The organism is Sphingomonas sp., assembly GCF_019746015.1.
In the GTDB taxonomy this organism is placed as follows: domain Bacteria; phylum Pseudomonadota; class Alphaproteobacteria; order Sphingomonadales; family Sphingomonadaceae; genus Sphingomonas.
The window spans coordinates 1-52987 of record NZ_JAIESM010000008.1 but is presented as its reverse complement, the minus strand read 5'-3'; the positions used below and the strand labels follow the sequence as shown (position 1 = coordinate 52987).

The window sequence follows — 52987 nt, the reverse complement described above, 5'->3', positions numbered from 1 at the left end:
TGTGCCTGGCCGCTCGACCGTTCCCGGCGTGGTGGTGAAGGCCAAGCTCTCGTCGAACGAAAATCCGCTGGGCACGCCCGCCGGCGCGCGTGCGGCCCTTGCCGCCGCCGACGCGCTGGACCGCTATCCGGACCCCGGCGCCACCATTTTGCGGGAGGCGGTGGCAGCGAAATATGGGCTCGATCCGGCGCGCGTCATCTATGGCACCGGATCGGACGATATTCTCCACCTTGCCGCCGGTGCCTATGCGGGGCCAGGGGACGAGGTGATCTTCGTCCATTACGGCTTTGCCGTGTATGAAATCGCCGCGCGCCGGGTGGGTGCAACGCCCGTGATCGCGCCCGACCGCGACTATGCGACCGATGTCGACGCGATCCTGGCCTGCGTGACCGAGCGCACCCGCATCGTCTTCATCGCCAACCCCAACAACCCCACCGGCACCTTTGCCCCGCGTGGCGAGATTGCCCGGCTGCATGCGGCCCTGCCGCCGCATGTGCTGCTGGTGATCGACCAAGCCTATGCCGAATATCTGGGCGAGGACGAGGATGATCACGGCCTGATGCTGGCGATGACCGCGCCCAATGTGCTGGTGACGCGCACTTTCTCCAAGATTTTCGGGCTGGCGGCGGAACGGATCGGCTGGGGCTATGGCCCGGCGGCAGTGGTGGAGGCGATGCACCGCATCCGCCTGCCCTTCAACGTGACCACGGCGGGGCAGCAGGCCGCCGTCGCCGCGCTGGCCGATGACGATTTCGTGGCCGCCGCCCGCGCGCACAACCGGCTGTGGCGCGCCTGGTTTGCCGAGCAGATCGGCGCACTTTCCAACCACGGGCTGCGCGCCATTCCCAGCCAGGCCAATTTCGTGCTGGTGCTGTTCGAGGGCGAGGTGTCGGCAGAGGCGATGTACCAGGCGCTGATGGCGCGCGGCTATATCGTGCGCTGGCTGCCCAAACAGGGCCTGCCGCACGGCCTGCGCATGACCATCGGCACCGAGGAGGAAACGCGCGGGCTGCTCGCCGCGATGCGCGACGTGCTGGAGACTATGGCTCCAGCCGGTTGATCGCGGTGTGAACCGCCGCCTCGATCGCCTCGCGCCCGGCGCCCGGCGCAATCGGGGCGTCGAACGCGAAGGTGACGACCCCGGCGCGCTTCGGCTTTCCCCTGGGCCAGTTGCGGCCTGAATCGATCGCCACCGGCACCACCGGCAGGCCATAGGCCCGGTACAGCCCGGCAAACCCCGATTTGAGCGGCGGCCGCGCCCCTTCGGGCACCCGCGTCCCTTCGGGGAAGATCAGCACCGAGCGGCCCGCTGCCTTGGCCGCGCGTGCCTGCTGCATCATCGCGCGCAGCGCCGTGGCAGACGCGTCACGATCCACCACGATCGCGCCGAACCGCTGCACCGCCCAGCCCCAGATGGGAATGCGCGCCAGCTCCTGCTTGATGACGACGACGGGGTCGCCCAGCATCAGCACCAGCTCGAGCGTTTCGTACATCGCATGATGTTTGGCGGCGTAGAGATACTGGCCCGGCGGCGGCACCCCTTGCGCCCGGCTGCGGATGCCGAGGATCAGCGCGCAGGCGAGCCGGTGAAAGCGGCACCATTGGTGGACAAGCGCGACCAGCACCCGCCGGTCGATCAGCGCGGCGAGCGGCGACATCAGCACGAACACCACCGAACCGCCATAGAATATCGCCTGGAACGCCCAGGTGCGCAGCCACGCCATCATGCCCCCAGCCCCAGCCATAGCGCGATGCGGCGCACCAGCAGCTTGTTATATTCCTCAAACAGCAGCGGCGCGCCCGGATCGCCCGGCACGCCATCGCCCAGCAGCATCACCTGCGGGCCCAGGGTCGATTCGAGCTCCATCTCGGCGCGGCGCAGATGCCAGTCCGACGTCACCAGCCGCACCGAGCGATAGCCATGCGCGCGCACCCAGTCGGCGGTCTCCTCCGCATTGGAACGGGTGTCGATCGCCTGATGCCCCAGATCGATGCAGCAGGCGAACAGCGCGCGCGCATGCGGGTAACGCTCGACCAGCGCGGCGCGGGTCACGTCGCTGCCCACGCCGGAGACGAGCAGCCGCTTCGCCTGCCCCGCCCGCAGCAGGGCAAGGCCCCGGTCGATGCGCCCGGGCGCTCCCGTCATCACCACGATCGCATCGGTGCGCGCCGGCGCCCTGGGGCCGGGCAGCGCCAGCATGAACCAGCCAAAGCCCAGCACCCAGGCAAGGGCCAGCGCCGCCACCAGCCGCCGGATCACAGATAGCGCCTCAACGCCCCGAGCACCGCCGCGCGCGCCACCCAGGTGGCCAGCAGCGCAAACGCCACCGGCAGGCCGAGCAGCAGCACCCAGTCGCGCGCGGTGAACACCACACCGCTCACCAGATCGGCGCCCAGCCCGGCAATCTGCGCGCCCAGAAACGCGACCATCGCCAGCGCCGCAACCGTGCCGATCGCCCCGCCCAGCAAGGTGTCGAGCGCGAGCCGGCGCTGGAACAGCCGCGCCACCTGCGCGTCGGTCGAGCCCAGCATGTGCAGCATCTCGATCGTGTCCCGGTGGCTGTCCAGCCCCGCGCGCGCGGCCAGCACCACGACCGTGGCCGTTGCCGCCGCCATCAGCAGCACGAGCCCGGCGGCCAGCGCGATCATCACCTGCATGAAGCGCGACACCGGCGACATCCAGCTTTCATAGCGGTCGATCCGCGCGGCCGGGGCGACGCGGTGGATGAGGTCGGTCGCCGCCGCCACCGCCGCCGGGGTGCCCGCGCGCAGCTCGACATCGATCATCGCCGGAATCGGCAGATCGGGGTCGGCGCCGTCCTCGCCCAGCCAGGGGCGCAGTAGCTGGGCCAGCTGCGCGCGGTCGACCGGCTCGGCCCGGGCCACCTGCGGCGCGCGGCGCATTTCGGCGAGCAGCCGGGCCGCCTCCGCATCGCGCTGGGCCGGGTCGGCATTGACGATCTGCAGCGTCAGCTTGCCGGCCAGCTGCTGGTCGAGCGCGCGCGCCGCCGACAGCGCGCCCAGGCCGAAGGCGGCGGCGAGCACGGTGAGGAACAGCATGATCGCCATGATCCACACCATCGCCCGCGTCTCGCGCCCCTCGTCGAGCAGGCGGCGGTCGGCGGCCGAGCTGATCACCGTGAGTTTCATGCCGCACCCCCGGCAATGGGGGGAAAGCGCAGCGAGCCGGTCGGGTCGAGCAGCCGCCCTTTGTCAAGCCGCATCATGTGTGCGCCGGCAATCCGGCCGAGCAGGTTGAAATCATGCGTGGCGACGACAACGGTCGTGCCCAGCCGGTTGAGGCTGTCGAACAGATGAAGCAGCCGGTCGGCCATTTCGGGGTCGACATTGCCGGTCGGCTCATCAGCCACCAGAATTTCGGGCCGGCCGATCACCGCGCGGGCAATGGCAACGCGCTGCTGCTCGCCGCCCGACATGGTCTGCGGTCGCGCCTCCACCCGGTGCGACAGCCCGACCCAGGCGAGCATTTCGTTGACCGGGGCGGCGATATCGGCCTCGGGCACGCCCGCCACGCGCAGCGGCAGCGCGATATTGTCGAACGCGCTCAGGTGCGGCATCAATCGGAAATCCTGGAACACCACGCCGATCCGCCGGCGAAAACCGGGCAGGCGCGCGCGCGGCATCTGCGCGGCATCCTCACCGAACAGGCGGATCGCGCCGCGCGTTGGCCGCTGGGCAAGGTAAAGCAGCTTGAGCAGCGAGGTCTTGCCCGCGCCCGACGCACCGGTGAGGAAGTAGAACGCGCCGCTCCCCAGCGTAAAGCTGATGTCGGTCAACGTTTCCTCGCCGGTGCCATAACGCAGGCCGACTTTGTCAAACTGCACGATTGTCGCCATCGCGGCGTCTGTTGCCTCGCTCGGTTGGGCCATCCGCCATGGCATGCCTGCCGCGCACGCTCAAGCACGCGGCAGCAACAGGTTGCCAGCCCGGCGCGCCCATGCCAAGCTTTGGCATCTTGACAATAATGGGTATATCCTTCGCCCGACTGGAAGAAGCCCCGGCTCCATGATTCTCGATTGTTCTGCGTGCGGCACCCGCTATCTCGTTCCCGACACGGCAATCGGGCCGGACGGCCGCACCGTGCGCTGCGCCAATTGCAAGCATAGCTGGTTTCAGGAAGGCGCCTCGGCGCAGGCACTGGCAGCAGCGGCCGCCGCCCCCGTCGCTCAGCCGGCCCCGGCGCCCCAGCCCGCCACCCCTGCCGCCGCCCAGCCGGCCACTGCCCCGGCGGAGGATTATGACGCCTTCCGCTATCAGCCGCCGTTCCAGCCGCGCCGCAACCCGGCCCGCCGCTATACCATTGCCGCCATTGCCGCCGGGGTGGTGATGCTGGCCGGCGTCGGCGCGATCAGCTATTTCGGCTCGCCCGGCATCGCTGCCCAGCTGGGGCTGGCCGAAGCGCGCGAGACGGTGCTGATCGTGGAGCCGAGCCCCGTGCAGCGCCGCAACCTGCCCAATGGCAGCGAGATTTTCGCGGTATCGGGCCAGGTGGTGAACCCGTCGAACCGGCCGCAACCGGTGCCCGACATTCTGGCCGAGCTGCGCGATTCGCACCACCGCGTGGTGTTCAGCTGGACCATCCAGCCCGAGGCGCGCACGCTGCGCCCGCGCCAGCGCCTGAGCTTCCATTCCGCGCAGATCGACGTGCCGAGCAATTCGAAGGACCTGCGCTTCACCTTCGCGCGCAGCCGGCTGAGCTGAACGCGCCACCAAAAGCCGCTTGTGCCGCCTGCCCCCCTTTGGTAGGTGCCCGCTCCTGCCAGCTGGCCGGGCGCATGCCCGGTTGGTGTTCACGTGCGGTCGTGGCGGAACTGGTAGACGCGCAACGTTGAGGTCGTTGTGTCCGAAAGGACGTGGAAGTTCGAGTCTTCTCGACCGCACCAGATAGCCTGACTAGCCAGCCTATTTTTCGCCTGCGGGCGACGCGGTCGGCCTCGACGATGATCCTAGCGCACCCGGTACAGCCTCATCGGGCAGGCCGCGACCCGTTCCAGATCGAATGTCGTTGTCGCAAAGCGCGTGCGCGCGGCATCCTTCACGAGCACATAATCGACGTGCCACGTGGCAATGAACGCCCGGCTGCCCGCCGCGCCCAGCCGGCCGCGCGCCATGTTGCGCGGCTCCATCATCGTGGCCAGCCCGCCCAGCGCGCCGGCCTGCGCGGCAAACCCGTCATCGCCGAGCACCAGAATGCGCGCACCCGGGGCGTGCTGCACACAGGCCTGCAGCGTGCGCACATCGGCCGGCGCGTCGAAACGCGCCCATCGGCCGGCGTCCAGCTGCCCGGCCCGCGCGGTATGAACCAGCTGTGCGACCGAAACGGGCAGTATCGCCACCGCCACCACGGCAAAGGCGATCCGCCCGAAGATCATGCGCTGGTGGCGGGTGCGCCCCTGCGCAATTCCCCAGCAGGCCGCAGCCAGCAGAGCAGCCCATAAGGATGCGGCGAAATAGCGGTTTTCCAGATAGCCGGTCAGCACCTGCGGCGCCAGCAGCACCGCCAGGATCAGGACGAAGCCCGCCATGATCCGGAGCGCAGGGGCGACGCGGCGGCGCGCCGGCATTGCCTGCGGCCCCAGCCTGACAAGGCCGGCAAGGCTTGCCGGCACCGCCAGAAAGGCCGCCGCCACCAGCCCCATCGGGCCAACCAGCAGGGCGACCCCCGTCAGCGCGCACTCGATCACATTGGCACCGATGCGCGCGCCCCATGCCAGCGGATCATCGGCCAGGGTCGGCCGGGGGCCGGGCCACCAATCGGTCACAAAGGCAGCGCGATCGAGCGACGTCGCGATGCCCGCATTGTCGGTCGCAAAGGGTGAGCCAAAGGTCGCAAGCGAATACCAAATCCAGGGCGACAGCGTGACCGCTGCCGCGGCAAGGAGCGCAAGCGCCCGGCCCGGCTTGCGCGTGAGCCACCAGACCAGTGCCGCCGCCAGCAGCGGCAGCAACGCCGCATCAAACCGGTTGAGAATGGCCAGACCGGTGAGAAAGCCGATGCCGGCCGCCCCGGCCAGGCCGATCCTTTCGCCCTTCAACAGCGCCAGCAGGACAAGGGCATAGAGCAGCAGCTGCAGCGGGATGGTCCGCCCGGCGCCCAGTTCGGCCAGCAGCATGTTGTGGCCCAGCAGCAGCGGCAGCACCGCCGCCAGCCCCAGCCACGGTGCCCCCGTCACCCGCCGGCCGATCTTTTCCGATACCAGCGCAAAGGCCGCGTAGAAGGCGAAGGCAAGGTAGAGCCCCGTGCGCGCGCCGGTTCCGAGCACGGCGTCGACCACCGCGATCAGCACCGGGTAGAGCGGCGGGAAGGCGGCCGAATAGGGCGCGCCGCTCGCATAGCTGCGCCAGTGGCTGAAGCGATAGAAATCGCCAAAGACGGTCTGCGCCAATTCGTAGAGCGCCCAGGAATCAGGCGAATAGGGAGGAAACACGACCAGGCTCAGGAACAGCGGTGCGGTGAGCAGCAGCACCGCCAGCAAGGGCCAGGTCAGCGCGGGGGGCCGACGCACCGCATCATCGGGCGTGTGGCCGCCGGTTGCGGCGACCAGCGTTTCCGCCAGCAGCGCGAGCTTCGACGCGAAGCCGCCGATCTTGGTGGGCACCTTGCCGCTTTCGGGATAGGCGCGCACCACCGGCACATGGGCAACCTTCAGCCCCAGCTGGCCGGCGCGCACGGTGAGATAGAAAAGCAGGTTGTAGACCCGGAATTCGTCGCGGAAAGGGCGCACGTCCGGATGCATCAGATAGCGCGCGGAATAGGCGCGGAAGCCGTTGGTCGTGTCGGTGAACCAGTGCCGGCCGGCAACGCTCAGCAGCGGCGCATGGATCAGCCGGTTGGCCAGGTGCCGCTCCAGTGGCGTGTTCTCGGCCGCCCCGCCGGGCAGATAGCGCGAGCCCTGCACATAGTCGAACCCCTGCTCGAGCCTGGCGACCATGTCGGCGACGGCATCGACTCCGTCCTTGCCATTGCCGTCAATGGTGACGATGCCTTCATAACCCTGCCGCAGACACCAGGCATAGGCGATCCGCAGCTGCGCGCTGAGCTTGCCCGGGCCGGTCTTGGTCAGCACCGCGCGGACATCGGCCGATTGCACGAATGCGGGATCGAGCGAACCGTCGGTCGATCCGCCATCGGCCACGATCACGTCGACCGGGAGCTGTGCCGCCTTGATGCGCAGCAGCTGCGCACGAATGCGCTCGCCCTCGTTGATGACGGGGATGACCAGCGCATGGGCATGCCGCTTGCCGGCATAGATTGCCGTATCATGCGCCGGAACGTCCCAGCCGGAATCATCGATGCGGATCGGGGTCTGCATGGTCATCGCGCCGCCGGCCTTGCTGAAGCATCGGCAAAAGCAACCAACTCGCCCATGGCAGCGTTTGCGAAGCCCGAGCTGCCCCGCTCGGTGACCGCCTGGAACCGCAGCAGCCTCATCATCGCCGGGCCCCTGCCAGATAGCGGTCGATGCCTTCGGGCAGCCCGGGCAGGGTGGCGGTATCGACGGGGGCGTAAAGCTGTGCGGTGCAGGTCGCCGCGCCAATGTCCGATCCGTCCATCACATCGAGCGTCAGCCGGGTGACGACACCGGCCGCCACCGGCGCGACGAGCGACAGGCGTGCGGCATTGGCAACGCCATAGCGCGGAAAATCGCTCCACCGCTCCGTGCCCTGCCCGATCGTGTCCGGTGAGCGTTCGGTGACCGTCAGCAACGCGGTCCGCCCGGTGCCAAAGGGCGGGCGGCGGTCCACGGTTACCGAGGCAAGTCCGCCGCGCGGCGCGGTGATGCTGACGACCAGCGCGCTCGGCGAGGTGGCGGAAACGGTGCAGCGCGCGGGGCCGGGCGGTGCTGAGCCCCCAGCCGCGCCCGCGCGCACCCACAAGATCTGCTGATTGTTGCGCGCGATGGGCGTGTAATTCTGGTAGAGTTGCCGGAAGAACGGCCAGTTGGCACGCAGGATCCACCCCTCCCACCCGCTGTAATCGGGCGCGATGGTGGTGACCGCTTCAACCGCGCGGCCGGCGACCAGCCCTGCGACATCGGCCCGGTTGCGCGGCCCCAGCGCATGGATCAGCGATCCGACCGGGGCCGGGCTTTCGACCCCGGCGACGATGTCGAGCGGCGAGGTATAGACCGACAGCAGCTTGCGATCGTTGCGGATCGGCCGGGTGCGCCAGTCATCCGACAGCCGGCGCATCGCCTGCAGATCGGCGGCATAGGCGCGTGTCACGTGAAAGCCGAGTGCGGCGACGTAAACGACCCGGTCGCTCTTGGCCCAGGTTGCGGCAAGGCGCCCGGCTTCGATCCCGACCATCGCCAGCGCGGCCAGGCCCGCGACCAGGCCGGGCAAGCGCGCGTCAGCCCGGCGCATGACGGGCTTGGCCAGACGGAACAGCACCCGCTCGCTCAGGATCAGCGGCGCACAGGCCCCCAGCACGAAGGTAACGCCGTTATATTCCGGGCCGATATGGCCGCCGATCTGGGGGATGAGGGCAGTGCCGATCACCGCCGCGCCGACGAAGATGAACGCCGCGCCCCGGATCGGCGAGCCGCGGCCGCGCAGCCGCCGCACGATCGCGACAAGGACGGCACTGGTCAGTAAAACCAGGCTGGCGGTGGCAAGCGGCTCGCCGCCGGACAGTATGTTGGGCAGGTCCGCCACGCCCAGAATCCGCGTGCTGCGATCCCATGGCGCGAAAAACCAGAACTGGTCCCCTGCCACATCCTGAAAATTATAGCGCAGCCACGGCCCCGGATGGCCATGGGTGACGAGCATCAGGATGCCCGCGGCCGACACCGCCGTTCCCGCGCCGAACGCGGCAAGCGTCTTCACCATCAGCGCCGCGCGCCCGTGCAGCGCCATGACGATGCCAAGCGCGGCCGCGATCACCAGCGGAATCCCCGCGTCGTTCGACCATAGCAGCCCCGCACCCGCAACCAGCCCCAGCAGGGCGCCCGCCGCGGCGCGCCCGTCACGGCGCACCCTGCGCAGCAGCAGCACGAAAAAGGGCAGCACGAAAAACGGCAGGAACCCGCGCAACGGGCGAAGCGACACGCCGGGATCGAACGACACGGGATAGGGACGCCCCACCGTTTCGGCGGCGATGCGCAGGGCGAAATAGAACAGGAACACCAGCAGCAGCGTCGCCTGCCAGCGCCGGCGCGGCGGCACGCCCCGGCACATCCAGACCGTGCCGTAAGCCGCGGCGAACGCGCCCGCCACGACCAGCGTGTTCGCCGCCATGGTCGACGCGAACAGTGTCTGCCCCAGCGCGGCATAGACCGGCAGCAGGGCAACGACCATGGTGATGCCCAGATAGGACTGGAAGGCCGTGCCGAGCTGTTCGCCATGGGCAAAATTGCTGAGCGCGAACCAGGTCTGGAGCGCGCCGTCGATCGAATTGAGGCTGTGATCGAACAGCAAGACGAGCCCGCGCATCAGCAGAACAAGTGCCGCAACCGCGACAAGTGCCAGCCCGCCGCGCTGCGGCGCCCGGCTCGCTGCCGTCCCGCGCGGCTCAGGCATGGACCGCCCCGAAGACGAAGCCTGCATCGAGTGACGCGAATTCGGGCGAAGTGCCCTTCACCGCTTCGAACAGGTCGTAAATATTGTCGATCTTGCCGCCCAGGATCGAGATCACCCGGCTGCTGTCTGGCTTGCGGTGATAGAGGATCGGGCGGCCATCATCGCCTTCGTTCTTCAGCAGCACGGTCTTGATGTCATAGATCGACCGCCGAAACGTCGCGCCGCCCAGGCATGGCAGGTAACGCTGGGCATCGCGCAGCATGAAGGCGTAGCGCGTTTCCGGATCGAGGCTGGCGAAATAACGATAGGGGTCGCGTCGCTCCGGATCGTCGGCCCAGCTTTCATGCGGGGTGTAGCGCACATGGGTGAGCGAATGGAGCTGCTCCGACGGATAGGGCATTGTCGAAAAGAACGGCCCGTCCATTACCGTCACACCGATCTTTTCCAGCTCGCACGGCGGCTCGATCAGCGCCAGTTCGGCAATTTCGTGCTTCAGCCGGGCATGGGGCAGCCCAGCCTTCGCCAGCACGGCATTGATCTGGGCATAGGTGATGTTGAAGGCATAGCGCGCGGTCACTTCGCTGCCGTCGGACAGCCCGGCCACCACGCCGCCGGCGCGGTCTTGCAGACCGCACAACTCGGTCGACAGGCGCACCTCGACACCGGCATCGGCCAGCCGCGCCCCGACCTGCCGGGCCAGCACGGCATGGTCGAAGGCGACCTCGAAGCAGGTGAACGCCTCTTCGATCATGTCGGCGTTGAACAGCGCCCGGTGGCTGGGCGGCGCGGGCGCGATCGGCGCGCCCATGTCGCGGAACATGCGATAGAATTTCTTGGCCGCAACCTTCGAACGCCGCCGCGCAATGGCATAGAGCATCTGGAAATCACCGACCACCGCTTCGGGGAAATCCTTCAGGAAGCGGCGGTGGAGCAGCATCGACTTGACCGCCGTCGCCGCCGAGCGTGGGTAATGAAAGCCGGTGTGCACCCGCGCCTGATTGACCCGCGACGCCCGGTTCATCAGCCGTGACGATGCCTCCACCACCAGCACGCGCCGCGAGATCGACCGCAGATAAAGCGCAAGGCAGCAGCCGTAAAAGCCGCCGCCGATCACGATGTAATCATAGTCTGTTCGCATCGGTGCCGGCATCAGCTGTTGCCGCGCGCGCCGGCGCCGGCATCGCTGTCCAGCTCGACATTGAGATCGAACGCGACCTGGTGGAACAGGTCGATCCGGTTGACCTCTTCGGACACCAGATCGGCCTTGAGCCGGCCCTGCTGCCGCAGCAGATGCTGCAGCCCGAGGCTGAGGCCTAGCGTCGACATGCCCATGAACACTGCGCTGACCGCCAGCATGACATTGGTGGTCAGCCAGCCGGGCGCGAGATGGTGAACCAGAACCAGCGCGCCGGCGATATAGGCCGCATAGGCCAAGCCGACCAGCGTCAGCACCGCCGACGACAACGCCACCACCGACAGGATCGTGGGCGTCAGATACACCAGCAACGTCTGCAGCAGCTGCGCACGGCGCGGAATGTCGAGAAATGCGGTGCGCGTTGTCACATTGCGGTCGGTGCGGAAATGCGCGAGCGGCAGGCGCGGGTCGCGCGGCGGAAAGCGCAGCGCCAGCCGGGGTTCGTCATGCGCCAGCACCAGGTTGAGCAGCGTGCGCGGCATGGCGCTGGTCTGGAAGTCGCTCGGATCGACCTTGAATCCCGCCAGCCGCCCCAGCGCGATGAACGGCCAGGCCAGCATGTCTTTCACCGGCCGGCGCACTGCGCGGTTGGCCAGCGTGATCGCGCCCGCCTGCTCGGTCTGATCGAGAAGCGCGAGCACGTCCATATGGGCGATCTCGTCGATATTGCCGATCAGCACGATGTCGCCGATCGCCTCTTCGGCGGCGATCACCCGCCGCTGATAATATTCGGTGCCGCGCCGCACGACGAACAGGCGCAGGTTGGGCACCTGCCCGACCAGATCAAGGAACGCCGGGCGCTGGGTGTCGTCAACCACCAGGATGATTTCGCGGAACCGGTAGGCCTGATCGAGCGTCGTGGCGAGATCGCGCACCGTCTGGAAGGTGCGGTCGTCGCTTGGCAGATCGGAAAAGCAGGCGGAGACGACAACATCCTCGCGCGGCTTTCTGAACTGGCTGGCATCGGGCTCACGCATGGATCGCCCCCGTCCGCGCCGCCGCATCTGCCAGCCGCCCGGCCGCACGCGCGACATCGGCAAGCCCATGGCCCGTGCGCTTCATCTCGATCGAGACCGCCTTTCCATAACCCAGCGCGCGCAGCCCCTGCAGCACCGGCACCAGCGCTTCGGCATCAGCCGGCGCGGGGGCCAGATCAGGCTCGCTGACATGAACATGGTTCAGCCGCGGCGCGATCTGCGGCAGCCGGGCCGGCACCGTGTCGAAACTGCCGTTCATGTGCATCGCGCCAAGGTCAAGGATCAGCGCGATGGCCGGATGATCGACCCGCTCGACAAATGCCTCTGCCTCGTCGAGCGTGTTCAGGAAATTGGTGCCATAGGCGGCCGGATTGGCTTCGATGGTGATCCGCGTCCCGGCGCTCGCTGCCCTGTCGCCCAGCCGGCGGAACAGCTCGGCGGCCTGGACCAGCGCGTCGCCCATGGCCATGCCGGCGGGCACGCGGCGCTGGGCGGGCGAGCCGAACACCAGATTGCGAATGCCGAACCGCCCGGCGAGTGCGATCGCCCGGCCCATGCCATGCTCGAGCGCCGCGCACGCGGCCGCACCGTCGAACAGGCCTGCGCCCGCGACACCGAACAGCAGCGATTGCATCGAGACCAGCGACAGCCCGGCACTTTCCGCCTCGCGCATCGCGTCGCGCGCGACTGCTGCATCGGGCACGAACGGATCGGCGGCGGCGTGGAAGAACAACCCCGGGGCGATTTCCAGCCCGGTGATCCCGGCATCGGCCAGGATCGCATAGGCCTCGATCCGTTCATCGACCGACCAGGCGATATTGGACATGGCCAGCCTCATGCCATCGCGCTTTCGTCGGCATGGAAGGCGGCCAGGCGATCAAGCGTCGCGGCGGCACCATATTGGTAAGGCTCGGTCGCGCCCCAAAGAGCGGCGTGGCGCGTGCGCATGTCCTCGCGGTGCAGGCGTGCGGCGGTGGCCGGCATGGCGCGCCCGGTCAGCCGCTGGTGGATCGCCCCGGCCGAAAGCGGCGCCGCCACCAGATGGATGCACGACAGCCCGGCATCCAGCGCAATGCCGATGTCGCGCCACAGCCGGTCGATGGCATAATATTGATAGGTCGTGTCCGGGTGGTGGAACTGCGTCGCCGAGGCACCCAGTTCCGTGACCGCAGCGTCAAGCGCGCGGCGCCGCCGGTCGGCGTTGAGCGCCGCGCGGTCCAGCCTGAACAGGCCGGTTGCCGCATCATGGGCATAAAGCGCCGTCACCAGCGCGGCGAGCGGCTGATCGAGCTGGTCGACAAGCCAGTCGCGCTTCTCCGCCGTCAGCATCGACGGCACCGGATTGATCAGGTCGAACACGAAGTTCTTGCGCAGCCCGTGCCCGAACAGCGCCGGCAGCCGCACGATCAGGCTGTGCGGAAAATGGCGCTCGACAAACGCTTCGAGCGCGCGACGGTGGCGGCCATAGGCCAGTTCGTGCTGGAAGGCGCTTGTCGATTCGTCGTCGCCGCCGGCGAAATCGGCGAGCACGGCGATTGACGAAATCAGCACGAACCGATCGGCACGGATCGTCGACAGACGCTCGATCAGGCGATCGATCTGCGCGCGGTCGCGCTCGGGGGACCGGTTGGCCTCGATCATCGATCCGGGCGCCGCCGCGCAGACAACGGTTGCAAAGCGGCGGCCGTCTATGCCCGCAATCGTTGCGCTGTTGTAGCACGCGGCAAAGGCGGCCTGGCGCAGCAAGGCCCCGCCGACAAAGCCGGTATGGCCGATCAGGCAGTCGCTGTTTCCGGTGGCTTCAGAACCGTTCATCTCGGGTCGCCCAGCGCCGCATCCTTGGAAGTGAGACCATGCGCCTCGGGCAGCAGCTGACGCCCAGCCCCAATGCGCATGGGTTGGGCGTACATAACATTGATATAGATAAGGTTACCGCTCACGCCGCCGGCGGCCGCACGCCGCGCCGACGCCATGCACCACGCCCCCCTTGTCGCGTTCGCACAGCGGGGGCATGGTCGCGCGGCCTTTGGGGGACAAGTCGATGCACGCCGTTCTGCCTGCCTGTGCTGCCATGCTCGCCTTATTGCCCGCCATCGGGCCCGCGCAGGCCGCATCGAAGCCCGCTTATGTGCCCGATCAGGGGGAGGCGCTGGCAGCCCCGGCGCCCGCCATCCTGCCGCTGCGCCAGCAGGCCAAGCTGCGCAATGGCTGGCTGGCCGACCGGCTCGACACGCTGGTGCCGGCACTGATGCGCGAGCAGGGCGTCGATATGTGGATTCTGGTCGCACGCGAATATCTGGAAGATCCGGTCGTCGCGACGATGCTCGATGCGGAGAGCTTCCACGCCCGGCGGCGGACGATCCTGGTGTTTTTCGATCCCGGCGGCGGCCGCCCGGTGGAACGGCTGACGGTCAGCCGCTATGGGCTCGGCGGGCTGTTCGCACCCGCCTGGAAGCCGGAGGAGGAGCCCGACCAGTGGCGCCGGCTGGGCCAGATCGTCGCCGAACGCGCGCCGAAGCGGATTGCCGTCAACATCTCCGCCGACAGCGCCTTTGCCGACGGGCTGACCAAGAGCCAGCATGACGCCTTGGTCACCGCCCTGCCCGAGGGGTATCGGGGGCGGCTGGTGCCGGCGGGCGATCTGGCGATCGGCTGGCTGGAAACGCGCACCCCGGCCGAAATGGCGCTCTATCCCGGCATCGTGCGCATCGCCCATGCGATCATTGCCGAGGCGTTTTCGGCGCGCGTCATCACGCCCGGCAAGACCACCGCCGACGATGTGGTGTGGTGGATGCGCGAGCGGATTGCCGCGCTGAAGCTCGCCACCTGGTTCCAGCCCTCGGTCCATGTCTTCCGCAAGGGCAAGAACGATGTGAGCGGCGACATCGTGATCCAGCCCGGCGACATGCTGTGGACCGATTTCGGCATCGTCTATCTGGGCTTTTCAACCGATACCCAGCATCTGGGCTATGTGCTGCGCCCCGGCGAGCGCGATGCCCCGGCCGGGCTGAAGGCGGGGCTCGCCAATGCCAACCGCGTGCAGGATGCGCTGACCGCCGCCTTTCAGACCGGGCGGACCGGCAACGACATGCTGGTCGCCGCGCGCGCCACCGCCACCGCGCAGGGGCTGAACCCGACCATCTATTCGCACCCGCTGGGCTATCACGGCCATGCCGCCGGCGCCGCGATCGGCTTTTGGGACGATCAGACGCCGGGGCCGCGCGGCGACCACCGGCTGCGCCCGAACACCGCCTGGTCGATCGAACTGTCGCAGACGCAGGCCGTGCCCGAATGGGGCGGGCAGATGGTGCAGTTCCGCACCGAGGAGGACGGCATTTTCGATGGCGAAAAGCTGCGCTTCCTGGACGGGCGGCAGACCCGCTTTCATCTGATCGGCGGAGCCGCGCGACCCTTGCGCACGGGGCCCCGCCCGCCCATTTCTGCGCGGCATTGATATGGGAGACGCGCAATGGACCGACTGGTGCTGACCGAAGCCGAATGGCGGGCGCGGCTGACCCCTGAACAATATCATGTGCTGCGCGAGGCCGGCACCGAGCGCGCCTTTGCCGGGCGCTATGACGGGCACAAGGCCGATGGCGTCTATCGCTGCGCCGGCTGCGGGCTGGACCTGTTCGACAGCGCCGACAAATTTGATTCGGGGTCGGGCTGGCCCAGCTTCACCCAGCCGGTGGCGGCGGACCGCGTGAGCGACCATGCCGACACCAGCTATGGCATGCGGCGGGTGGAAAATCGCTGCGCGCGGTGCGAGGGGCATCTGGGCCATGTCTTCCCCGACGGCCCGCCGCCCACAGGCCTGCGCTATTGCATCAATTCGCTGTCGCTCGACTTTCAGCCGCGCCAGGCGTGACGCGGCGCTTGTGAGCGGCACCGATCGGCGGTATTCGCGCAAAGGCTGATGTCCCGTTCTTCCGCCCCCCGCTGGCGCCGCTGGTTCGTGCTGGCGCTGCAATTGTCGATCGGTCTGGGCGTGCTGGCGGCCGGCGTGCTGGCGATTGCCGTCTATGTGGCGATGCAGCAGCTGCCCGGGTTCGACGAGCTGAAATCCTCGCCCAACGGCCAGATGATCCGCGTCCACGCCGCCGATGGCACGGTCATCGTGTCGCTGGGGCCAAGCTATGGCGACTGGCTGCCCTATGCCAAGATTCCCGCCGTGATGCGCGACGCGATGGTGGCCGTGGAGGATCGCCGCTTCCGCAGCCACCCCGGCGTCGATCCGATCGGCATGGTGCGTTCGGTGCAGGTGCGGCTGGAACGCGGGCGCTGGCTGCAGGGCGGCTCCACCATCACCCAGCAGCTGGCGCGCAATCTGTTCCTGTCATCGACCAAGGCGTTCGACCGCAAGGTGCGCGAGGCGGTGCTGGCGCTGGCGCTGGAACGCAAGTTCAGCAAGGACGAGATCCTCGAGCTCTACCTGAACAAGGTCTATTTCGGCGGCGGCGCCTATGGCATTGATGCCGCCGCGCGCAAATTCTTCGGCCATGGCGCCGAGCGGCTGAGCCTGACCGAGGCGGCGGTGATTGCCGGTCTGGTGAAGGCGCCGTCGCATTATTCGCCGACCGCCGATATCGAGGCCGCCAAGGGCCGTGCGCGGGTCGTCGTGGGGCTGATGCGCGAGGCGGGCGTCATCCGCCCGGGTGACGAGGCGGCGATCGACCAGATCGCCTTCGTGCCCGAGCCCAAGCAGAACAGCGTGCGCTATTTCACCGACTGGGCGCTGCCCCAGCTGGAAGTGCTGATCGACGAGAATCAGCGCCCGCTCGACGTGTGGACCACGCTGGACCTGGGCGCGCAGCGCGCCGCCGATGCCGCGATCCGCGCCAATGCGCCCGCCGGCGCGCAAGGGGCGCTGGTATCGCTCGACCGCGACGGCGCGGTGCGCGCGATGGTGGGCGGCAAGGATTATGTCGCCTCGATCTACAACCGCGCGACGCAGGCGGTGCGCCAGCCGGGCTCGTCGTTCAAGCTGTTCGTCTATCTTGCCGCGCTGGAAGCCGGGCACAAGCCGGAGGACGAGCTGGTCGACGAACCGGTGACGATCAACGGCTGGAGCCCGCGCAACAGCTCGCGCCGCAACATCGGCCCGGTCAGCCTGCGCAACGCCTTTGCCTATTCAATCAACACGGTGGCCGCCAAGCTGGGCCAGGAAGTGGGCTTTGGCACGGTGGCCGACATGGCGCGCCGCTTCGGCATCACCACCCCCATCAACACCAACCCGTCGATGGTGCTGGGCACGTCGGACGCGCGGCTGATCGAAATGACGCGCGCCTTTGCCTCGGTCGCCAATAACGGCGTCGCGGTTACCCCCTATGGCATCACCAAGGTGACCGCGAACGGGGTGACCATCTATGCGCATGAGGTCGATCGCAACCATGTGCTGGTCGCGCCCTTTGTCGCCGCGCAGATGACCGATCTGCTGCAGACCGCCGTCAACACCGGCACCGCGCGCGCCGCGCAGATCGGCCGGCCGGTGGCGGGCAAGACCGGCACGACCAGCTCGAACAAGGATGGCTGGTTCCTGGGCTTTTCGAGCGGGCTGACGACGGGCGTGTGGATGGGGCGCGACGATGCCCGGCCGATCCCCGGGCTGCAGGGCGGCACCGCGCCGGCACGGGCCTTTGCCGCCTTCATGAAGGCAGCGGTCGCCCGGCGGCCGGTGGAGAATTTCCAGAACGACGTGACCCTGCCCGATGCGAGCATGGGCCTGGGCGAGGACGAGTATTTCGGCGGACCCGACAACGGCCTGTTCGTGGGGCCGGACGGGATGCCGACCGACCAGCGCCCCGCCGACGAGGGCACCGCACCACCCGAAGACGCGCCGGGGCGGAACCCCGAACAGCTTGACCAGGCATGGATGGACCGGGTGCTCGACCGGCAGGCCCCGCCCCGCCAGACGCCGCCACCGTCAGAAAATCGCGCGCCGCCGCCGCGCGCCGACCGCCCTCAGGACTCGCGCCCGAACCAGTGAAGCCCGGCGCCCTCGCGCCGCAGCCAAGCGCGCGACCGGTCGGCATCCGCCCCCACCAGCTCTGCCACCAGCGCGTGGAAATCGGGGCCGTGGTGCATGTGGACGCGGTGGGCCACTTCATGCGCCACCGTCGCGCGGCGCACCCAGCCCGGCGCCAGAATCAGCCGCCAGCTGTAGCGGATGACGCCGGTGGAGGTGCAGCTGCCCCAGCGCCCGCGCGGATCGCCCACCGCGACGCCGGCAATGCTGACGCCAAGCCGCCGGGCAAAGTCGCCGGTCTCCGCGCTCAGCCGGTCGAGCGCCTGTGCGCGCAGCCAGCGGGCGACCCGCCCCGGCAGGCGTTCGGCCGGGCCGCCGCAGCGCAGCTCGCCCGCCACCGCTTCCACGCGCCGCGGCCAGTCCGCCTGCCAGGCAATCACCAGCCGCACGTCATCGACCATCAGCACCGCGCCGGGCTCGAATGGCCGGGGGCTGGGCAGGCGCGCGCGCTGTGCCGCGATCCACTCCTGCTGCCCGGCCGCCCAGGCAAGCGCGGGCGCGAGGGCGGCGCGATGCGGCAGCGTCAGCCGCACCGCGCCGCTTGTCGGGTCGACCGTCAGCCGCCAGCGCCGCGCATTGGCCCGGCGGACAATGTCGAGCCCCGCCGGTGGCGCGGTCATAACGGGCGGTCGATCAGATGCTGCTCCAGATCGCCGGCGTCGAGTTCCGAAATCGTCCAGCCGCGCACCGACATGCCGGCGCGGTGCACCGCTTCGGGATCGCCGCAGACCAGATGGTGCCAGTCGGGCAGCGGCTCCCCCGCCGCGCGCAGCTTGTAGGCGCAGGTGGCGGGCAGCCAGTCGATGCCGGCAAGCTTGGCCGGCGTCAGGCGCAGGCAATCGGGCACATAGGCATGGCGGTGGCGATAATCGGAACAGCGCGCGGTCCGCCGGTCGAGCAGCTTGCAGGCGACATTGGTGGGGAACAGCTCGCCGGTTTCCTCATCCTCCAGCTTGTGGATGCAGCATTTGCCGCAGCCGTCGCACAGCGCCTCCCACTGCGCGCGGTCGAGCTTGTCGATCGGTGTCGTCTCCCAGAAGCGGCCGGTCATCGCGCCCAGCGTTCGATATCGTCGGCAATGGCTGTTGGCGGCCCGTCCTGCGGCAGGATGGCAAGCGGCTTGCCATCGGGGCCGAACAGATAGGCGGCGCGGCCATGATCGACCAGATAGCTGCCATCGGCGCGCGGCGGCAGCGCCTGGTGCGGCACCGCGAAACGCCTGGCGACCGCGTCGATCTCCGCCTGGCTGCCGGTCAGCGCGACGAGGCGGGGGTGGAAATTGGCGGCGAACTCCTTCAGCCGGGCGGGCGTGTCGCGCGCCGGATCGACGCTGACGAAGATCGGTACCACCCGGGCGCCAAGCGCGGGATTGCGTGCCTCCAGCGCCTTCAGCCCCGCGCTCAGCCGCATCACGTCAACCGGGCAGACATCGGGGCAGAAGGTATAGCCGAAATAGAAGATGCGGTATTTGCCGGCAAAGTCGCGGTCGCTGACGCGCTTGCCATGCTGGTCGGTCAGCGTGAACGGCCCGCCAATGGCGGCGCCGGCCAGCGGCGGCTGCGCGGCGGGCCCTGGCGAACAGCTGGCGATGAACGCGGCAGCGAGCACCGGCAAAACGCGAAACAGCGGTTTCATCCCCCCGCCATGATCTGTTATCGGCTGGCGCACAAGCCCCGGTTCAGGGCGGTTTGAACGAAGGAAGACAGTGATGTGGACGCGTTGGAAATTGTTTCTGGCCGCGTTGGCGGTGGCAGCGCCTGCTGCGGCCCAGCTCGGCCAGTCCGACGGTTACAAGTTCCTGCAGGCGGTGCGCGACGCCAAGGGCGAGGAAGCGACCGAGCTGCTCAACGCTCCGGGCACGACGGTGGTCAACCACCGCGATTTCAACACCGGCGAAACGGGCCTGCACATCACCGCCAAGCGCGGCGACCAGCTCTGGACGCGCTTCCTGCTGCAAAAGGGCGCCAATCCCAATGCGCGCGACGGGCGCGGCAACACGCCGCTGCTGGTGGCGGTGAATGGCGGACATGACGAGCTGATCGCGATTTTCGTGGCGGCCAAGGCCAATGTGAACCTGGCCAATCAGGCTGGCGAGACACCGCTGATCATTGCGGTGCAGCGGCGCAGCATGGCGATGATCGAGGAACTGGTGAAGGCCGGCGCCAACCCTGACCAGCCGGACAATGTCGCCGGGCTGTCGGCCCGCGCCTATGCCAAGGCGGATACGCGCATGCCGGCGCTGGGCAAGTATTTCGACACGCTGCCCCGGCGCGACCGCCGCGCCGTCTCCGGCCCCACGCCTTAGGGCTGGTTTGAGCTTTCGCTGAAACGGGTGCGGGCTGGAACCGCCTGATCGAACCCTAAACCAATACCCCCGCCTCGGGATCGGTCAGCAGCGTCAGCCGCCGGGCGGCGCGGCGGGCGAAATGCAGCAGCAGCCGCTTGCGCGTGGGGGCGGCAAGCGGGTGCGACGATGCCTCGCGCGCGATCATCGCGTCATAACGGTCGGCCAGGATGATGCCGGTGCGCTCCGGCAAAAAGGCCGCCCCCTCCAGCGGGCGGGTGTCGAACCCGGCGGGGAGCGCCCAGAAGAAACGGTCGCAATGCGGCAGATAATCCTGCCATTTGCCGTCGCCCAGCAGGTCGCTGCGCGCCACCTTGATCTCCACGATGGTGATGATGCCGCGCGCGTCCACCGCCATCAGGTCGGCACGCCGGCCCCCGTCCAGCGGCACCTCGGCCAGCGCGACGACGTCATGGCGCAGCAGCATCCGCGCCACCCCGCGCGCCACGTCAGCGGCAAGCGGGGCGGCGGGAGCCGAAGCGGAGTCGATGCCGGGCGCAATCATTGCCCCCGGCATTAGAACATAATCAGAACTTCGGGAAGATGGATCAGCGATAGAAGATGTGGTTGCCGATCGCCGCCACCCGGCGCTTGCCCCATTGCGGAGACACGCGCGCGGCGTGGAAATAAAGCGCATCCTCGACCGGATTTTCCCACGCATCGGCCATCGCCACCTGCGCGACCGCAATCGCGGTGCGATAGGCATGGTTGTCGGGGATCGACGGCATCGCGCCGCCGCGCACGAACGAGAATTGGCCGGGCTGCTTCACCACCGCGCAGATCGAGGTCGGGAAGCGGCCCGATTCGGTGCGGTTGAGGATGACATGCGCCACCGCCAGCTGGCCGGCGAGCGGTTCGCCCTTCGATTCGAAATAGACGGCACCGGCCAGACAGCGCAGATCGTCGTCCACCGCATCGGGCACGCCCTGCGCGGCGACAGCAGCCGCCAGCGTGGCATGGTCGGCCTGAGCGACCAGTTCGTTATCGTCGAGATCTTCGGCCTTGGGATCGGGCAGCAGCGGCTGCGCCTGGGGTGCCTTATCGAGCACGGGGGTGGGCAGCGCCACCGGCTTGTCCGGCCCCGACGCCAGACCGGGCGTGCTGGAGGCCGCAAAAATCAGGGTACAAAAAAGCGCCGACACAGCGGCAACACGAAAACCGGGCATTTGACATTCTGACTGTGCAGGAAGCGCGCGGTGGATCGAAAAGGGCGGTTATCGCCTGTCGATTCCGGGCTACTCCCCGTCTGCGTTACCGAAGGTGATCGCACCACATCGGCCCACGCCTTTAAAACCGCCGCCCCGATGCGCCCGTCCGGTTAACGGGTCAATAAAGCAGCATCGTTTCAGCGGCGAACCGTTCGGCTTGCGCGATATCCAGTTCAATAACCCACAAATCGGGGTCGCGCACACGGCGCCGCTGCCAGTATTCGGCGATCGACTGCAGATCGCCATCGTCTGGCCCGGTGGCGGCCAGCCGGGCCTGCCCGTCAAGCCCCGGCGCGCGTTCCAGGCAGCGCGGACCGGCGCCGCGTTCGCTCGTGATGATCAGCACCGCGCCGGCATCGGCATCGCCGCGCGCCAGCACCGTGCCCAGCCCGCCGGCATCATTCACCCGCCGCAGCAGCGCCGACACGACCAGATGCGTCGGCAGCCGGCCGCTCATGCCGGGCGATAGCCGGCCAGCGTGGACAGCGGCAGGCGCGAGCGCATGAAGGTGCCGGTGCCGCGCGCCACTTCCTCCCCGCTGGCGTCGATCAGCCGCGCATCGGCGATCAGCACGCGGCGCTGCCCGCTCACCCAGCGGCCCTCGGCCGTCGCCCAGCCCTCGCCTAGCGGCCGGGTGAACAGCAGGTTGAACTGCGTCGTCAGCAGGAACCGGTCGGTGACCAGCGTGTTGGCGGCATAGAAAGCGGCATCGTCCAGCATCTTGAAATAGCTGGTGCCGTGCACCGCGCCGCCGGCATGGAAATGGCGCCGGTCCAGCCGGAAGCGGATGCGCGCTTCGCCAGCACCCGTGATTTCGAGCTGCGACTCGAACAGCGCGTTGATCGGGGCGGCGGCATAAAGCGATTCGAGCGCACGGTAATGGGCCAGCGCGCCGGAAGGAGCCGCGCCGCCCTCAGGCGGCATCGCGCGCCTCTTCCGCCGTCCACAGCGCATAAAGCGCATCGGGCGAGCCGGCGCCGCGCAGCTTGGCCACGAAGCCGGCATCGCGCAGCCGGCGCGAGACGCTGGCCAGCGCGCGCAGATGCTCCGCCCCGCCCAAAGGCGGTGACAGCATCACGAACACCAGATCGACCGGCAGCTCGTCAATCGCCTGAAAATCGATGGGTTCGGCCAGCCGCGCGAACAGCCCGACCGGTCGGGCCAGCCCCTCCAGCTTGCCGTGCGGAATGGCAATCGCCCCGCCAAAGCCGGTGGAGCCCAGCTTTTCGCGCGCGAACAGGGCGGTGGCCGCCGCCTTCGCGTCCAGCCCATGCGCCTGGGCCAGCGCGCCGGCGAGCTGGTTGAGCAGCGCCTTCTTGCCCGATGCCGTCACCCCCTCCAGCACGGTGTCCCCGCGCAGCAACGCACTGAAGTCGGTCATCATGCACCTACAAGCCCTGAAAACTCGGGAGCCGTCCCATAGCGCTGAATGGACGATGGCGAAAGCGCTCAACCGGCGCGGTTCGGCTCCACCCAGCCGATGGTTCCGTCACCCCGGCGATAGACCATGTTGTAGATGCCGGTGCCGGTGTTGCGGAACAGCAGCGCGTTGGTGTTGCGCAGGTCGAGCATCATCACCGCGTCGGACACGGTGGCGTCGGGCACATCGACCCGGGTTTCGGCGATGACGGGGGGAAAATCGTCATGCACTTCCTCCGCCTCGGGCTCGACGAACACGGTATAGCCGGCATCGTCCACGCTGGCCTGGGGCCCGGCGCTGTTGCGGTCCTTCAGCCGCCGGCTGTAGCGGCGCAGCTGCTTTTCGATCTTGTCGGCAGCGCCATCGACCGCGACATGCGCATCCGCCGCGCGGCCGCTTCCTTTCAGCACCACGCCCTGCATCACGTGGAAGACGATGTCGCAGGTAAAGCCCACATCGTGCGGCCCCCGGCCCATCGTGACCTGGGAAGACAGGGCGCGCGGGAACAGCTTTTCGGTCATCACGCTCAGCCGCTCGCTCACATGCTGGCGCAGCGCGTCGCCGGTATCGACCTGATGTCCGGAGAGCCGAATGTCCATCCCATCCTCCTTGCATTGGCACGGGCGCCATCGGGCCACCCGTGCGGGAATTCAGCCGTCCGCCAGCCAGAGCGGCGCCTTGATCGTCTCCAGAAACGCGGCATGGGCGGCGCGCTCGGCGTCGCTCGGTGCGAAATGGCGGGGCGGCCGCGCCTGCCGGTGGGCAGCGGCGGCCGCCGGCACCGGCTCGGGCGCCACTGCCGCCTCGGCCAGGCCCAGCCCGATCTGGCGGCCGCCGGTCAGCTCGACATAGACCTGCGCCAGCAGCTCGGCATCGAGCAGCGCGCCGTGCAGCACGCGGTGGCTGCGGTCGATGCCATAGCGGGAGCATAACGCATCGAGCGTGTGCTTGGCGCCGGGGTGGCGCACGCGCGCCAGCTGGAGCGTGTCGACCATCCGGTCGGGGCCGAGCGGCGCCAGCCCCAGCCGGCGCAGCTCGCCATTCATGAAGCCGAAGTCGAACCCGGCATTGTGCGCGACCAACGGGCTGTCCCCCAGAAAGTCGAGCAGCGCCGCCACTTCGTCGGCAAACAGCGGCTTGTCGGCCAGAAAAGCATCGGACAGGCCGTGGACTGCCTGCGCCTCGGCCGGCATGGCGCGTTCCGGGTTGAAATAGCGGTGGAAGCGCGCGCCCGTCGGCACACGGTGGACCAGTTCGATCGCGCCGAACTCGACCAGCCTGTCCCCGGCCGAGAAACTGAGGCCGGTGGTTTCAGTGTCGAAAACGATCTCGCGCATTTGTCACATTATTGACCCTGTTCGGCCAACAGGCAAGCGATCAGCGCGCGCACGGCCGCCTGCGTCTCGGCCAGCGGCACATCGGTTGGGATGATATAATCCGCGCGCGCCCGCTTTTGCGCATCGGGCAGTTGCCGCGCCAGGATCGCTTCGAATTTTTCCGTGCTTTGCCCGGGTCTTGCCAGCACCCGCGCGCGCTGGGTGGCGGCGTCTGCCGAAACCACCACCACCTTGTCCACAGATTTTTCCCCACCCGTTTCGAACAGCAAGGGCACGTCGAACACGACCAGCGGCAGCGCCTGATGCCGCGCGAGGAACGCCGCGCGCTCGGCCGCGACGGCGGGGTGGACGATCGCTTCGAGTCGCTGCATCGCGGCAGAATCGTGGAACACGATTGCGCCGAGCCTTGCCCGGTCCACCCCGGTCGGGCCGGTGGTGCCCGGAAAGGCCGCCTCAATCGCCGGAAGCAGCGCGCCGCCCGGCCCCTGCAGCGCATGGACGGTGGCATCGGCATCGAACACCGGCACGCCTTCGTCGACGAACATTTTCGCAACCGTCGACTTGCCCATGCCGATCGATCCGGTGAGGCCGAGGATGATCACGCCGTCAGCACCGCGCGCAGCTCGTCATCGCGGTCGCGCGGCGGCGCAGCATCGAAGAACAGCTCAAAGGCAAGCGCGGCCTGGCCGATCAGCATTTCGAGGCCGTCCACCGTTTCCAGCCCGCGCGCATGGGCGGCGGCCAGCAGCGGCGTCTCCAGCGGGGCATAGACAATGTCATAGACCCAGGCATCCTCGGGCAGCGGCGCGAGGTCGAGCGCGAGCGGCGGCTGCCCCGCCATGCCGAGCGAACTGGCATTGACGAGCAGCGCCGCCGGTGGCAGCGGCGCGCCGAGCGGCAGCGCATCCCCCTTCAGCCCGAAGCCCGCCAGCAGCGCGGCCGCCTTCAGCGGATTGCGGTTGAGGCAGGTCACCCGGCCGACGCCAAGCCGCGACAGCGCGAACAGGATGGCGCGCGCCGCACCACCTGCGCCCACCACGACCACCGGCTTGCCGGCCAGATCGAGCCCGGCAATCGGCGCATAAAAGCCCGCGGCATCGGTGTTGGTGCCGATCAGCCCATCCTCGCCGCGCACCACCGTGTTCACCGCGCCGATCGAGGCGCGCACGCCGCCCGGATCGCCGACATGGTCGAGCACTGCCACCTTGTGCGGCAGCGTGACGTTGCACCCGCGCCAGGCGGTATCGCGCGCGCGGGCGGCGAAATAATCGCCCAGCCCCTCGGGCGGCACCTGCAGCGCGCGATACTCGGCATCGATGCCCAGCGCTTTCAGCCAGAAGCCATGGATGAGCGGCGATTTGGAATGGGCGATGGGATCGCCGATCACTTCGGCATAGCTCATGCGGCAATCACCCCGCGCGTGCGGCAATAATCGAGCACCGGCAGCAACGGCATGCCCAATATGGTGAAATGGTCGCCCGAAACGCGCGCGAACAGCTGCACGCCGGGCCCTTCGATGCGGAAGGCACCGGCGCATCCGGATATGGCGGGCCATTCGGCGTCCAGATAGGCATCGATAAACGCCGGCGACAGCGGCCGCACGGCAAGCTCGGCGGTGGCGACATGGCGCCACACCGGCACGCCCGCTTCGGCGATGACGGCAGCGCTGATCAGCTGCATCACCGTGCCCGACATGGCCGAGAGATGCTCGCCCGCCTGCGCGCGGCTTTCGGGCTTGTCGAGCAGCCGGCCATCGGCGAGCGCCGCAATCGAATCGCTGCCCAGCACCAGTGCGTCGGGGCGCAGCGCCGATCCTTTCAGCGCCTTCATCTCGGCGAGGCGATCAGCCAGATCGCGCGGTGCGATAGGGGCGAGCGCCGCCTTCACCGCTGCCTCATCCACCGGCGCGGCGATGGCCTCGAACGGCACGCCGGCGGCAGTCAGCATCGCCCGGCGCGAGGCGCTTTGCGAGGCGAGCACCAGCCTCACCCGCGCCGCTCCTGCACCAGGCCGATAACGGCGGCGGCCGTTTCCTCGATCGAGCGGCGCGTCACGTCGATCACCGGCCAGCCATTGTCGGCAAACATGCGCCGCGCATAGGCGACTTCGCGGCTGACCGCGTCCTGGTCGACATAGGCGGTCTCCGGCGCCTGGTTGAGCGACAACAGCCGGTTGCGCCGCACCTGGATCAACCGGTCGGCACTGGTCGTCAGCCCCACGACCAGCGGATGCTTCAATGAGAACAGCGCTGGCGGCGGCGGCACTTCCAGCACGATCGGGATGTTGGCGGTCTTATAGCCCCGATTGGCGAGATAGATCGAGGTCGGCGTTTTCGACGAGCGCGAGACGCCGGCCAGCACGATATCGGCCTCCTCCCAATCCTCATGCCCCACGCCATCGTCATGCGCCATGGTGTAGTGGATCGCTTCCACCCTTGCGAAATAGGCGGCGTCGAGCATGTGCTGGCGGCCCGGCCGCGCCTTTGCCGCCTGGCCGAGCAGGCCGGACAGGACATCGGTGACCGGATCGAGCGGCGCGACCGCAGCCAGCCCCAGCGCGCGGCACTGCGCCTCCAGAATCCGCCGCATGTCGGCGTTCACCAGCGTGAACAGGACCAGGCCCGGATTCTGCGCGATTTCCTGCAGGATGCGCTCCAGATGCGCTTCGCTGCGCACCATCGGCCAGAAATGGCGGATCGTCTCCACATCGTCATATTGGGCAAGCGCTGCCTTGGCGATGTTTTCGAGCGTTTCCCCGGTCGAATCCGAGAGCAGATGGAGGTGCAGGCGGATCATGGGCACGCTTTTGTGGAAAAGACGGGCAGAAGCGCTAGCGCAACTGGCCGCCCCCGCCAAGCCGGCTGGCCCCGGTGGATAAGCCGGCACCTTGTCCACAACGCCGCGCACAGCCGATGATTGCATCAACAGCCTGTGGATGACGGGGGTGGTGCGCCCGACTCGCTGCGGATTCGCCGGGGTTCGGCCGGTCAAGCTGTTGGCAAAATGCGCATGGTTGCTTAAGCCCAGCGATCAACCGACCCACAACCACAACATCCTATAATTAAGATTCTATTGATAAGGGGGGCCTTGTGACCAAGACGCTGCTGGCGGCACTGAAAGGGGAGCGCCAGGCCCGCCCGCCGATGTGGCTCATGCGTCAGGCGGGTCGCTATCTGCCCGAATATCGCGCGCTTAGAGCCGAAAAGGGCGGTTTTCTCGACCTGGTGAACGACAGCGAGGCGGCCGCCGAGGTGACCGTGCAGCCGCTGCGGCGCTTCGGCTTCGATGCCGCGATCCTGTTTTCCGACATCTTGATGATCCCTTCGGCAATGGGCCAGGCGCTGCGCTTCGGTGTGGGTGAGGGGCCGGAACTGTCGCCCCCGCTGGTCGATCATGCGCTGGCGGCGCTGGAGGCAGCACCGGAGCGGCTGGAGCCGGTCTATGACACGGTGCGCCGGGTGGCGGCGATGCTGGCGCCGGAGACGACCTTTCTGGGCTTTGCCGGCAGCCCCTGGACGGTTGCGACCTATATGGTCGCCGGGCGCGGCAGCAAGGATCAGGCGGAGACGCGGCGCTATGCCTATCGCGATCCGGCGGCGTTTCAGGAAATCATCGACGCGATCACCGACTGGACGGTCGATTATCTCGCCGGGCAGTTCGCCGCCGGGGTCGATGCGGTGCAGCTGTTCGACAGCTGGGCCGGCAGTCTTTCCCCCCAGCAGTTCGAGCAATGGGTGATCGCCCCCAATGCTGAGATTGTCCGCCGGCTGCGCGCGCGCGTGCCCGGCGCGGTGATCATCGGCTTTCCCAAGGGGGCGGGCGCGAAACTGGTCGATTATGCGCGCGGGACGGGGGTCGATGCGCTCGGGCTGGATGAAACGCTCGATCCGGCCTGGGCCAATGCGGCGTTGCCCCCTGAGCTGCCGGTGCAGGGCAATCTCGATCCGCTCGCGCTGGTGACGGGCGGTGCCACGCTCGATGCCGCGATCGACCGGGTGCTGGCAGCCTTCCCCGAGCGACCGCATGTGTTCAACCTGGGCCATGGCATTTTGCAGGACACGCCCATTGCCCATGTCGAGGCACTGGTGAAGCGGGTGCGCGGATGATGGGCTGGCTGGGCTCTGCCTATCCCTGGGTGAAGGCGGCGCATGTCATCTTCGTCATCTTCTGGATGGCGGGGCTGTTCATGCTGCCGCGCTTTCTGGTCTATCATCAGGAAGACGGGCTGGACGGCGCGATGGCGGCGCGTTGGATCGAGCGCGAGAAGAAGCTGCGCCAGATCATCCTGACGCCGTCGTCGATCGTGGTCTGGGCATTGGGGCTGATGCTGGCGGCGCATCTGGGGTTGTTCAGCGGATCGGCCGGGCTTGGCTGGCTGCACGCGAAGTTTGCGCTCGTGGTGCTGCTGACCGGCTATCATCACTGGGCGACCAGCTATTCGAAGCGGCTGGCGCGCGGCGAAGTGCGGCTGACGGGCAAGCAATTGCGGCTGGCCAATGAAGTTCCCGGGATTGCTGCGATCCTGATCGTGCTGCTGGTCGTCGCGCAACCTTTCTGAGGCTTGCTTGACTTGGTCGCGGCCCCGACATAGGGCCGTCGGGCGGGTGCTTTACGCCCCGTCCTGCCTGTTGCACGCCGTCCGTTGATCTGTCCGCGCGGCGCTTCCCCCCAAAACTTTCGGACCATCTCGATGCATTTAGCCGACCTCAAGAAGAAAACTCCCGCCGAACTCGTCGAAATGGCCGAACGCCTCGGCGTGGAAGGCGCATCGACCATGCGCAAGCAGGATCTGATGTTCGCCATCCTGAAGGTGGAAGCCGATAATGGCGAACAGATCATGGGGCTGGGCACCATCGAAGTGCTGCCCGACGGTTTCGGCTTTCTGCGCAGCCCGGAGGCCAATTATCTGGCCGGCCCCGACGACATCTATGTTTCGCCCAACCAGGTCCGCAAATTCGGCCTGCGCACCGGGGACACGGTGGAAGGCGAAATTCGCGGGCCGAAGGATGGCGAGCGCTACTTCGCGCTGACGCGCCTGACCTCGGTCAATTTCGATGATCCCGACGCGCTGCGCCACCGCGTCAATTTCGACAATCTGACGCCGCTTTACCCGGACGAGAAGCTGACGCTCGATCCGCACGACCCGACCGTGAAGGACAAGTCGGCGCGCGTGATCGACATCGTCTCGCCACAGGGCAAGGGCCAGCGCGCGCTGATCGTCGCGCCGCCGCGCGTCGGCAAGACCGTGCTCCTGCAGAACATCGCCAAGGCGATCACCGACAATCACCCCGAAGTCTTTCTGATCGTGCTGCTGATCGACGAGCGGCCCGAGGAAGTGACCGACATGCAGCGCAGCGTGAAGGGCGAGGTGATTTCCTCCACCTTCGACGAACCGGCGCAGCGGCACGTGCAGGTGGCCGAAATGGTGATCGAAAAGGCCAAGCGCCTGGTCGAGCACAAGAAGGATGTCGTCATCCTGCTCGATTCGATCACGCGCCTGGGCCGCGCCTACAACACCGTGGTGCCGAGCTCCGGCAAGGTGCTGACCGGCGGCGTCGATGCGAACGCGCTGCAGCGGCCCAAGCGCTTTTTCGGTGCCGCGCGCAACATCGAAGAAGGCGGCTCGCTGTCGATCATCGCCACCGCGCTGATCGACACCGGCAGCCGCATGGACGAAGTGATTTTCGAAGAGTTCAAGGGCACCGGTAACAGCGAAATCGTGCTCGATCGCAAGGTGGCCGACAAGCGCATCTTCCCCGCGCTCGATGTCGGCAAGTCGGGCACGCGCAAGGAAGAATTGCTGGTCGACAAGGCCAAGCTTTCCAAGATGTGGGTGCTGCGGCGCATTCTGATGCAGATGGGCACCATCGACGCGATGGAATTCCTGCTCGACAAGATGAAGGATTCGAAGACCAACGAGGATTTCTTCGATTCGATGAACCAGTAACGCGCGGTGGGAATGCTCGCTGTTCTTGCCGCCGCATCGCCGATGACAATGGCGATGCTGGGCGAGCGGATCGTCCACGACTTCACCCATCTCGGCTCCTGGGGGGCGCTGGTCGCCTTTGCAACCGTGGTGCTGATCGATGTCGCGCTCGCTGGCGACAATGCGATTGTCGTTGGCGCGCTCGCCGCCGGGCTGCCGCCCGCCCAGCGCCGCCGGGTGATTGCGGTGGGCATTTTTGCCGCGCTGGTGCTGCGCATCGTCTTTGCCGTCGCCATTCTCTATGGGCTGGAACGGTTCAAACAATTCGGCCTGGTGTTTGGCGGCGGGCTGCTGCTGCTGTGGGTGGCGTGGAAAATGTATCGGGAGCTGCGCCCGGTGCATGTCGAGGGGCCGGACGGTGCCGAGGATCACGGCGTGCCGGTGCCCAAGAGCTTTGCCGGCGCCGCCTGGGCGGTGGCCGTGGCCGATGTCTCGATGAGCCTGGACAATGTGCTGGCGGTGGCGGGGGCCGCGCGCGAGCATCCGGGCATATTGGTGGTCGGGCTGGTGCTGTCAGTCGCGCTGATGGGCCTCGCCGCCAACATCATTGCCCGCTACATTGAGCGCTATCGCTGGATCGCGTGGCTGGGGCTGGCGGTGATCCTGTATGTCGCGGGGCGCATGATCATGGAAGGCTGGCACGATCTGCAGCCGATGTTAGGCATGGTTTCCTGATTAATCCATATCTATCAATTATTTAGTCAGAAACCTGCGCGTGGGTGCGTTCATGCGCCAGCAGCCAGGCCTTCGTCGCGCTCCCGTCGCCGGCGGAATACTGACCGAGCGCGCCGCCCGCGCCCAGAATGCGGTGGCACGGTACGATGATGGGGAAGGGATTGCGCGCGCAGAGCTGGCCGATCGCGCGCGGCGCCGAGCCGAGCTGGTGGGCCAGCGCGCCATAGCTCATCGTGCTGCCATAGCCGACGCCGATCAGCCCCGCGCGCAAGGTTTCGCCGCGCGGCGTGGCGGCGGGGGTGAGCGCCACATCGAAATCGTGCCGCGCGCCGGCGAACCACGCCTCCAGCTGATCGGCAACACCGCGCAGGAAGCTGCCGGTGGCTTTCGGCCCCGGTTCGCCCGATATCGTGATGCCCAGCAGCCGCTCGCCCGCTGCCGTCAAGCCGATCCAGGCAATCGGCGTTGCGAGACCACCCTGTTCGCGCGCATACATGGCCCTACTATGCCGTGGCCCGAGCGCCGCACAACCGCGAAAAGGAGCGATGCCCCATGAAGATCAATGTCGAGGTGGAATGCACGCCCGAGGAAGCACGCCGGGTGATGGGCCTGCCCGATTTCACGCCGGTGCATGACAAATATGTCGCGGCGCTGCTGAGTTCGATGGACGGCACCGTGAAGCCCGAGATGATCGACGCGGTGATGCGCAGCTGGGCACCGATGGGGGAGGCGGGGATGAAATTCTGGCGCCAATTGTTCGAGACCGCCGTGCAGAAATAGGCGCGCGGTGACCACCATCTTTGCGGTGTCGAGCGGCGCGCCGCCCGCCGCGATCGCGGTGATGCGGCTGAGCGGGCCGGCGGCGCTGGCGGTCGCCGGTCGGCTGGCGGGCGCGCTGCCGCCGCCACGGCGCGCCGGGGTGCGGGCACTGCGCGATCCTGGCACTGATGCGCTGCTCGACCGGGCGCTGGTGCTGGTGTTTCCCGGCCCTGCCAGCGCGACCGGTGAGGATCTGGTCGAGCTTCACCTTCATGGCGGCCGCGCAGTGGTGGCGGCGGTGTCGGCCGCGCTGGCGGCGGCCGGGCTCTCACCAGCAGCGCCGGGCGAATTCACCCGGCGGGCGCTCGCCAATGGGCGGATCGACCTGGCGGAAGCCGAAGGGCTGGGCGACCTGTTGATGGCTGAGACCGAGCGCCAGCGGCTGAGCGCGCTGGCCTCGGCAGAGGGGGCGGTGAGCCGCGCGGTACGGGGCTGGGTGCATGCGACGCTTGCCGTATCGGCGCTGGTCGAGGCGGCACTCGATTTTTCGGATGAGGAGGATGTGGGCGATGCGCCCGATGCCGGGGTGCGCGCGGCGCTGGCGGCGCTGACCGGGGAGATGAGCACGGTGCTTGCCGCGCCTCCGGTGGAGCGGTTGCGTGACGGCGTGCGCGTGGTGCTGGCCGGGCCGCCCAATGCCGGCAAGTCGACATTGCTCAACGCGCTGGTCGAGCGCGAGGCGGCAATCGTCTCGCCGATTTCGGGCACCACGCGCGACCGGATCGAGGCGCCGGTGACGCGCGACGGCATTGCCTATCTGTTCACCGACACCGCCGGGCTGGCGGCGGCGACCGATGATGCGATCGAGGCGATCGGCATCGCCCGCGCGGTGGAAGCGGCGGCGGCGGCCGATATCGTGCTGTGGCTGGGGGACGATCCGCCGCCCTATGCGCAGGCGCTGTGGCTGTTCCCCCGTGCCGATGCGCGCGGTGAGGCGCCGGCCGGCCGGCTGGCGGTGTCGGCGCAGCGGGGCGAGGGGATGGCGGCGCTCTGGCAGGCGCTGGCCGAACGCGCCGCCGCGCTGCTGCCGCGCGAGGATCAGCTGGCGCTCAACGTGCGGCAGCGGGCGCTGGCCGAGGCGGCGCTGGCGGCGCTCGATGCGGCGAGCGCGGCCACCAACCCGCTGATCATTGCCGAGGAACTGCGCGCCGCGCGCCGCGCGCTCGACGCGATCACCGGCGCGGCCGGGACCGAGGCGATGCTCGACGCGCTGTTCTCGCGCTTCTGCATCGGCAAATGATGTTCCACGTGGAACAGCTTTGACTCACGCGCGCGCGGCGCCTAGGCGGTCGGGCCATGGAGCAGTTTGACGTGATCGTCATCGGCGGCGGGCATGCCGGCACCGAGGCGGCCGCCGCGTCGGCCCGCGCCGGCGCGCGCACCGCGCTGGTGAGCTTCGACCGTGCCCGGATCGGCGCGATGTCGTGCAATCCGGCAATTGGCGGGCTGGGCAAGGGCCATCTGGTGCGCGAGGTGGACGCGTTTGACGGGCTGATCGCGCGCGCGGCGGACGCGGCGGGTATCCATTACCGCATGCTCAACCAGAGCAAGGGCATGGCCGTGCAGGGGCCGCGCGTGCAGGCCGACCGTCGGCTCTACGCCGGCGCGATCCAGGCGATGCTCGCCGCGCAGCCGGGGCTGACCGTGATCGAGGGCGAGGCGGCCGCGCTTTGCGTGCATCAGGGCGCGGTGGCGGGAGTCACGCTGGAGGATGGCCGCACGCTGGCCGGGCGCGCGGTCGTGCTGGGGACGGGCACTTTTCTGGGCGGGCGGCTGTTCTGCGGCGAGGAGCGCGGCGAGGGCGGGCGCGTGAACGAGCGTGCGGCGACGCGGCTGGGCGTTCAACTACGTGCGCTCGCGCTGCCGATGGCGCGGCTGAAAACGGGCACGCCGCCCCGGCTCGACGGGCGCACGATCGACTGGGCGCGGCTGGCCGAGCAGCCGAGCGACGAGGCGGGCTGGACGATGTCGCCGATGACGCCGGCACGGCGGCTGCCCCAGCTGTTCTGCGCGGTGACGCGGACGAACGCGCGCACCCACGCCATCATCGCCGCCGCGCTGGACCGGTCGCCGCTGTTCACCGGCGCAATCGATGCGGCCGGGCCGCGCTATTGCCCGTCGATCGAGGACAAGATCCACCGCTTTGCCGACCGTGACGGGCACCAGATCTTCCTGGAGCCGGAGGGGCTCGACGACGCGACCATCTATCCCAACGGCATTTCCACCTCGCTGCCGGTGGATGTGCAGGCGGCGCTGATCGCCTCGATCGAGGGGCTGGAGGGGGCGCGGATCGTCCAGCCGGGCTATGCGGTGGAATATGACCATATCGACCCGCGCGCGCTCGACCCGACGCTCGCCGTGCGCGCGCTGCCGGGACTTTACTGCGCGGGGCAGATCAACGGCACCACCGGCTATGAGGAGGCGGCGGCGCAGGGGCTGGTGGCCGGGCTGAATGCGGCCGCCTGGGTGCTCGGCCGGGCGCCGCTGCTGCTCGACCGGGCGTCGAGCTATCTGGGCGTGATGATCGACGATCTGGTGCTGCAGGGCGTGACCGAACCCTATCGCATGCTTACCGCGCGCGCCGAGTATCGATTGCATCTGCGCGCGGACAGTGCCGAGACGCGGTTGGCCGACATTGCGGAGGGTGCGGGCGCGCTGGGGCCAGCGCGGCTGGCGCGGTATCGCGCGCGGGGCGCGGCGCGGGCCGAGATCGGGGCGGCGCTCGCCCAGCCGGTCGGCGCGGCGACACTGCGTGCGCGGGGGGCGATGGTGGCGCTCGATGCCGGCACCCTGGCGGCGCGCGAGTGGCTGCGCTTCCCGGATGTCGAGATCGGCCATGTCGCGCCCGAACTGCCGGGCGCGCACGACCCCGCGCTGCTCGCCGAAATGGCCGAGGATGCGCGCTATGCCCCCTATCTGGAGCGGCAGGCGGCCGAAATTGCCGAGCTGCGCGCGGGCGAAGCCACGCCGCTGCCCGCCGGGCTGGACTATGCCGCGATTCCGGGCCTGTCGCTGGAGATGGTCGAGCGGCTGCGCGCGGCGGCCCCGCCAACGCTGGCGGCGGCCGGGCGGATTCGCGGCATCACCCCGGCCGCGCTGTCGGCCATTCTGCTGCACAGCAAGAAGCGCGCGGCGTGACCGAGGCGGAGGCGCGGGCCTGGCTGCGCGATCATTTCGGTGTTTCACGTGAAACGGCGGTCGCCGACTTTGTCACGCGGGTGGTGGCCGAGCAGGGGCGGCAGAATCTGGTGTCGGCCGCGACGCTCCCTGACATCTGGCGACGGCACGTCGTCGATTCGGCGCAGCTGCTGCTCCGCGCGCCGGGGGAGGGGCTGTGGATCGACATCGGAACCGGCGCGGGCTTTCCCGGCATGATCGTCGCGCTGCTCAGCGAACGCCCGGTGCTGATGGTCGAGCCGCGCCGCAAGCGCGCCGATTTTCTGCGCGACTCGGCCGCCGCGCTCGGCCTCACCCATGCACGGGTTGAGGCCGCGCGGGCACAGGCGGTGACGGGGGAAGCCGCCGTCATCTCGGCGCGCGCGGTCGCGGCGCTCGTCGATCTGCTCGGCGCCGCCTTTCATTTATCCACACCAAAAACGCGCTGGCTGCTGCCCAAGGGGAAATCGGCCCGCGAAGAAGTGGCGATGGCGGCGCGTGCATGGCATGGAGTGTTCCACGTGGAACCCAGCTTCACCGACCCCGAGTCGCTGATCGTAATCGCAGAAGGTGTCGCCCGCCGATGATCTGCATCGCCATCGCCAACCAGAAAGGCGGCGTCGGCAAGACGACCACCGCCATCAACCTGGGCACCGCACTCGCCGCGACGGGCATCAGCACGCTGATCATCGATCTCGATCCGCAGGGCAATGCCTCGACCGGGCTCGGCATCGGCCGGGCGGAGCGCGAGCGCTCCTCCTATGACCTGCTGATCGGCGATCTGGGCGTGGCCGAGGCGGCGATTGCCACCCGCGTGCCCAAATTGTCGATCGTGCCAGCCACCGTCGATCTGTCGGGCGCGGAAATCGAGCTGGTCGAGTTCGAGGAGCGCACCCACCGGCTGAACCAGGCGGTGAAGCGCGGCGGCGAGCAATGGGACGTGATCCTGATCGACTGCCCGCCCTCGCTCGGCCTGCTGACCATCAACGCGATGGTCGCGGCCGATTCGCTGCTGGTGCCGCTGCAATGCGAATTCTTCGCGCTTGAAGGGTTGAGCCAGCTGCTCAACACGGTCGAGCGGATTCGCGCCCGCTTCAACCCCGGGCTGTCGATCCTGGGGGTCGCGCTCACCATGTATGACCGCCGCAACCGGCTGACCGACCAGGTGGCCGATGATGTGCGCGCGGTGCTGGGCAAGGTGGTGTTCGACACCGTCATCCCGCGCAATGTGCGCCTGTCCGAAGCGCCCAGCCACGGGCTGCCGGCGCTGATCTATGACCATCGCTGCCCGGGGTCGGAGGCCTATATCGCGCTCGCCCGGGAACTGATCCACCGGCTTCCGCCATCGACCCGAGCTGCCGCATGACCGAAACCGTTCGCAAACCCCGCCCGGGCCTGGGCCGTGGCCTGTCCGCGCTGATGGGCGACGTCGCGCGCGAGGCGCCGGTGGAGCCGGGCGCGGCGGCGCCGGCCGGCGTGAAGCTGCTGCCCGTCGGCGCGCTCACCCCGCATCCCGGCCAGCCGCGCCGCCATTTCGATGAGGCCGCGCTCGACGAACTGGCCGAATCGATTGCGGCGCGCGGGCTGATCCAGCCGATTGTCGTCCGGCCGCACGGGCGCGGCTATCAAATTGTCGCCGGCGAGCGGCGCTGGCGCGCGGCCCAGCGGGCACGGCTGCACGAAGTGCCTGTAATCGTTCGTGATTTCGACGATGCGCAGACGATGGAAATCGCGCTAGTCGAAAATATCCAGCGGCAGGACCTGAACGCGATCGAAGAGGCGGCGGCCTATTCGCGGCTGATCGACGATTATGGCCACAGCCAGGAAGCGCTGGGCCGGCTGGTCCACAAGTCGCGCAGCCACATCGCCAATCTGCTGCGGCTGCTCGATCTGCCGCCGGCGGTGCAGGCGCATGTCGTCGCCGGTGCGCTGCAGATGGGCCATGCCCGCGCGCTGATCGGTGCGCCCGATCCTGAGGCGCTGGCCGCGCAGGTCATCGCCAAGGGGCTGTCGGTGCGCGAGACCGAGCGGCTGGCGCGCGCCGCGAAGCCCGATCGCGCGCGCGACCGCGCCGGCACCGGCGGCCGCGACACCGATATCGCCGCGCTCGAAACCCAGCTTGCCGATTTGCTCGGCCTGACGGTGCGGATCAGCCATGGCGCGAAGGGCGGCAGCCTGACGCTCAACTATTCCACGCTCGATCAGCTCGACATGCTGTGCCAGCGGCTGAGCGGCGAGGCGCTGTAAGGGTTTTACGCGCGGGCCTGTTTAAGGCGGCACCAGCCCGCTCCCCCACCCGGCCTCCCATAGAATACTGCCGTTGGGAGGCCGGGTGGGGGAGCGGGCCGGCACCGCCAACTTTTACTCAGCCGCCCCGGCGCACCGCGCGCGCAATGGCGAGGGCGGCGGCGGCCGCCGTCACATCGGGCGCGCGCGCCATCAGGCTGCGCTCGGCCTCGCGCAGATGGTCGATCGCCGCCGACAGCCGCGCCGGCGGCCAGGCGCGGATGGCGCGCGCGGTCGCGGCCTCTTCCTTGAAGAACACGCGGTGGCGCTTCATCACCTCGCTCACGCTGGCGCCGCCCGCCACCTCGGCCTGCATCTCGGCAAGGCTCATCAGCCGGCGCACCAGCGCGCGCAGCAGGGGGATGGGGGAGGTGTCGCTCAGCAGCGCCAGCTCGGCGCCCAGTGCCGCCGCGTCGCCCGCAACCGCGGCGTTGACGGCGCTGGTCACATCGGCCTCGCCCAGATCGGCGCCGATCGCATCGAGCGCGGCATCGTCGAGCGTTGCGGGGCGCGTCGGATCGGCGTCGAGATAGAGCGCGAGCTTTTCGACCTCGCGCGCCATCACCGCACGGTCGCCGCCCGATGCCGCGACCAGCCGCTCGGCGAGCCGCGCGTCGAGGCGCAGCCCGGCCGCGCCCCCCAAAGTGCGCGCCACGTCCACCGCCTGCGCGCCGGTCGGCACATAGCAGGCATGGGCGACCGCCTCACCGGCGGCGACCGCCAGCTTGACCAGCCTGCCGCTGGCCTTCACTCCCGGCGCGATCATCACCACCGGATTGCCGGCGACATCGGCGCTCAGCAGCCGCTCGGCGGCGTCCGCGCAGTCTTCGCCGGCGCCGCGCACGCGGATATGGCGCCGGCCGCCGAACAGCGAGAGCGCCGCTGCCTCCCCCGCCAGCAGCGCCGGGTCCGCCTTCAGCGCGGCGGGCTCCAGGTCGACGCGCTCGGCATCGGGGCCCATTGCTGCCGCCAGCCGCGCGGCAAGCTCGTCGGCGGCGGATTCATCAGGGCCATGGAGCAGGAACAGCCGCGCCGAGGCCCGGTCGAGCGCGGCGTGCAGCTGCGCGAGATTGGCCGCCTTCACTCGCTGCGGCCGGCGCGCTCGGCATAGAGCGCAACCCGCGCGACAATCTGGTCAGCGACGATCTTCGACAGCCGTTCGAGCGCGGTATTCTCCGCCGCGATCGTCGCATATTCGGAGCCGACCACGTCGATCCCCGCGTCAAAGCCGGCAGTCGCGTCGAGCAGCACAGTGCCATTGGCCAGGTCGATCAGCTGATAGCGCGCGCGCAGCGTCCGCCGTTCGCGCGTCACCGTGTCGTCGCGCCGCACGCCCAGGCCGCTGATCTTGTCATCGAGCTTCACTTCCAGCCGGTAAAGCGGCGTGGTGCCGGCGCGGCCGAGCTGGTCGCGCACCGCATTGCTCACCAGCCAGCCGGCCTGCCCTTCGATGGGAGCGACGTCGATCTGGGTCAGCATCTGCGCCACCTTGCCGCCGCCCCCGCCGCCATAAAGCGGGCGCAGGCCACAGCCGCCGAGCAGCAGCGCAAGCGCGAGGAGGAGCGCGGGCGTCCTCATGCGACGAGATTGACCAGCCGGTCGGGCACGACGATCACCTTTCTGGGCGGCTTGCCGTCGAGCAGGCGGACGACCTTGTCGCTGGCCAGCGCGGCGGCTTCCAGCGCCGCCTTGTCGGTGCCGCGCGCCACCGTCAGCGTGTCGCGCAGCTTGCCGTTCACCTGGATGGCGATGGTCACCTCGCTGTCGACCAGCAGCGCGGGGTCGATTTCCGGCCAGGGCGCATCGGCGATCAGCCCGGCATGGCCGCGCAGCGCCCAGGCTTCCTCCGCCACATGCGGCACCATCGGCGCGACGAGCCGTAGCAGTGCCTCGATCGCCGCCTCCCGGTCGGGGCCGGGCGCGGCGCGCTCGATGGCGTTGGCAAGCTCATAGAGCCGGGCAACCGCCTTGTTGAAGGCAAGCGCCTCGATGTCGCCCGCGACCCCGGCGATGGTCTGGTGCGTCTTGCGGCGCAGCGCCATGTCCTCGGCGCCGCTCCCGTCCTCGGGCTGGAACAGCCGCCACAGCCGCTGGACGAAGCGCCAGCACCCCTCGATCCCCGCCTCGCTCCACGGCAGGTCGCGCTCGGGCGGCGAATCGGAAAGCATGAACCAGCGCACCGCATCCGCGCCATAGGCATCGAACATCGGATCGGGATCGACGACGTTCTTCTTCGACTTGGACATTTTGACGACGCGGCCAACCTCTACCGGTGCGCCGCCATCGCGCATCACCATGCCGGCGTCGCTGCGCGTCACTTCTTCCGGCGAAAGCCAGCCGGCGCCGTCCTCGGCATCGGCACGGCGATAGGTTTCGTGCGTCACCATGCCTTGGGTGAACAGCCCGGCAAAGGGCTCGGCAATGTCCAGCTTGCCGATCGCTTTCAGCGCGCGCGTCCAGAAGCGGGCATAGAGCAGGTGGAGAATGGCATGTTCCACCCCGCCGATATATTGGCCGACCGGCATCCAGCCGGCCACTTCGGCGCGGTCGAACGGCTGGTCCGCCGGCTGGCTGGCAAAGCGCAGGAAATACCAGCTCGAATCGACAAAGGTGTCGAGCGTGTCGGTCTCCCGCCGCGCCGCGCCGCCACAGCTCGGGCAGGCGACATGTTTCCAAGTCGGGTGCCGGTCCAGCGGGTTGCCGGGAATGTCGAAGCTCACATCTTCGGGCAGCACCACCGGCAGCTGGTCACGCGGCACCGGCACCGCGCCGCACGCGTCGCAATGGATGATCGGGATGGGCGTGCCCCAGTAACGCTGGCGCGACACCCCCCAGTCGCGCAGGCGGAACACGGTGCGCCCTTCGCCCCAGCCCTCGCCCTCGGCCCGCTGGATGACGGCGCGCTTGGCGTCCTCAATGTCCATGCCGTCGAGGAAGTGCGAGTTCACGATGGTGCCGGGGCCGGAATAGGCGGTGTCGCCGGCGAAATCGGGCGCATCCTCGGCCCCGTCGGACACCACGCGCGTGACCGTGAGGCCATATTTGCGCGCGAAATCCAAGTCGCGTTGGTCGTGCGCGGGCACGCCGAACACGGCGCCGGTGCCATAATCCATCAGCACGAAATTGGCGATATAGACGGGCAGCTGCCAGGCCGGGTCGAGCGGATGGGTGGCGGTGATCGCCAGCCGGTGGCCAAGCTTTTCCTGCGTTTCCAGCTCAGCCGCCGTGGTGCCGCCCTGGCGGCACTGCTCGATAAAGGCGGCGGCCGCCGGATCGCTGGCAGCGGCGGCCTGCGCAATCGGGTGTTCGGCCGCGACCGCGACGAAGCTTGCGCCGAAGATGGTGTCGGGCCGGGTGGAGAACACCTCTACGCTGCCCCCATCCGACAGCGCGAAGCGGAAGCCCAGCCCCTGGCTGCGCCCGATCCAGTTTTCCTGCATCAGCCGCACCTTTTCGGGCCAGTCCTTCAGCTCGCCCAGCCCATCGAGCAGATCGTCGGCAAAATCGGTGATCTTCAGGAACCACTGGTTGAGCTTGCGCCGCTCGACCAGCGCGCCCGATCGCCAGCCGCGCCCGTCAATCACCTGTTCGTTCGCCAGCACGGTCATGTCGACCGGGTCCCAGTTCACCGCCGATTCGCGGCGATAAACGAGGCCGGCTGCGAACAGGTCGAGGAACAGCGCCTGTTCCTGGCCGTAATAATCGGGCTCGCAGGTGGCGAGCTCACGGCTCCAGTCAATGGCAAGGCCCAGCCGCTTCAGCTGGCGGCGCATCGCGGCGATGTTGGCGCGCGTCCAGTCGCCGGGGTGCACGCCCTTTTCCATCGCCGCATTTTCGGCCGGCATGCCGAACGCATCCCACCCCATCGGGTGGAGCACTTCATAACCCTTCATCCGCCGATAGCGCGCCAGCACGTCGCCCATCGTATAGTTGCGGACATGCCCCATATGGATGCGGCCCGAGGGGTAGGGAAACATCTCCAGCACATAAGCGCGCGGGCGCGGGCTGGCGCTGTCGGCAACAAAGGTTGTGCGCTCTTCCCAGATGGCCTGCCAGGCGCTGTCGGCCTTCAGCGCGTTGAAACGGGTCGCCATGCCTTAGCCAGGCAGCGCGGCACGGCGCAGGTCGCGCGCATGGGTGAGGATGACATCCTCCAGCTTTTGCGCGGTGGCGGCGCGCACCGGCGCGTCCACCCAGTTGCCGTCGCGGTTGATCTGGCGCTGCACCGCCACGCGCACGGCATCGGCGCGCAGATCCTGGTCGAGGATCGACACCGTCACCTTCATCCGCTCGGCTGGCGCTGCGGGATTGGCGTACCAGTCGGTGACGATGACGCCGCCGTTCGAATCGGTCTGCAGCAGCGGCATAAAGCTCAGCGTGTCGAGTGCGGCGCGCCACAAATAGCTGTTCACGCCGATGGTGGTGACGCGGGCGGCGGCCAGTTCGCCGCGCGGGCGGCTGCCCTTGCCGCACCCGGCAAGCGGCAGCGCGATCAGCAGGGCAAGCGGCAGGGCCAGGGCGTGGCGCATGATGGGGCATCCTGAGTGTGGCAAGTAACGAACGCCTTCTATAGGGCGAGCCGGGGGCGCCGCAAGCACGCGCTGCGGCCCGCGTGCCCCAGCTTGCCCGGCGCTGGCCTTTGCGACTCGGCCCGCTGTGTGCCGCGCGCAACACTGGCGGTAAATCCACGGGGCGTGGTGGTATTTGCCAAATGCTTCATGCTAGGCAATATTGCGTAGAAGGAAGGTGTTTCTCGTGTCGCTTCGACTCGCCATCGCCACGGTTGCAGGATCAGCGCTTGCGCTGTGCCTTGCCGTGCCGGCGTTCAGCGCACCGGATCGCGCAGGCGCGACGGCGATCGTGGCGCCGCTTGCCGGCTTCACCCCCGCCTCTGCCGATCCCAAGCTTGCCGCGCTGCTGGCGAAGACCGGCACGGGGACACGCGCCTATCGCTTCACGCCGGCCGAATCGCCGCGCGCCGGCAACCGCCCGGTGACGGTGGCAGTGCGTGCCCGCTCGGCCTTTGTCGTTCAGGTCGAGCCGCGCGCCAGCCAGCCGGAAGCGCCGGCACTGGGTTCGGTCGCGCCGATCAGCTATAATCTGGGCACGTCGCTCGGCTGGCAGAAGTTCGCGCTGCCCGCAGAGCCGAAGCCGGCCGCAGGGGCGCGGATCGCGCTCATCGAAACCAGCGCGCGCCTCCCGGCGGCAGCGCCCGGTGCCGAGCGGCTGCATGTGGCCAGCGAGCCCGTCTCGACCGCGCGACTTGGCCCGACCGAGGCGGGTGCCGGTCTGGGGCTGATCGATGTCGGCGGCGCCTATCGCCTGTCGAAGCATGTCGATCTGACCGCCGGCGTGCGTTACCGCGACCAGCGCTACCGCGTCGATCGCGGGATCGACAGCCGGCAGGACAGCCGCGCCATCTATATCGGTACCGCGCTGCGCTTCTAGGCGCGCCACCCGTCAATCGCCGCCCATCCAATGAAGCGCTGGCCAAGGCCGGCGAATCGCCCCTTGTCCATGCCGCCGAGCGCGATCGCTCGCCCCGGCGCCAGCGCGGCAAGCCGCATCGCGCGCACCCGGCCCAGCGCGCGCGCGCCGGGGTGGGAGGCGGTGGCGAACACCGGCGAGATGAAGATCAGGTTGGCACCGGCGCGGCACCCGCTGATCACTTCGGCCACGTTGTGCGCGGGCCAGGTCTTCAGGCCCGGTGTGCGGCGCGGGTCGCGGCCATGGCGCCCGTCCACCCGGCCCGTCGCCGGCAGCGCGCCCGCCACCACCAGCACCAGCCGCCGCCGCCGCGCCACTGCCCGCACCGCCAGATAGCGCGCGCGGCGGGCAGCGGGCGGCAGATCATAATCGCGAAACACCACCCCGCTGCCGCGCGGCAGGCGTTCCAGCGCCGCCCATAGCGCATCGCCCAGCCGGGCATCGGTCATCAGCCAGGTTCGGGGCAGTTGCTTGGGGTGGTCGCGTCGCATCACCCCCCCTATAGCAACGCCGATGACCGACCCGGAACAGCCCTTGGCAGCCCAGCGCCTTGCCGACATCCAGACCGCGATTGCCCGCGCCGCCAAACTCGCAGGGCGCGCGCCCGCCGACATCAGCCTGATCGCGGTGTCGAAGACCCAGCCGGCCGACGCCATCGCGCCGCTGATCGCCGTCGGCCAGCGCGTGTTCGGCGAGAACCGGGTGCAGGAAGCGGCGGACAAATGGCCCGCGCTGAAGGAAGCGACCCCCGGCCTCGCGCTTCACCTGATCGGCCAGCTGCAATCGAACAAGGCGGAAGCCGCGGTCGCGCTGTTCGACGCGATCCATTCGGTCGACCGGCTGTCGCTGGTCACGGCGCTTGCCCGCGCGATGGACAAGGCAGGCCGGCGCCCGGCCTGTTTCGTGCAGGTGAATATCGGCGACGAAGCGCAAAAGGGCGGCGTCGCCACGGCCGACCTGCCCGCGCTGCTCGCCGAGGCGCGGGCGGCGGCGCTGCCGGTGGCCGGGTTGATGTGCCTGCCCCCGGCGGCGGTTGAGCCCGCACCCTATTTCGCGCTGCTCGCCAAGATGGCGCGCGACCATGGCCTGCCCGGGCTCAGCATGGGCATGTCGGGCGATTTCGAAACCGCGGTCACCATCGGCGCCACCCATGTCCGCGTTGGCACCGCGTTGTTCGGGCCCCGCGCATGAAGGCGCTGATCTTCGATTTCGACGGCGTGCTGATCGAAAGCGAATTTGCCGGCAATGCGCAGGTCGCTCGCTATCTGACCGAGGCCGGCTATCCCACCACCACCGAACAGGCGATGGCGCGTTTCATGGGCCTGTCGGGCGCGGCCTTTACCGACGCGATCGAGCGCTGGATCAACGCGCCGCTGCCCGCCGATTTCTGGGAAAAGCGGCGCGCGGAGGATGAGCGCATCTGGGCGGCCGGCATCGATGCGGTGGCGGGCGCGGTCCATTTCGTGCGCGCGCTGCCGCCCGGCCTGCCGCGCGCGATCGCCTCGTCGAGCAGCACCGCGTGGATCGCGCGCCATCTGGAGCATATCGGCCTCGCTGATGCGTTCGGCCCCCATCTCTACAGCGGCAAGGAGCATGTCGCGCGCGGCAAGCCCAACCCCGATCTTTACTGGCACGCCGCCGATGCGCTGGGCGTGCCGATTGCCGAGGCGGTGATCATTGAGGATTCGCCCGTCGGCGCGACCGGGGCGCTTGCCTCCGGCGCGCGGGTGATCGGCCTCAGCGCCGCCACCCATTGCGGCCCCGGCCACGACGCGGTGCTGCGCGAGCTTGGCGTGGCGGAAGTGGTCGGCGATTTCGCCACGCTGGCCCGGGTGCTGGGGATTTCGGGAAATTGAGGCGGCACCAGCCCGCTCCCCCACCCGGCCACCCATAGAATACTGCCGTTGGGTGGCCGGGTGGGGGAGCGGGCCGGTACCGCCGCCGTTTCAGCAACGCTGAAACCGGATCAAAACTGATGCCCGGTGCGGTCGCGCTTTGTTGCCAGATAGCGGGCATTGTGGGGGTTGGGCGGCAGGCTGTGCGGCACCCGCTCGGCGACCGCAATGCCGGCGGCGGCCAGCGTCGCCACCTTGTCGGGATTGTTGGTGAGCAGCCGCACCTTTTCCTGCCCCAGCAGCGCCAGCATCCGCGCCGCCACGCGGAAATTGCGCGCGTCGACCGCAAAGCCCAGCCGCGTATTGGCGTCGACCGTGTCGAACCCCTGATCCTGCAACTGATAGGCGCGCAGCTTGTTGATCAGGCCAATGCCGCGCCCTTCCTGGCGCAGATAGAGCAGGATGCCCCAGCCTTCCTGCGCGATGCGGGCAATCGCGGCGTCGAGCTGCGGCCCGCAATCGCATTTCAGGCTGCCCAGCACATCGCCGGTCAGGCATTCGCTGTGCAGCCGCACCAGCGGCGGGCGGCCATCGGGCATGCCGATGACGAGCGCGACATGCTCGCCGGCCATTTCGGGGCTGCGAAAGGCGACCAGCTCGGCCTGTTCGGCCTGCGCCACCGGCAGCCGCGCCCGCGCCGCGATCATCAGCCGGGCGGCATCCTCATGCGCGTCGATATCGTCCGGCGTCAGTTCCACCTCGGCCTGTACCCCGGCGCGCACGAAAAAGGCGGGCAGCAGCCCGGCAATCCGCGCCAGCCGCAGCGCCCAGCGCGCGCCATTGGGGTCGGCCAGCTCGATGGCACGATACGGCCCCTGTAGCGGGTGCAACAGATCGAATTGCGGATCGGCCAGCGCCACCGCGGCGTCGAAATCGAGCCAGGGCGCGCGGTCGATCAGCACCGGGCAATCGGGCGCGGCGGCGGCGCGCTGGTTGGTCAGCTTCAGCGTCTCGGCACGCCCGGCGGAGAGCAGCACCGGCGCGGTGCCGGCGGGGTCGAAATCGTTCAGCCGCACTGCGTCCGCCGTTTCGATCGGCAACAGCGCCATCCGGCCCGACGGCAGCGCGAGCGCCACCGGCCAGCCCCGGCGCAGCGCGTCGATCGCGCGGGCGGTGTCGCGCGCGCTCACCGGCTGACGCTCGCCACCCGCGCCGTCACCAGTCGAACTCGGTCACGATCGGGATATGGTCCGACGGTTTGAGCCAGCTTCGACACGCTTCGTGCACGTGGTGGGCGGTGGCGGTTTCGGCAAGGGCGGGGCTCGCCCACATATGGTCCAGCCGCCGGCCCCGGTCGGACGCCGCCCAATCCTTCGCGCGATAGCTCCACCAGGTGTAGAGCCGCGCCGGCGCCGGCACGAAGCGGCGGCCCAGATCGACCCAGCCATGCGCCGCCTGCATCGCGCCAAGTGCTGCGACCTCGACCGGTGTGTGGCTGACCACGTCGAGCAGCTGCTTGTGGCTCCACACGTCCGCTTCGAGCGGGGCGATGTTGAAATCGCCGACCAGCACGGTCGGCTCGGCCAGCATTTCCGACCAGCGCGTCATCCGCTCGACGAAATCGAGCTTCTGGCCGAATTTGGGGTTGGCCTCGCGGTCGGGAATGTCGCCGCCGGCGGGGATATAGACATTGTCGAGCCGCTGGCCGCCGGGCAGCCGCGCGGCGATGTGGCGCGCTTCGCCATTGGCCTGCCAGTCATGCCGCTCGATCTCGGTGAGCGGCACGCGCGAGACGATGGCAACGCCGTGGTGCATCCGCTGGCCGTTGAGCAGCTGGTGCGTATAGCCCAGCGCTGCGAAGGCGGCGGCCGGAAATTCGGCATCGATCGTCTTGGTTTCCTGCAGGCACAGGATGTCGGGCGCCGCATCGCGCAGAAACTGCTCGACAATGGGCAGGCGGAAGCGGACCGAATTGATGTTCCACGAAGCGATGCGGGTAATGGCCATGCCGCGCTGTAGAACCTCCCGCGCCGCCAGACCAGACCCGCAGCGCGGCGCCCGGCCATGGAAAGGCCCTCGTCCCGGGGGCATGGAACGAGGGCCGACCTAGCGTTCGTCACGCAGGCAGAACGGGATTGAGGGCCGGGCAACAGGGGGGCAAACCCGGCGGCTCTCCCGCTCGCCACGCCGTATTAGCCGGGCAAAGCTGTCGGCAGGATGAACGAAACGGTCAGCGGCGCGGGGCGGCCGCGCGCGGTTCGTTGAAGCGGAAGGTCGCGTCGCTCACCGGCTGGTTGAAGCGCTGGTTGCTCAGGCGCACCACCGTGCGGTTGCTCTGCGCGTCGAGCGCGGTCCAGCCCTGCAGCTGCAGCCCGCCCGGCGTACCCGGCTGCCGCTGAAAGACCAGGGTGATGCGCCCGTAATCGGGGTGTTTGGGGTCGGCGGCCTCCACCTGCACCAGCCCCGGATCGGCGCCGGGCACGATCTTGGCATAGCGCGTCGCGTCCTTCGACGGGTCGAGCAGCACGCCCAAAGGCGCGTCGTCGATCGGCCAGCGCTGTTTCTGGCCGACCTGATAATCCAGGAACCACAGTGACTTGCCGTCGCCGACCACCAGGATCGGCACGCCCTTTTCATATTGAAAGCGGATGCGCCCGGGTTTTTTCAGCGTCAGCACGCCCGACACCGTGCGCCCGTCGCGCCCGGTCTGGGTGAAATCGGCGGTCATCGTGTCGACCGCGGCCAGATGCGCCTGCACCAGCGACAGGCTGTCGGCGGCCAGCGCCAGCGGCGCGGCAATCACCAGTCCGGCAAGCGCAAACAAACCGCGTTTCAATGGGTTATCCTTTGGCAAGCATTGCTGTCGCGGCATAGCCTGTCGGCGTTGAACCACCAATGAATGTGTAAACGAGACGCTCTACTTACAGCGGCCTGCCATCTTCATCGAGCAGCACGTCGCGCCGGCCGACATGGTCGGGCTTGGAGACGACGCCTTCCTTCTCCAGCCGGTCCATCAGCCGTGCCGCCGTATTATAGCCGATCCGCAATGACCGCTGCAGCCACGAGGTCGAGGCCTTGCGGCTCTCGATCACCAGCTGGCGCGCGGCGCGATACATCTGCTCCTCGGGCGAATCGTCACCCGAAGGTTGTCCATCCAAAGGGAAGTCTTCCTCCGGCTCCTCGGTGACCGAGGTGATGTAATCGGGCTGGCCCTGCGCGCGCCAATGGTCGGCCACCGCGCGCACCTCGTCATCGCTGACGAACGGCCCGTGCACGCGCACGATTCCCTTACCGCCGGGCATGTAGAGCATGTCGCCCTTGCCGAGCAGCTGTTCGGCACCCTGTTCGCCCAGAATGGTGCGCGAATCGATCTTCGAGGTGACATGGAAGCTGATCCGGGTCGGCAGATTTGCCTTGATGACGCCGGTGATGACATCGACCGACGGCCGCTGCGTTGCCATGATCAGGTGGATGCCCGCCGCGCGCGCCTTTTGCGCCAGCCGCTGGATGAGGAACTCGACCTCCTTGCCCGCCGTCATCATCAGGTCGGCCAGCTCGTCGACGATTACCACGATCTGCGGCAGCACCTGATAATCGAGCGGTTCCTCCTCATAGACCGGCTGGCCGGTTTCGGGATGATAGCCGGTCTGCACACGCCGCCCCAGCGGCTTGCCCTTGGCGCGGGCCTGGCGGACCTTGTCGTTGAAGCCAGCGAGATTGCGCACCCCCAGCGACGACATCTGGCGATAGCGGTCCTCCATCTGCTCGACCGCCCATTTCAGCGCGCGCACCGCCTTGGCCGGATCGGTAACGACCGGGGCCAGCAGATGGGGGATGTTGTCGTACATGCTGAGTTCCAGCATCTTGGGGTCGATCATGATCATCCGGCACTCATCGGGACGCAGCCGATAGAGCAGCGAGAGAATCATGCAGTTGAGGCCGACCGACTTGCCCGAGCCGGTGGTGCCGGCCACCAGCAGATGCGGCATCGGCGCCAGATCGGCGATCACCGGATCGCCGGCGATGTTCTTGCCCAGCACGATGGGCAGCGCGCCGGCCTGCTCGCCTGCCGCCTCGATCAGCTCGCGCAGGCCGACCGACTCGCGCCGGGCATTGGGCAGCTCGATGCCGATCACCGTGCGGCCCGGAATCGTGGCGACGCGCGCCGACACGGCCGACATGTTGCGGGCGATATCGTCGGCCAGCTGGATGACGCGGCTGGCCTTGATGCCGCTGGCCGGTTCCAGTTCGTACATGGTGACGACGGGGCCGGGGCGCACATTTACGATCGCGCCCTTCACATGGAAATCGTCGAGCACCGATTCGAGCAGCCGGGCATTGCGCTCCAGCCCCGGCTTGTCGATCGCATTGCCGGGCGCGGGCGGCGCCGGCGTCAGCAGATCAACGGGCGGCAGCTTGGTCTTGTCGCCCAGGTCGAACGCGGCCTGGCGCGGTGCGCGCGGTGGCGCGGGGCTCGCACTGCTGCGCTCGGCGATGACCGGGGCGGGGCGGGTTTCGGGCACCGCCACCGGGCGCGGCATGCGGGGGGCGGGCGGCGCATAATCGGTGTCATCCACTGCCTCCGGCCCGGCCGCCACGCGCTCTGCCCGCGCGGGCCAGCGCGGCAGGCTGGCGTCGATCTCGAACGCGCGCCAGTAGAGCGCAAAACCCAGCAGCGCGACCAGCGCCGCCAAGCCGCGCCCGGCCCACAGCGCAATCACCGGATCCTCGATCAGCGCCAGCGCCAGCCCGGCCGCCTTGGCCAGTGCCAGGCCCAGCACCCCGCCATAGCCGGCGGGCAGCGCATCCACCGCGCCGCGCGACAGCAGCGCCACCGCCATGCCGAGCAGCACGATGCCGGCCAGCGCCTTGGCCATCATCCGCCGCCATGCGCCCAGCGGCACGTCGCGCCACAGCCGGCTGGCGAACAGCAGCACGGGCGGCACCGCCAGCGCGCCCGCCACCCCCAGCAGCGCGAGCAGCGCGTCGGCAATCATGGCGCCCGGCCGCCCCAGCCAGTTGCGCGGCGGGCCGCCGGCGGCGGTCGACAGCGACGGATCGCCCGGGTGATAGCTGGCCAGCGCCAGCACGAGCAGCAACGCGGCAAAGCCCAGCAGCATCGCGCCGACCAGCGCGCCGCTGCGCCGCGCGCCGTGCCGCACGGTTTCACGCCATAGCGGCGGCTGCACGCTTGCCATGTCCGAACTCCCGTTATGTTCGCAGGTTGTTCACCATCACCCCCGGCGCGGATGACGTCAAGCATGGTAATGCGCCATGATGCGCGCCGCCGCCAGCCCCCGCGCCATGCGGCGTTGGCAGCGGCCGCCCGGCGGGCTATGACCGGCGGTGATGAGCAAGGCTGATGTTCTGATCCTGGGCGGCGGGCTGGTGGGCTGCACGCTGGCACTCGCGCTCGATGCGCACGGCATTTCCAGCATCGTGGTCGATCCCGCCGACCCGGCGCACACGCTGTCGCCGGGCTTTGACGGCCGTGCCTCCGCCATCGCCAGCGCGAGCGGCAGGATGCTCGACGCGATCGGCGTGGGCGCGCGGCTGCAGGGGCTGGGCTGCCCGATCGCCTCGATCCGGGTGAGCGACGGGCTGGCCCCCGGCGCGCTCGATTTCGCGCCGGATGACGCGGGCGATGCGCTGGGCGTGATGTATGAAAACCGCGCGCTGCGCATTGCCCTGAACGATGCAGCGCAGGCGGCCAAGCATATCGACCTGCGCATGAAGACGCGCGCGACCAGCGTTGCGCGCGACGATGCCGCCGTTTCCGCCGTGCTGAGTGATGGCCGCCACGTTCGCGCCGAGCTGCTGATCGCGGCCGAGGGGCGCAATTCGCCGACGCGCGAGGCCGCCGGCCTGAAGATTGCGCGCTGGCGCTATGCCCATAACGCCATCATCACTGCGTTCGCGCACGAACATGCCCATGAGAATTGCGCGTTCGAGATTTTCTATCCCGCCGGCCCCTTCGCCATTCTGCCGCTGGTGCCGCGCGACGGCGTCAACCGGTCTGCACTGGTGTGGACGGTGGCAGACCGCGATGCGGCGGGGATGCTGAAACTGTCCGACCGCGCCTTCCTGGCAGAGGCCGAAAAGAAGATGGGCGGCTTTCTCGGCACGCTTTCGGCGCTGTCGCCGCGCAGCACCTATCCGCTGGGCTTTCACCACGCCGCCAAGCTCACCGCCACCCGGCTCGCGCTGGTGGGCGATGCGGGCCACGGCATCCACCCGATTGCCGGGCAGGGGCTGAACCTTGGCCTGCGCGATGTCGCCGCGCTGACCCAGGTGTTGGTGGAGGGCAAAAGGCTGGGGCTCGATCTGGGCGATGCGCAGCTGCTCACCCGCTATGAACGCTGGCGCGGGCTCGACACCTTCATGGTCGCCGCCGCCACCGACGGGCTCAACCGGCTGTTCGGCATTCCCGGCGGCGCGGCGAGCGCGGTCCGGCGCCTGGGCCTCAGCGCCGTGCAGGCGCTGCCGCCGCTCAAGGGGCTGTTCATGGCAGAGGCGCGGGGCGAATTTGGCGACCTGCCCAAATTGCTGGCGGGCGAGCTGGCTTAGAGTCTTAATTCAGCTTCGCTGAAGCGGCACCAGCCCGCTCCCCCACCCGGCCTCCTACACGATACTGCCGATGGGAGGCCGTCGGGGTCCCCACAAAGTACTATTTTGTGGGGTGCCCCGGGTGGGGAAGCGGGCCGGCACCGCCCGAGCAAAGCAAAAAACTATTCCTCACCCATCCGGCGCGCTTCCTCGACCAGCAGCACCGGCACCCCGTCGCGGATCGGATAGGCAAGGCCGGCGGCATCGCTGACCAGTTCCTGCGCCGCCTCGTCCAGCCGCAAGGGCGTGCGCGTCGCCGGGCAGACCAGCCGTTCGAGCAGCCAGGGGTCGAGTGCCTTGCCGCTCATTGCAGCGTCGCCGTATCATCGCCATCGGTGCGGCCGAAAAACGCCATCAGCTGCGTCAGCAATTCGGCGCGGTCAGCCAGGCTTGGCGCCTCGATCAGCGCCTGTTTTGCCGCCACGTCGAACGGCGCGATCTGGGCGACGCCGTTCACCAGCGATTCGTCGTCGAGGCGGCTGACCGAATCCCAGTCCACCGCATAGCCCTGGGCATCGGCGAAGCGGCGCGATTCGGCCTCCAGCGCGGCGCGCGCGGCGTGCGGCAGCGTCTCCATATCGGGCGCGGGCAGCAATTCGGCCTCCACCTGGCGGAACGGCGTCGTCACGTCGAGCTCGCGCACGATGCGGAACAGCGCGAGCCCCTCCAGCACCAGGTTGAACCGGCCATCGTCCAGCGCCTCGAACTGCGCGATCTTGCCGGCGCAGCCAATGTCGAACAGCGGCGGCACGGTGCCGCCCCCGCGCGGCTGGATCATGCCGATGCGGCGATCGCGCGCCAGCGAATCGGAGACCATCGCGCGGTAGCGCGGCTCGAAAATATGCAGCGGCAAATGCATGCGCGGGAACAACAGCGCGCCCGGCAGCGGGAAGATGGACAGCCGCGTGGACTGCGCGCCCATCAGCCGAACAGGATCGCCGACAGGCGCCGGCGCGTCGCCGCCACCCAGGGATCCTCCAGCCCCACCACCTCGAACAGCTTCAGCAGCCGCTGGCGCGCGGCGCCGTCGTTCCACTCGCGATCATCGGCGATCATCGCCAGCAGCGTGTCGGCCGCGGCCTGATGGTCGCCCGCCGCCATCTGCCCGCCGGCAAGCTGCAGCCGCGCGTCCATGTCGGCGGGATTGGCGGCGGCCTGCGCGGCGAGCGCGGCGAGATCGCCCACCGGCTGCGACTCGCGCGCCAGCGTCAGCGCCGCTTCCGCCCGGGCGATTTCGGGCAGTTTTGCCACTTCCGGCGGCAGCGCGGCAATCGCGGCGGCGGCTTCGTCGGTCTGGCCCAGCGCCACCAGCGCGCGGATGCGCCCGGCGAGCACGGCGGGATGATCGGGCGCCAGTTCGGCAATCTGGTCGAAGATCGACAGCGCGCGCGCCGCGTCGCCCTCGGCCAGCACCTGCTCGCCCATCGCGATCAGCGGCTCCAGCTCGGCCTCGGCCTCGGCGCCCGGCCCCTCGATCGGCAGCTGGCGCAGCAGCTGGTCGAGCGTTGCGCGCAGCTGGCTTTCGGTGCGCGCGCCGGTCAGGTCCGCGACCAGCTGGCCCTGGAACATCGCATAGACGGTGGGAATCGAGCGCACCTGGAACTGCGCGGCGATGAACTGGTTCTTGTCGGTATCGATCGGCACCAGCCGCACGCCCTTGTCGGCATAAGCGGCGGCGACCTTTTCCAGCACCGGCTTCAGCGCCTTGCACGGCCCGCACCATTCCGCCCAGAAATCGATGATGACGAGTTCGCTCATCGACGGTTCGACAACATCGCGCCGGAACGCGGCGATTGCCTCGCGATCGGCGGCACTCATGCCCAAAGTGGCCAAGTCTTGCTCCATGCCGCGCCGGCCCCCCGGCGCGCTGCTGTGGTTGAACAATGTCTGCTATGTGGGCGGTCGCGGCGCCCAAGCCAAGGCTTTTCGTGCGCACCGCGAAAGGGCTTGGCAGCGCCAAATTCCGGTGCTAACAGCCCGCCCTCACCTCCGGGCCGCCACCGCGCGGCCCGTCGATGGCGCCAGAGCGGGCGTAGCTCAGGGGTAGAGCACAACCTTGCCAAGGTTGGGGTCGAGGGTTCGAATCCCT

At 68.9% G+C, this 52987-nt stretch carries 57 protein-coding genes and 1 tRNA gene (1 of these 58 cut by a window edge); 21 read left to right on the top strand and 37 right to left on the bottom strand.

Annotated elements, in window-relative coordinates:
- Window positions 1-1060, top strand: partial view of a histidinol-phosphate transaminase gene (hisC, locus tag K2Y03_RS01525; protein ID WP_294087712.1) — the 3' portion only. It extends 47 nt beyond the left edge of the window; only the last 1060 of its 1107 coding nucleotides appear in the window; the start codon falls outside the window, past its left edge; the stop codon is at window positions 1058-1060.
- Here hisC and K2Y03_RS01520 read toward each other — a convergent pair.
- The 4 genes from K2Y03_RS01520 to ftsE are packed head-to-tail and all read right to left on the bottom strand — an operon-like array spanning window position 1041 to window position 3857.
- Window positions 1041-1727, bottom strand: coding sequence for a lysophospholipid acyltransferase family protein (locus tag K2Y03_RS01520; protein ID WP_367114742.1), 687 nt, complete (start codon window positions 1725-1727; stop codon window positions 1041-1043). The two genes, hisC and K2Y03_RS01520, sit on opposite strands and share 20 nt — an antisense overlap.
- Window positions 1724-2260: a YdcF family protein gene (locus tag K2Y03_RS01515; RefSeq protein ID WP_294087711.1), complete on the bottom strand. Its 537-nt coding sequence runs from the start codon at window positions 2258-2260 to the stop codon at window positions 1724-1726. Before K2Y03_RS01515 ends, K2Y03_RS01520 begins: the two co-directional genes overlap by 4 nt.
- Window positions 2257-3150 carry an FtsX-like permease family protein gene (locus K2Y03_RS01510; RefSeq protein WP_294087710.1) on the bottom strand — a complete coding sequence of 298 codons (894 nt, stop codon included), beginning with the start codon at window positions 3148-3150 and terminating at the stop codon, window positions 2257-2259. The genes K2Y03_RS01515 and K2Y03_RS01510 overlap by 4 nt, the downstream gene beginning before the upstream one ends.
- A complete protein-coding gene (gene ftsE, locus K2Y03_RS01505; RefSeq protein ID WP_294087728.1) occupies window positions 3147-3857 on the bottom strand; it encodes a cell division ATP-binding protein FtsE in 711 nt (236 codons plus the stop codon). Before ftsE ends, K2Y03_RS01510 begins: the two co-directional genes overlap by 4 nt.
- Before the next feature lie 169 nt (window positions 3858-4026).
- On the opposite strand from ftsE, the gene K2Y03_RS01500 reads away from it, so the two are divergent.
- Window positions 4027-4722, top strand: a complete 696-nt coding sequence (locus K2Y03_RS01500; protein ID WP_294087709.1) for an MJ0042-type zinc finger domain-containing protein — start codon at window positions 4027-4029, stop codon at window positions 4720-4722.
- 95 nt (window positions 4723-4817) lie between these two features.
- A tRNA-Leu gene (locus K2Y03_RS01495) sits at window positions 4818-4904 on the top strand.
- Between the two features lie 63 nt (window positions 4905-4967).
- Here the strand turns inward: K2Y03_RS01495 and K2Y03_RS01490 are convergent.
- The 6 genes from K2Y03_RS01490 to K2Y03_RS01465 form a co-directional block, all read right to left on the bottom strand.
- Window positions 4968-7340: a glycosyltransferase family 2 protein gene (locus K2Y03_RS01490; RefSeq protein ID WP_294087708.1), complete on the bottom strand. Its 2373-nt coding sequence runs from the start codon at window positions 7338-7340 to the stop codon at window positions 4968-4970.
- A 112-nt stretch (window positions 7341-7452) separates the two neighbouring features.
- A complete protein-coding gene (locus tag K2Y03_RS01485) occupies window positions 7453-9543 on the bottom strand; it encodes a hypothetical protein (protein WP_294087707.1) in 2091 nt (696 codons plus the stop codon).
- A complete protein-coding gene (locus K2Y03_RS01480) occupies window positions 9536-10681 on the bottom strand; it encodes an FAD-dependent oxidoreductase (RefSeq protein ID WP_294087705.1) in 1146 nt (381 codons plus the stop codon). The genes K2Y03_RS01485 and K2Y03_RS01480 overlap by 8 nt, the downstream gene beginning before the upstream one ends.
- Window positions 10682-10692: 11 nt before the next feature.
- Window positions 10693-11715: a glycosyltransferase gene (locus tag K2Y03_RS01475; RefSeq protein WP_294087704.1), complete on the bottom strand. Its 1023-nt coding sequence runs from the start codon at window positions 11713-11715 to the stop codon at window positions 10693-10695.
- Window positions 11708-12553, bottom strand: a complete 846-nt coding sequence (locus K2Y03_RS01470) for a sugar phosphate isomerase/epimerase (protein WP_294087703.1) — start codon at window positions 12551-12553, stop codon at window positions 11708-11710. Before K2Y03_RS01470 ends, K2Y03_RS01475 begins: the two co-directional genes overlap by 8 nt.
- Window positions 12550-13530 (bottom strand): hypothetical protein, encoded by a 981-nt coding sequence (locus K2Y03_RS01465; protein ID WP_294087702.1) that lies wholly within the window; start codon window positions 13528-13530, stop codon window positions 12550-12552. The genes K2Y03_RS01470 and K2Y03_RS01465 overlap by 4 nt, the downstream gene beginning before the upstream one ends.
- 226 nt (window positions 13531-13756) lie before the next feature.
- Here K2Y03_RS01465 and K2Y03_RS01460 point away from each other — a divergent pair, with 226 nt between their 5' ends.
- From K2Y03_RS01460 to K2Y03_RS01450, 3 genes are read left to right on the top strand one after another with little or no spacing between them, the layout of a single operon-like run.
- Window positions 13757-15169, top strand: coding sequence for a M24 family metallopeptidase (locus K2Y03_RS01460; RefSeq protein WP_294087701.1), 1413 nt, complete (start codon window positions 13757-13759; stop codon window positions 15167-15169).
- Between the two features lie 15 nt (window positions 15170-15184).
- Complete coding sequence (gene msrB / locus K2Y03_RS01455; RefSeq protein ID WP_294087700.1) at window positions 15185-15583, top strand: peptide-methionine (R)-S-oxide reductase MsrB; 399 nt, start codon at window positions 15185-15187, stop codon at window positions 15581-15583.
- A 48-nt stretch (window positions 15584-15631) separates the two neighbouring features.
- Window positions 15632-17701, top strand: coding sequence for a transglycosylase domain-containing protein (locus tag K2Y03_RS01450; RefSeq protein ID WP_294087699.1), 2070 nt, complete (start codon window positions 15632-15634; stop codon window positions 17699-17701).
- Here the strand turns inward: K2Y03_RS01450 and K2Y03_RS01445 are convergent.
- Genes K2Y03_RS01445 through K2Y03_RS01435 form a run of 3 tightly spaced genes read right to left on the bottom strand, consistent with a single transcriptional unit; the run spans window position 17677 to window position 19375 of the window.
- A complete protein-coding gene (locus K2Y03_RS01445; RefSeq protein ID WP_294087698.1) occupies window positions 17677-18360 on the bottom strand; it encodes a YgjP-like metallopeptidase domain-containing protein in 684 nt (227 codons plus the stop codon). The two genes, K2Y03_RS01450 and K2Y03_RS01445, sit on opposite strands and share 25 nt — an antisense overlap.
- Window positions 18357-18791: a YcgN family cysteine cluster protein gene (locus K2Y03_RS01440; RefSeq protein WP_294087697.1), complete on the bottom strand. Its 435-nt coding sequence runs from the start codon at window positions 18789-18791 to the stop codon at window positions 18357-18359. Before K2Y03_RS01440 ends, K2Y03_RS01445 begins: the two co-directional genes overlap by 4 nt.
- Window positions 18788-19375 carry an SCO family protein gene (locus K2Y03_RS01435; protein WP_294087696.1) on the bottom strand — a complete coding sequence of 196 codons (588 nt, stop codon included), beginning with the start codon at window positions 19373-19375 and terminating at the stop codon, window positions 18788-18790. Before K2Y03_RS01435 ends, K2Y03_RS01440 begins: the two co-directional genes overlap by 4 nt.
- Before the next feature lie 73 nt (window positions 19376-19448).
- Between K2Y03_RS01435 and K2Y03_RS01430 the strand changes: the two genes are divergently transcribed.
- Window positions 19449-20045: an ankyrin repeat domain-containing protein gene (locus tag K2Y03_RS01430; protein WP_294087695.1), complete on the top strand. Its 597-nt coding sequence runs from the start codon at window positions 19449-19451 to the stop codon at window positions 20043-20045.
- Window positions 20046-20100: 55 nt separating this feature from the next.
- Here K2Y03_RS01430 and K2Y03_RS01425 read toward each other — a convergent pair whose 3' ends face one another.
- From K2Y03_RS01425 to K2Y03_RS01375, 11 genes are all read right to left on the bottom strand, one after another.
- Window positions 20101-20589, bottom strand: a complete 489-nt coding sequence (locus K2Y03_RS01425; protein WP_294087694.1) for an MmcB family DNA repair protein — start codon at window positions 20587-20589, stop codon at window positions 20101-20103.
- 43 nt (window positions 20590-20632) lie between these two features.
- Window positions 20633-21250, bottom strand: a complete 618-nt coding sequence (locus tag K2Y03_RS01420; RefSeq protein ID WP_294087693.1) for a cell wall hydrolase — start codon at window positions 21248-21250, stop codon at window positions 20633-20635.
- A 160-nt stretch (window positions 21251-21410) separates the two neighbouring features.
- The gene (locus K2Y03_RS01415) at window positions 21411-21749 is read right to left on the bottom strand and encodes a DUF1491 family protein (RefSeq protein ID WP_294087692.1); all 339 of its coding nucleotides are present in this window, start codon (window positions 21747-21749) and stop codon (window positions 21411-21413) included.
- Complete coding sequence (locus tag K2Y03_RS01410) at window positions 21746-22216, bottom strand: PaaI family thioesterase (protein WP_294087691.1); 471 nt, start codon at window positions 22214-22216, stop codon at window positions 21746-21748. The genes K2Y03_RS01415 and K2Y03_RS01410 overlap by 4 nt, the downstream gene beginning before the upstream one ends.
- On the bottom strand, window positions 22206-22673 hold the full coding sequence (locus K2Y03_RS01405) for a PTS sugar transporter subunit IIA (protein WP_294087690.1): 468 nt from the start codon (window positions 22671-22673) through the stop codon (window positions 22206-22208). The genes K2Y03_RS01410 and K2Y03_RS01405 overlap by 11 nt, the downstream gene beginning before the upstream one ends.
- Window positions 22674-22741: 68 nt before the next feature.
- The gene (gene raiA / locus K2Y03_RS01400; protein ID WP_294087688.1) at window positions 22742-23311 is read right to left on the bottom strand and encodes a ribosome-associated translation inhibitor RaiA; all 570 of its coding nucleotides are present in this window, start codon (window positions 23309-23311) and stop codon (window positions 22742-22744) included.
- A 51-nt stretch (window positions 23312-23362) separates the two neighbouring features.
- Entirely contained in the window at window positions 23363-24049 is a 687-nt protein-coding gene (gene dnaQ, locus K2Y03_RS01395; RefSeq protein ID WP_294087687.1) for a DNA polymerase III subunit epsilon, read from the bottom strand.
- A gap of 8 nt (window positions 24050-24057) precedes the next feature.
- On the bottom strand, window positions 24058-24651 hold the full coding sequence (gene coaE, locus K2Y03_RS01390) for a dephospho-CoA kinase (RefSeq protein ID WP_294087686.1): 594 nt from the start codon (window positions 24649-24651) through the stop codon (window positions 24058-24060).
- Window positions 24648-25451, bottom strand: a complete 804-nt coding sequence (locus K2Y03_RS01385; protein ID WP_294087685.1) for a shikimate dehydrogenase — start codon at window positions 25449-25451, stop codon at window positions 24648-24650. Before K2Y03_RS01385 ends, coaE begins: the two co-directional genes overlap by 4 nt.
- Entirely contained in the window at window positions 25448-26038 is a 591-nt protein-coding gene (locus K2Y03_RS01380) for a nucleoside triphosphate pyrophosphatase (protein WP_294087684.1), read from the bottom strand. The genes K2Y03_RS01385 and K2Y03_RS01380 overlap by 4 nt, the downstream gene beginning before the upstream one ends.
- Complete coding sequence (locus tag K2Y03_RS01375) at window positions 26035-26844, bottom strand: pyruvate, water dikinase regulatory protein (RefSeq protein WP_294087683.1); 810 nt, start codon at window positions 26842-26844, stop codon at window positions 26035-26037. The genes K2Y03_RS01380 and K2Y03_RS01375 overlap by 4 nt, the downstream gene beginning before the upstream one ends.
- Before the next feature lie 293 nt (window positions 26845-27137).
- On the opposite strand from K2Y03_RS01375, the gene hemE reads away from it, so the two are divergent.
- The 4 genes from hemE (at window position 27138) to K2Y03_RS01355 (ending at window position 30709) form a co-directional block, all read left to right on the top strand.
- Window positions 27138-28154 (top strand): uroporphyrinogen decarboxylase, encoded by a 1017-nt coding sequence (hemE, locus tag K2Y03_RS01370; RefSeq protein WP_294087682.1) that lies wholly within the window; start codon window positions 27138-27140, stop codon window positions 28152-28154.
- Complete coding sequence (locus K2Y03_RS01365) at window positions 28151-28606, top strand: CopD family protein (RefSeq protein ID WP_294087680.1); 456 nt, start codon at window positions 28151-28153, stop codon at window positions 28604-28606. The genes hemE and K2Y03_RS01365 overlap by 4 nt, the downstream gene beginning before the upstream one ends.
- 132 nt (window positions 28607-28738) lie before the next feature.
- Window positions 28739-29995, top strand: a complete 1257-nt coding sequence (rho, locus tag K2Y03_RS01360; RefSeq protein ID WP_294087679.1) for a transcription termination factor Rho — start codon at window positions 28739-28741, stop codon at window positions 29993-29995.
- 12 nt (window positions 29996-30007) lie between these two features.
- Window positions 30008-30709, top strand: a complete 702-nt coding sequence (locus K2Y03_RS01355) for a YjbE family putative metal transport protein (protein WP_294087678.1) — start codon at window positions 30008-30010, stop codon at window positions 30707-30709.
- A 22-nt stretch (window positions 30710-30731) separates the two neighbouring features.
- Here K2Y03_RS01355 and K2Y03_RS01350 read toward each other — a convergent pair whose 3' ends face one another.
- Window positions 30732-31205: a methylated-DNA--[protein]-cysteine S-methyltransferase gene (locus tag K2Y03_RS01350; protein ID WP_294087677.1), complete on the bottom strand. Its 474-nt coding sequence runs from the start codon at window positions 31203-31205 to the stop codon at window positions 30732-30734.
- A 56-nt stretch (window positions 31206-31261) separates the two neighbouring features.
- On the opposite strand from K2Y03_RS01350, the gene K2Y03_RS01345 reads away from it, so the two are divergent.
- The 6 genes from K2Y03_RS01345 to K2Y03_RS01320 are packed head-to-tail and all read left to right on the top strand — an operon-like array spanning window position 31262 to window position 36931.
- Entirely contained in the window at window positions 31262-31489 is a 228-nt protein-coding gene (locus tag K2Y03_RS01345) for a DUF6489 family protein (protein WP_294087676.1), read from the top strand.
- A 7-nt stretch (window positions 31490-31496) separates the two neighbouring features.
- Window positions 31497-32768, top strand: a complete 1272-nt coding sequence (gene mnmE, locus K2Y03_RS01340) for a tRNA uridine-5-carboxymethylaminomethyl(34) synthesis GTPase MnmE (RefSeq protein ID WP_294087675.1) — start codon at window positions 31497-31499, stop codon at window positions 32766-32768.
- Window positions 32769-32824: 56 nt separating this feature from the next.
- Window positions 32825-34666, top strand: a complete 1842-nt coding sequence (mnmG, locus tag K2Y03_RS01335; protein WP_294087674.1) for a tRNA uridine-5-carboxymethylaminomethyl(34) synthesis enzyme MnmG — start codon at window positions 32825-32827, stop codon at window positions 34664-34666.
- Window positions 34663-35271, top strand: coding sequence for a 16S rRNA (guanine(527)-N(7))-methyltransferase RsmG (locus tag K2Y03_RS01330; protein ID WP_294087673.1), 609 nt, complete (start codon window positions 34663-34665; stop codon window positions 35269-35271). The genes mnmG and K2Y03_RS01330 overlap by 4 nt, the downstream gene beginning before the upstream one ends.
- Window positions 35268-36050, top strand: a complete 783-nt coding sequence (locus K2Y03_RS01325; protein ID WP_294087672.1) for a ParA family protein — start codon at window positions 35268-35270, stop codon at window positions 36048-36050. Before K2Y03_RS01330 ends, K2Y03_RS01325 begins: the two co-directional genes overlap by 4 nt.
- Window positions 36047-36931, top strand: a complete 885-nt coding sequence (locus tag K2Y03_RS01320; RefSeq protein ID WP_294087671.1) for a ParB/RepB/Spo0J family partition protein — start codon at window positions 36047-36049, stop codon at window positions 36929-36931. Before K2Y03_RS01325 ends, K2Y03_RS01320 begins: the two co-directional genes overlap by 4 nt.
- Window positions 36932-37049: 118 nt before the next feature.
- On the opposite strand, the gene holA is transcribed toward K2Y03_RS01320, so the two are convergent.
- From holA to K2Y03_RS01300, 4 genes are read right to left on the bottom strand one after another with little or no spacing between them, the layout of a single operon-like run.
- Window positions 37050-38054 (bottom strand): DNA polymerase III subunit delta, encoded by a 1005-nt coding sequence (gene holA / locus K2Y03_RS01315; RefSeq protein WP_294087670.1) that lies wholly within the window; start codon window positions 38052-38054, stop codon window positions 37050-37052.
- Window positions 38051-38548, bottom strand: coding sequence for an LPS assembly lipoprotein LptE (gene lptE, locus K2Y03_RS01310; protein WP_294087669.1), 498 nt, complete (start codon window positions 38546-38548; stop codon window positions 38051-38053). The genes holA and lptE overlap by 4 nt, the downstream gene beginning before the upstream one ends.
- On the bottom strand, window positions 38545-41064 hold the full coding sequence (leuS, locus tag K2Y03_RS01305; RefSeq protein WP_294087668.1) for a leucine--tRNA ligase: 2520 nt from the start codon (window positions 41062-41064) through the stop codon (window positions 38545-38547). Before leuS ends, lptE begins: the two co-directional genes overlap by 4 nt.
- Window positions 41065-41067: 3 nt before the next feature.
- Window positions 41068-41499 carry a DUF3576 domain-containing protein gene (locus K2Y03_RS01300; protein WP_294087667.1) on the bottom strand — a complete coding sequence of 144 codons (432 nt, stop codon included), beginning with the start codon at window positions 41497-41499 and terminating at the stop codon, window positions 41068-41070.
- A gap of 226 nt (window positions 41500-41725) precedes the next feature.
- On the opposite strand from K2Y03_RS01300, the gene K2Y03_RS01295 reads away from it, so the two are divergent.
- Complete coding sequence (locus K2Y03_RS01295) at window positions 41726-42418, top strand: hypothetical protein (RefSeq protein ID WP_294087666.1); 693 nt, start codon at window positions 41726-41728, stop codon at window positions 42416-42418.
- Here K2Y03_RS01295 and K2Y03_RS01290 read toward each other — a convergent pair.
- Window positions 42415-42948 carry a thiamine phosphate synthase gene (locus K2Y03_RS01290; RefSeq protein WP_294087665.1) on the bottom strand — a complete coding sequence of 178 codons (534 nt, stop codon included), beginning with the start codon at window positions 42946-42948 and terminating at the stop codon, window positions 42415-42417. The genes K2Y03_RS01295 and K2Y03_RS01290 overlap by 4 nt on opposite strands.
- 22 nt (window positions 42949-42970) lie before the next feature.
- Between K2Y03_RS01290 and K2Y03_RS01285 the strand changes: the two genes are divergently transcribed.
- Window positions 42971-43648, top strand: a complete 678-nt coding sequence (locus K2Y03_RS01285) for a YggS family pyridoxal phosphate-dependent enzyme (protein ID WP_294087664.1) — start codon at window positions 42971-42973, stop codon at window positions 43646-43648.
- Window positions 43645-44313: an HAD family phosphatase gene (locus K2Y03_RS01280; protein WP_294087663.1), complete on the top strand. Its 669-nt coding sequence runs from the start codon at window positions 43645-43647 to the stop codon at window positions 44311-44313. Before K2Y03_RS01285 ends, K2Y03_RS01280 begins: the two co-directional genes overlap by 4 nt.
- Window positions 44314-44423: 110 nt before the next feature.
- Here the strand turns inward: K2Y03_RS01280 and ribA are convergent, their stop codons facing one another.
- From ribA to K2Y03_RS01260, 4 genes are all read right to left on the bottom strand, one after another.
- On the bottom strand, window positions 44424-45482 hold the full coding sequence (gene ribA / locus K2Y03_RS01275) for a GTP cyclohydrolase II (protein ID WP_294087662.1): 1059 nt from the start codon (window positions 45480-45482) through the stop codon (window positions 44424-44426).
- A gap of 25 nt (window positions 45483-45507) precedes the next feature.
- On the bottom strand, window positions 45508-46299 hold the full coding sequence (locus K2Y03_RS01270; protein ID WP_294087660.1) for an exodeoxyribonuclease III: 792 nt from the start codon (window positions 46297-46299) through the stop codon (window positions 45508-45510).
- Between the two features lie 223 nt (window positions 46300-46522).
- Entirely contained in the window at window positions 46523-47128 is a 606-nt protein-coding gene (locus K2Y03_RS01265) for an outer membrane lipoprotein carrier protein LolA (RefSeq protein ID WP_294087658.1), read from the bottom strand.
- A gap of 85 nt (window positions 47129-47213) precedes the next feature.
- Window positions 47214-49490 carry a DNA translocase FtsK 4TM domain-containing protein gene (locus tag K2Y03_RS01260; protein ID WP_294087655.1) on the bottom strand — a complete coding sequence of 759 codons (2277 nt, stop codon included), beginning with the start codon at window positions 49488-49490 and terminating at the stop codon, window positions 47214-47216.
- Window positions 49491-49641: 151 nt separating this feature from the next.
- Here K2Y03_RS01260 and K2Y03_RS01255 point away from each other — a divergent pair, with 151 nt between their 5' ends.
- Entirely contained in the window at window positions 49642-50859 is a 1218-nt protein-coding gene (locus K2Y03_RS01255; RefSeq protein ID WP_294087653.1) for a UbiH/UbiF/VisC/COQ6 family ubiquinone biosynthesis hydroxylase, read from the top strand.
- 161 nt (window positions 50860-51020) lie between these two features.
- Here the strand turns inward: K2Y03_RS01255 and K2Y03_RS01250 are convergent, their stop codons facing one another.
- From K2Y03_RS01250 to K2Y03_RS01240, 3 genes are read right to left on the bottom strand one after another with little or no spacing between them, the layout of a single operon-like run.
- Complete coding sequence (locus K2Y03_RS01250) at window positions 51021-51206, bottom strand: Trm112 family protein (protein WP_294087652.1); 186 nt, start codon at window positions 51204-51206, stop codon at window positions 51021-51023.
- Window positions 51203-51820, bottom strand: coding sequence for an LON peptidase substrate-binding domain-containing protein (locus K2Y03_RS01245; protein ID WP_294087650.1), 618 nt, complete (start codon window positions 51818-51820; stop codon window positions 51203-51205). Before K2Y03_RS01245 ends, K2Y03_RS01250 begins: the two co-directional genes overlap by 4 nt.
- Entirely contained in the window at window positions 51820-52716 is an 897-nt protein-coding gene (locus K2Y03_RS01240) for a tetratricopeptide repeat protein (protein WP_294087648.1), read from the bottom strand. Before K2Y03_RS01240 ends, K2Y03_RS01245 begins: the two co-directional genes overlap by 1 nt.
- Between the last annotated feature and the right edge of the window lie 271 nt (window positions 52717-52987).

Excerpts from the sequence above, each read along its gene's own strand:
- mnmG (WP_294087674.1), top strand. The coding sequence starts at position 32,825 with ATGGAGCAGTTTGACGTGATCGTCATCGGCGGCGGGCATGCCGGCACC.
- K2Y03_RS01245 (WP_294087650.1), bottom strand. The coding sequence starts at position 51,820 with ATGGGCGCGCAGTCCACGCGGCTGTCCATCTTCCCGCTGCCGGGCGCG.
- ftsE (WP_294087728.1), bottom strand. The coding sequence starts at position 3,857 with ATGGCGACAATCGTGCAGTTTGACAAAGTCGGCCTGCGTTATGGCACC.
- lptE (WP_294087669.1), bottom strand. The coding sequence starts at position 38,548 with ATGAGGACGCCCGCGCTCCTCCTCGCGCTTGCGCTGCTGCTCGGCGGC.
- K2Y03_RS01345 (WP_294087676.1), top strand. The coding sequence starts at position 31,262 with ATGAAGATCAATGTCGAGGTGGAATGCACGCCCGAGGAAGCACGCCGG.
- K2Y03_RS01440 (WP_294087697.1), bottom strand. The coding sequence starts at position 18,791 with ATGACCGGCCGCTTCTGGGAGACGACACCGATCGACAAGCTCGACCGC.
- K2Y03_RS01435 (WP_294087696.1), bottom strand. The coding sequence starts at position 19,375 with ATGAAACCGCTGTTTCGCGTTTTGCCGGTGCTCGCTGCCGCGTTCATC.
- K2Y03_RS01470 (WP_294087703.1), bottom strand. The coding sequence starts at position 12,553 with ATGAGGCTGGCCATGTCCAATATCGCCTGGTCGGTCGATGAACGGATC.
- K2Y03_RS01375 (WP_294087683.1), bottom strand. The coding sequence starts at position 26,844 with ATGATCCGCCTGCACCTCCATCTGCTCTCGGATTCGACCGGGGAAACG.
- K2Y03_RS01480 (WP_294087705.1), bottom strand. The coding sequence starts at position 10,681 with ATGCGAACAGACTATGATTACATCGTGATCGGCGGCGGCTTTTACGGC.
- msrB (WP_294087700.1), top strand. The coding sequence starts at position 15,185 with ATGGACCGACTGGTGCTGACCGAAGCCGAATGGCGGGCGCGGCTGACC.
- K2Y03_RS01410 (WP_294087691.1), bottom strand. The coding sequence starts at position 22,216 with ATGCCGCCTGAGGGCGGCGCGGCTCCTTCCGGCGCGCTGGCCCATTAC.
- K2Y03_RS01300 (WP_294087667.1), bottom strand. The coding sequence starts at position 41,499 with ATGCGCCACGCCCTGGCCCTGCCGCTTGCCCTGCTGATCGCGCTGCCG.
- rho (WP_294087679.1), top strand. The coding sequence starts at position 28,739 with ATGCATTTAGCCGACCTCAAGAAGAAAACTCCCGCCGAACTCGTCGAA.
- K2Y03_RS01405 (WP_294087690.1), bottom strand. The coding sequence starts at position 22,673 with ATGACCGACTTCAGTGCGTTGCTGCGCGGGGACACCGTGCTGGAGGGG.
- K2Y03_RS01415 (WP_294087692.1), bottom strand. The coding sequence starts at position 21,749 with ATGAGCGGCCGGCTGCCGACGCATCTGGTCGTGTCGGCGCTGCTGCGG.
- K2Y03_RS01465 (WP_294087702.1), bottom strand. The coding sequence starts at position 13,530 with ATGAACGGTTCTGAAGCCACCGGAAACAGCGACTGCCTGATCGGCCAT.
- leuS (WP_294087668.1), bottom strand. The coding sequence starts at position 41,064 with ATGGCGACCCGTTTCAACGCGCTGAAGGCCGACAGCGCCTGGCAGGCC.
- K2Y03_RS01485 (WP_294087707.1), bottom strand. The coding sequence starts at position 9,543 with ATGCCTGAGCCGCGCGGGACGGCAGCGAGCCGGGCGCCGCAGCGCGGC.
- K2Y03_RS01385 (WP_294087685.1), bottom strand. The coding sequence starts at position 25,451 with ATGAGCTATGCCGAAGTGATCGGCGATCCCATCGCCCATTCCAAATCG.
- K2Y03_RS01520 (WP_367114742.1), bottom strand. The coding sequence starts at position 1,727 with ATGATGGCGTGGCTGCGCACCTGGGCGTTCCAGGCGATATTCTATGGC.
- K2Y03_RS01420 (WP_294087693.1), bottom strand. The coding sequence starts at position 21,250 with ATGCCCGGTTTTCGTGTTGCCGCTGTGTCGGCGCTTTTTTGTACCCTG.
- dnaQ (WP_294087687.1), bottom strand. The coding sequence starts at position 24,049 with ATGCGCGAGATCGTTTTCGACACTGAAACCACCGGCCTCAGTTTCTCG.
- K2Y03_RS01350 (WP_294087677.1), bottom strand. The coding sequence starts at position 31,205 with ATGTATGCGCGCGAACAGGGTGGTCTCGCAACGCCGATTGCCTGGATC.
- K2Y03_RS01320 (WP_294087671.1), top strand. The coding sequence starts at position 36,047 with ATGACCGAAACCGTTCGCAAACCCCGCCCGGGCCTGGGCCGTGGCCTG.
- K2Y03_RS01355 (WP_294087678.1), top strand. The coding sequence starts at position 30,008 with ATGCTCGCTGTTCTTGCCGCCGCATCGCCGATGACAATGGCGATGCTG.
- K2Y03_RS01325 (WP_294087672.1), top strand. The coding sequence starts at position 35,268 with ATGATCTGCATCGCCATCGCCAACCAGAAAGGCGGCGTCGGCAAGACG.
- K2Y03_RS01365 (WP_294087680.1), top strand. The coding sequence starts at position 28,151 with ATGATGGGCTGGCTGGGCTCTGCCTATCCCTGGGTGAAGGCGGCGCAT.
- K2Y03_RS01475 (WP_294087704.1), bottom strand. The coding sequence starts at position 11,715 with ATGCGTGAGCCCGATGCCAGCCAGTTCAGAAAGCCGCGCGAGGATGTT.
- K2Y03_RS01250 (WP_294087652.1), bottom strand. The coding sequence starts at position 51,206 with ATGAGCGGCAAGGCACTCGACCCCTGGCTGCTCGAACGGCTGGTCTGC.
- K2Y03_RS01280 (WP_294087663.1), top strand. The coding sequence starts at position 43,645 with ATGAAGGCGCTGATCTTCGATTTCGACGGCGTGCTGATCGAAAGCGAA.
- K2Y03_RS01450 (WP_294087699.1), top strand. The coding sequence starts at position 15,632 with ATGTCCCGTTCTTCCGCCCCCCGCTGGCGCCGCTGGTTCGTGCTGGCG.
- K2Y03_RS01510 (WP_294087710.1), bottom strand. The coding sequence starts at position 3,150 with ATGAAACTCACGGTGATCAGCTCGGCCGCCGACCGCCGCCTGCTCGAC.
- K2Y03_RS01425 (WP_294087694.1), bottom strand. The coding sequence starts at position 20,589 with ATGATTGCGCCCGGCATCGACTCCGCTTCGGCTCCCGCCGCCCCGCTT.
- K2Y03_RS01260 (WP_294087655.1), bottom strand. The coding sequence starts at position 49,490 with ATGGCAAGCGTGCAGCCGCCGCTATGGCGTGAAACCGTGCGGCACGGC.
- K2Y03_RS01430 (WP_294087695.1), top strand. The coding sequence starts at position 19,449 with ATGTGGACGCGTTGGAAATTGTTTCTGGCCGCGTTGGCGGTGGCAGCG.
- K2Y03_RS01270 (WP_294087660.1), bottom strand. The coding sequence starts at position 46,299 with ATGGCCATTACCCGCATCGCTTCGTGGAACATCAATTCGGTCCGCTTC.
- K2Y03_RS01500 (WP_294087709.1), top strand. The coding sequence starts at position 4,027 with ATGATTCTCGATTGTTCTGCGTGCGGCACCCGCTATCTCGTTCCCGAC.
- raiA (WP_294087688.1), bottom strand. The coding sequence starts at position 23,311 with ATGGACATTCGGCTCTCCGGACATCAGGTCGATACCGGCGACGCGCTG.
- K2Y03_RS01460 (WP_294087701.1), top strand. The coding sequence starts at position 13,757 with ATGCACGCCGTTCTGCCTGCCTGTGCTGCCATGCTCGCCTTATTGCCC.
- K2Y03_RS01255 (WP_294087653.1), top strand. The coding sequence starts at position 49,642 with ATGAGCAAGGCTGATGTTCTGATCCTGGGCGGCGGGCTGGTGGGCTGC.
- K2Y03_RS01490 (WP_294087708.1), bottom strand. The coding sequence starts at position 7,340 with ATGACCATGCAGACCCCGATCCGCATCGATGATTCCGGCTGGGACGTT.
- K2Y03_RS01445 (WP_294087698.1), bottom strand. The coding sequence starts at position 18,360 with ATGACCGCGCCACCGGCGGGGCTCGACATTGTCCGCCGGGCCAATGCG.
- K2Y03_RS01285 (WP_294087664.1), top strand. The coding sequence starts at position 42,971 with ATGACCGACCCGGAACAGCCCTTGGCAGCCCAGCGCCTTGCCGACATC.
- K2Y03_RS01290 (WP_294087665.1), bottom strand. The coding sequence starts at position 42,948 with ATGCGACGCGACCACCCCAAGCAACTGCCCCGAACCTGGCTGATGACC.
- K2Y03_RS01240 (WP_294087648.1), bottom strand. The coding sequence starts at position 52,716 with ATGAGTGCCGCCGATCGCGAGGCAATCGCCGCGTTCCGGCGCGATGTT.